The sequence below is a fragment of the Streptomyces sp. NPDC037100 genome, from assembly GCF_055606225.1.
In genome coordinates, this window is record NZ_JBVJSX010000002.1 from 1 (window position 1) to 56,537 (window position 56,537).

General features: G+C 71.2%; 49 protein-coding genes and 2 pseudogenes (1 of these 51 running past the window's edge). 25 read left to right on the forward strand and 26 right to left on the reverse strand.

Going from position 1 to position 56,537, the window contains the following annotated elements; all coding sequences use genetic code 11:
- The 4 genes and pseudogenes from ACZ7EG_RS05075 to glgB all read left to right on the forward strand — a co-directional run.
- Positions 1-428: pseudogene (locus tag ACZ7EG_RS05075) on the forward strand (alpha-1,4-glucan--maltose-1-phosphate maltosyltransferase); the annotation flags it as partial.
- Positions 425-2,125 (forward strand): maltose alpha-D-glucosyltransferase, encoded by a 1,701-nt coding sequence (gene treS / locus ACZ7EG_RS05080; protein WP_471072527.1) that lies wholly within the window; start codon positions 425-427, stop codon positions 2,123-2,125. The pseudogene ACZ7EG_RS05075 and the gene treS, both read left to right, overlap by 4 nt.
- 201 nt (positions 2,126-2,326) lie before the next feature.
- Entirely contained in the window at positions 2,327-3,769 is a 1,443-nt protein-coding gene (locus ACZ7EG_RS05085) for a maltokinase N-terminal cap-like domain-containing protein (protein ID WP_471072530.1), read from the forward strand.
- 28 nt (positions 3,770-3,797) lie between these two features.
- A complete protein-coding gene (gene glgB / locus ACZ7EG_RS05090; RefSeq protein ID WP_471072533.1) occupies positions 3,798-6,728 on the forward strand; it encodes a 1,4-alpha-glucan branching enzyme in 2,931 nt (976 codons plus the stop codon).
- Positions 6,729-6,765: 37 nt separating this feature from the next.
- Here glgB and ACZ7EG_RS05095 read toward each other — a convergent pair whose 3' ends face one another.
- Both ACZ7EG_RS05095 and ACZ7EG_RS05100 read right to left on the reverse strand, forming a co-directional pair.
- Positions 6,766-7,785, reverse strand: a complete 1,020-nt coding sequence (locus tag ACZ7EG_RS05095; RefSeq protein ID WP_471072536.1) for an alpha/beta hydrolase family protein — start codon at positions 7,783-7,785, stop codon at positions 6,766-6,768.
- Positions 7,782-8,702, reverse strand: coding sequence for a zinc-binding dehydrogenase (locus ACZ7EG_RS05100; protein WP_471072539.1), 921 nt, complete (start codon positions 8,700-8,702; stop codon positions 7,782-7,784). The genes ACZ7EG_RS05095 and ACZ7EG_RS05100 overlap by 4 nt, the downstream gene beginning before the upstream one ends.
- A gap of 97 nt (positions 8,703-8,799) precedes the next feature.
- On the opposite strand from ACZ7EG_RS05100, the gene ACZ7EG_RS05105 reads away from it, so the two are divergent.
- The 3 genes from ACZ7EG_RS05105 to ACZ7EG_RS05115 all read left to right on the forward strand — a co-directional run bounded on the left by ACZ7EG_RS05105 (position 8,800) and on the right by ACZ7EG_RS05115 (position 10,740).
- Entirely contained in the window at positions 8,800-9,771 is a 972-nt protein-coding gene (locus tag ACZ7EG_RS05105) for a LysR family transcriptional regulator (RefSeq protein WP_471072542.1), read from the forward strand.
- Between the two features lie 97 nt (positions 9,772-9,868).
- Positions 9,869-10,333: a hypothetical protein gene (locus tag ACZ7EG_RS05110; RefSeq protein ID WP_471074811.1), complete on the forward strand. Its 465-nt coding sequence runs from the start codon at positions 9,869-9,871 to the stop codon at positions 10,331-10,333.
- Positions 10,330-10,740: a hypothetical protein gene (locus tag ACZ7EG_RS05115; RefSeq protein WP_471072545.1), complete on the forward strand. Its 411-nt coding sequence runs from the start codon at positions 10,330-10,332 to the stop codon at positions 10,738-10,740. Before ACZ7EG_RS05110 ends, ACZ7EG_RS05115 begins: the two co-directional genes overlap by 4 nt.
- A 36-nt stretch (positions 10,741-10,776) precedes the next feature.
- On the opposite strand, the gene ACZ7EG_RS05120 is transcribed toward ACZ7EG_RS05115, so the two are convergent.
- The 4 genes and pseudogenes from ACZ7EG_RS05120 to ACZ7EG_RS05135 all read right to left on the reverse strand — a co-directional run bounded on the left by ACZ7EG_RS05120 (position 10,777) and on the right by ACZ7EG_RS05135 (position 14,021).
- The gene (locus ACZ7EG_RS05120) at positions 10,777-13,008 is read right to left on the reverse strand and encodes a HelD family protein (protein ID WP_471072548.1); all 2,232 of its coding nucleotides are present in this window, start codon (positions 13,006-13,008) and stop codon (positions 10,777-10,779) included.
- A 67-nt stretch (positions 13,009-13,075) separates the two neighbouring features.
- Entirely contained in the window at positions 13,076-13,288 is a 213-nt protein-coding gene (locus tag ACZ7EG_RS05125) for a hypothetical protein (protein ID WP_471072551.1), read from the reverse strand.
- Positions 13,282-13,501 (reverse strand): annotated as a pseudogene (locus tag ACZ7EG_RS05130) (MerR family transcriptional regulator); the annotation flags it as partial. The gene ACZ7EG_RS05125 and the pseudogene ACZ7EG_RS05130, both read right to left, overlap by 7 nt.
- Positions 13,502-13,577: 76 nt before the next feature.
- On the reverse strand, positions 13,578-14,021 hold the full coding sequence (locus ACZ7EG_RS05135) for an Lrp/AsnC family transcriptional regulator (RefSeq protein WP_471072554.1): 444 nt from the start codon (positions 14,019-14,021) through the stop codon (positions 13,578-13,580).
- A 111-nt stretch (positions 14,022-14,132) separates the two neighbouring features.
- Between ACZ7EG_RS05135 and ACZ7EG_RS05140 the strand changes: the two genes are divergently transcribed.
- Positions 14,133-15,044, forward strand: coding sequence for an NAD-dependent epimerase/dehydratase family protein (locus ACZ7EG_RS05140; protein ID WP_471072557.1), 912 nt, complete (start codon positions 14,133-14,135; stop codon positions 15,042-15,044).
- 1 nt (position 15,045) lies between these two features.
- On the forward strand, positions 15,046-15,939 hold the full coding sequence (locus tag ACZ7EG_RS05145; protein WP_471072560.1) for an aldo/keto reductase: 894 nt from the start codon (positions 15,046-15,048) through the stop codon (positions 15,937-15,939).
- Between the two features lie 61 nt (positions 15,940-16,000).
- Here ACZ7EG_RS05145 and ACZ7EG_RS05150 read toward each other — a convergent pair whose 3' ends face one another.
- Positions 16,001-17,683 carry a DHA2 family efflux MFS transporter permease subunit gene (locus ACZ7EG_RS05150; RefSeq protein WP_471072563.1) on the reverse strand — a complete coding sequence of 561 codons (1,683 nt, stop codon included), beginning with the start codon at positions 17,681-17,683 and terminating at the stop codon, positions 16,001-16,003.
- 110 nt (positions 17,684-17,793) lie between these two features.
- On the opposite strand from ACZ7EG_RS05150, the gene ACZ7EG_RS05155 reads away from it, so the two are divergent.
- A complete protein-coding gene (locus ACZ7EG_RS05155) occupies positions 17,794-18,408 on the forward strand; it encodes a TetR/AcrR family transcriptional regulator (protein WP_471072567.1) in 615 nt (204 codons plus the stop codon).
- 79 nt (positions 18,409-18,487) lie between these two features.
- Here the strand turns inward: ACZ7EG_RS05155 and ACZ7EG_RS05160 are convergent, their stop codons facing one another.
- Positions 18,488-19,879, reverse strand: coding sequence for a cation:dicarboxylate symporter family transporter (locus ACZ7EG_RS05160; protein ID WP_471072570.1), 1,392 nt, complete (start codon positions 19,877-19,879; stop codon positions 18,488-18,490).
- A 178-nt stretch (positions 19,880-20,057) separates the two neighbouring features.
- On the opposite strand from ACZ7EG_RS05160, the gene ACZ7EG_RS05165 reads away from it, so the two are divergent.
- Positions 20,058-21,722 (forward strand): ATP-binding protein, encoded by a 1,665-nt coding sequence (locus ACZ7EG_RS05165; protein ID WP_471072572.1) that lies wholly within the window; start codon positions 20,058-20,060, stop codon positions 21,720-21,722.
- Positions 21,719-22,408, forward strand: a complete 690-nt coding sequence (locus ACZ7EG_RS05170) for a response regulator (RefSeq protein ID WP_471072575.1) — start codon at positions 21,719-21,721, stop codon at positions 22,406-22,408. The genes ACZ7EG_RS05165 and ACZ7EG_RS05170 overlap by 4 nt, the downstream gene beginning before the upstream one ends.
- Before the next feature lie 160 nt (positions 22,409-22,568).
- Here ACZ7EG_RS05170 and ACZ7EG_RS05175 read toward each other — a convergent pair whose 3' ends face one another.
- The 3 genes from ACZ7EG_RS05175 to ACZ7EG_RS05185 form a co-directional block, all read right to left on the reverse strand.
- A complete protein-coding gene (locus tag ACZ7EG_RS05175; RefSeq protein WP_471072578.1) occupies positions 22,569-23,915 on the reverse strand; it encodes an enolase C-terminal domain-like protein in 1,347 nt (448 codons plus the stop codon).
- A 25-nt stretch (positions 23,916-23,940) separates the two neighbouring features.
- A complete protein-coding gene (locus ACZ7EG_RS05180) occupies positions 23,941-25,278 on the reverse strand; it encodes a gluconate:H+ symporter (protein ID WP_471072581.1) in 1,338 nt (445 codons plus the stop codon).
- A 224-nt stretch (positions 25,279-25,502) separates the two neighbouring features.
- The gene (locus tag ACZ7EG_RS05185) at positions 25,503-25,961 is read right to left on the reverse strand and encodes a PPOX class F420-dependent oxidoreductase (RefSeq protein ID WP_471072584.1); all 459 of its coding nucleotides are present in this window, start codon (positions 25,959-25,961) and stop codon (positions 25,503-25,505) included.
- 169 nt (positions 25,962-26,130) lie between these two features.
- On the opposite strand from ACZ7EG_RS05185, the gene ACZ7EG_RS05190 reads away from it, so the two are divergent.
- Positions 26,131-26,892 (forward strand): helix-turn-helix domain-containing protein, encoded by a 762-nt coding sequence (locus tag ACZ7EG_RS05190; protein ID WP_471072587.1) that lies wholly within the window; start codon positions 26,131-26,133, stop codon positions 26,890-26,892.
- Positions 26,893-26,932: 40 nt separating this feature from the next.
- On the opposite strand, the gene ACZ7EG_RS05195 is transcribed toward ACZ7EG_RS05190, so the two are convergent.
- Positions 26,933-27,958 (reverse strand): ATP-dependent 6-phosphofructokinase, encoded by a 1,026-nt coding sequence (locus ACZ7EG_RS05195; RefSeq protein ID WP_053670536.1) that lies wholly within the window; start codon positions 27,956-27,958, stop codon positions 26,933-26,935.
- A 219-nt stretch (positions 27,959-28,177) separates the two neighbouring features.
- On the opposite strand from ACZ7EG_RS05195, the gene pta reads away from it, so the two are divergent.
- The 3 genes from pta to pyk all read left to right on the forward strand — a co-directional run bounded on the left by pta (position 28,178) and on the right by pyk (position 32,992).
- The gene (gene pta, locus ACZ7EG_RS05200; protein WP_471072590.1) at positions 28,178-30,280 is read left to right on the forward strand and encodes a phosphate acetyltransferase; all 2,103 of its coding nucleotides are present in this window, start codon (positions 28,178-28,180) and stop codon (positions 30,278-30,280) included.
- Positions 30,277-31,491, forward strand: coding sequence for an acetate kinase (locus ACZ7EG_RS05205; protein WP_471072593.1), 1,215 nt, complete (start codon positions 30,277-30,279; stop codon positions 31,489-31,491). The genes pta and ACZ7EG_RS05205 overlap by 4 nt, the downstream gene beginning before the upstream one ends.
- A 73-nt stretch (positions 31,492-31,564) precedes the next feature.
- A complete protein-coding gene (gene pyk, locus ACZ7EG_RS05210; RefSeq protein WP_471072596.1) occupies positions 31,565-32,992 on the forward strand; it encodes a pyruvate kinase in 1,428 nt (475 codons plus the stop codon).
- Positions 32,993-33,092: 100 nt separating this feature from the next.
- On the opposite strand, the gene ACZ7EG_RS05215 is transcribed toward pyk, so the two are convergent.
- From ACZ7EG_RS05215 to ACZ7EG_RS05235, 5 genes are all read right to left on the reverse strand, one after another.
- Positions 33,093-33,482, reverse strand: coding sequence for a hypothetical protein (locus ACZ7EG_RS05215; protein ID WP_471072599.1), 390 nt, complete (start codon positions 33,480-33,482; stop codon positions 33,093-33,095).
- Between the two features lie 124 nt (positions 33,483-33,606).
- Entirely contained in the window at positions 33,607-35,019 is a 1,413-nt protein-coding gene (locus ACZ7EG_RS05220) for a hypothetical protein (RefSeq protein ID WP_471072602.1), read from the reverse strand.
- A complete protein-coding gene (locus ACZ7EG_RS05225; protein ID WP_471072605.1) occupies positions 35,009-35,572 on the reverse strand; it encodes a DUF6114 domain-containing protein in 564 nt (187 codons plus the stop codon). Before ACZ7EG_RS05225 ends, ACZ7EG_RS05220 begins: the two co-directional genes overlap by 11 nt.
- Before the next feature lie 118 nt (positions 35,573-35,690).
- Positions 35,691-36,323 carry a DUF6230 family protein gene (locus ACZ7EG_RS05230; RefSeq protein WP_107455404.1) on the reverse strand — a complete coding sequence of 211 codons (633 nt, stop codon included), beginning with the start codon at positions 36,321-36,323 and terminating at the stop codon, positions 35,691-35,693.
- Positions 36,324-36,944: 621 nt separating this feature from the next.
- The gene (locus ACZ7EG_RS05235; RefSeq protein ID WP_471072608.1) at positions 36,945-37,919 is read right to left on the reverse strand and encodes a tetratricopeptide repeat protein; all 975 of its coding nucleotides are present in this window, start codon (positions 37,917-37,919) and stop codon (positions 36,945-36,947) included.
- Positions 37,920-38,155: 236 nt separating this feature from the next.
- Between ACZ7EG_RS05235 and ACZ7EG_RS05240 the strand changes: the two genes are divergently transcribed.
- Entirely contained in the window at positions 38,156-38,767 is a 612-nt protein-coding gene (locus ACZ7EG_RS05240; protein WP_471072611.1) for a TetR/AcrR family transcriptional regulator, read from the forward strand.
- 28 nt (positions 38,768-38,795) lie between these two features.
- Here the strand turns inward: ACZ7EG_RS05240 and ACZ7EG_RS05245 are convergent, their stop codons facing one another.
- From ACZ7EG_RS05245 to ACZ7EG_RS05265, 5 genes are all read right to left on the reverse strand, one after another.
- Positions 38,796-40,496: an acyl-CoA mutase large subunit family protein gene (locus ACZ7EG_RS05245; RefSeq protein WP_471072614.1), complete on the reverse strand. Its 1,701-nt coding sequence runs from the start codon at positions 40,494-40,496 to the stop codon at positions 38,796-38,798.
- Between the two features lie 111 nt (positions 40,497-40,607).
- Positions 40,608-40,946, reverse strand: a complete 339-nt coding sequence (locus ACZ7EG_RS05250; RefSeq protein WP_298555363.1) for a DUF3817 domain-containing protein — start codon at positions 40,944-40,946, stop codon at positions 40,608-40,610.
- Between the two features lie 43 nt (positions 40,947-40,989).
- Positions 40,990-41,499: a MarR family winged helix-turn-helix transcriptional regulator gene (locus tag ACZ7EG_RS05255; protein ID WP_351636730.1), complete on the reverse strand. Its 510-nt coding sequence runs from the start codon at positions 41,497-41,499 to the stop codon at positions 40,990-40,992.
- A gap of 97 nt (positions 41,500-41,596) precedes the next feature.
- Entirely contained in the window at positions 41,597-41,890 is a 294-nt protein-coding gene (locus ACZ7EG_RS05260) for an MTH1187 family thiamine-binding protein (protein ID WP_030854324.1), read from the reverse strand.
- Positions 41,887-42,231, reverse strand: a complete 345-nt coding sequence (locus ACZ7EG_RS05265; protein ID WP_471072618.1) for a DUF3817 domain-containing protein — start codon at positions 42,229-42,231, stop codon at positions 41,887-41,889. The genes ACZ7EG_RS05260 and ACZ7EG_RS05265 overlap by 4 nt, the downstream gene beginning before the upstream one ends.
- Before the next feature lie 238 nt (positions 42,232-42,469).
- Here ACZ7EG_RS05265 and ACZ7EG_RS05270 point away from each other — a divergent pair, with 238 nt between their 5' ends.
- The 4 genes from ACZ7EG_RS05270 (at position 42,470) to ACZ7EG_RS05285 (ending at position 45,144) form a co-directional block, all read left to right on the forward strand.
- Positions 42,470-43,102 (forward strand): AIM24 family protein, encoded by a 633-nt coding sequence (locus ACZ7EG_RS05270; RefSeq protein ID WP_471074814.1) that lies wholly within the window; start codon positions 42,470-42,472, stop codon positions 43,100-43,102.
- Between the two features lies 1 nt (position 43,103).
- Positions 43,104-43,754 (forward strand): AIM24 family protein, encoded by a 651-nt coding sequence (locus ACZ7EG_RS05275; protein WP_471072621.1) that lies wholly within the window; start codon positions 43,104-43,106, stop codon positions 43,752-43,754.
- Positions 43,751-44,551, forward strand: a complete 801-nt coding sequence (locus ACZ7EG_RS05280) for an AIM24 family protein (RefSeq protein ID WP_471072624.1) — start codon at positions 43,751-43,753, stop codon at positions 44,549-44,551. Before ACZ7EG_RS05275 ends, ACZ7EG_RS05280 begins: the two co-directional genes overlap by 4 nt.
- 116 nt (positions 44,552-44,667) lie before the next feature.
- Complete coding sequence (locus tag ACZ7EG_RS05285) at positions 44,668-45,144, forward strand: MarR family winged helix-turn-helix transcriptional regulator (RefSeq protein ID WP_351636723.1); 477 nt, start codon at positions 44,668-44,670, stop codon at positions 45,142-45,144.
- A gap of 14 nt (positions 45,145-45,158) precedes the next feature.
- Here ACZ7EG_RS05285 and ACZ7EG_RS05290 read toward each other — a convergent pair whose 3' ends face one another.
- Complete coding sequence (locus tag ACZ7EG_RS05290; RefSeq protein WP_471072626.1) at positions 45,159-46,568, reverse strand: sensor histidine kinase; 1,410 nt, start codon at positions 46,566-46,568, stop codon at positions 45,159-45,161.
- Positions 46,565-47,233 carry a response regulator transcription factor gene (locus ACZ7EG_RS05295; protein WP_471072628.1) on the reverse strand — a complete coding sequence of 223 codons (669 nt, stop codon included), beginning with the start codon at positions 47,231-47,233 and terminating at the stop codon, positions 46,565-46,567. Before ACZ7EG_RS05295 ends, ACZ7EG_RS05290 begins: the two co-directional genes overlap by 4 nt.
- Positions 47,234-47,349: 116 nt before the next feature.
- On the opposite strand from ACZ7EG_RS05295, the gene ACZ7EG_RS05300 reads away from it, so the two are divergent.
- The gene (locus tag ACZ7EG_RS05300) at positions 47,350-48,015 is read left to right on the forward strand and encodes a PepSY domain-containing protein (RefSeq protein WP_471072631.1); all 666 of its coding nucleotides are present in this window, start codon (positions 47,350-47,352) and stop codon (positions 48,013-48,015) included.
- A 595-nt stretch (positions 48,016-48,610) separates the two neighbouring features.
- Here the strand turns inward: ACZ7EG_RS05300 and meaB are convergent.
- Positions 48,611-49,567, reverse strand: a complete 957-nt coding sequence (gene meaB, locus ACZ7EG_RS05305) for a methylmalonyl Co-A mutase-associated GTPase MeaB (protein WP_471072635.1) — start codon at positions 49,565-49,567, stop codon at positions 48,611-48,613.
- Positions 49,568-49,616: 49 nt separating this feature from the next.
- Positions 49,617-50,825, reverse strand: a complete 1,209-nt coding sequence (locus ACZ7EG_RS05310; RefSeq protein ID WP_471072638.1) for an acetyl-CoA C-acetyltransferase — start codon at positions 50,823-50,825, stop codon at positions 49,617-49,619.
- Between the two features lie 148 nt (positions 50,826-50,973).
- On the opposite strand from ACZ7EG_RS05310, the gene mce reads away from it, so the two are divergent.
- The 3 genes from mce to ACZ7EG_RS05325 form a co-directional block, all read left to right on the forward strand.
- A complete protein-coding gene (gene mce / locus ACZ7EG_RS05315) occupies positions 50,974-51,414 on the forward strand; it encodes a methylmalonyl-CoA epimerase (RefSeq protein ID WP_471072641.1) in 441 nt (146 codons plus the stop codon).
- Between the two features lie 233 nt (positions 51,415-51,647).
- Positions 51,648-55,595 carry a polarized growth protein Scy gene (gene scy, locus ACZ7EG_RS05320; protein ID WP_471072644.1) on the forward strand — a complete coding sequence of 1,316 codons (3,948 nt, stop codon included), beginning with the start codon at positions 51,648-51,650 and terminating at the stop codon, positions 55,593-55,595.
- Between the two features lie 195 nt (positions 55,596-55,790).
- Positions 55,791-56,537 carry the 5' portion of a coiled-coil domain-containing protein gene (locus tag ACZ7EG_RS05325; RefSeq protein ID WP_184850054.1) on the forward strand. The gene runs 189 nt beyond the window's last position, so 747 of the gene's 936 nt are visible here — the first part of the coding sequence; its start codon is at positions 55,791-55,793; its stop codon lies off the right edge, out of view.

Sequence of the window (56,537 nt, forward strand, 5' to 3'; positions counted from 1 at the left end):
AGTACCAGATCAGGCACCGCGACTGGGAGGCCGCCGAACGCGAGGGCCGCACCATCGTCCCGCTGCTGACCCGGCTCAACACCCTCCGGCGGGAGAACCCGGCCCTCCAGCAGCTGCGCGACCTCCACTTCCACCATGCCGACCAGGAGGCGGTGATCGCCTACTCGAAGCGGAAGGGTTCGAACACGGTTCTGGTGGTCGCCAACCTCGACCCCCACCACACCCAGGAGGCCACGGTCTCGTTGGACATGCCGCAACTCGGCCTGGACTGGCACGAGCCGGTGCCGGTGCGCGACGAGCTCACCGGCGAGATCTACCACTGGGGCAGGACCAACTATGTGCGCCTCGAACCGGGCCGCCGGCCCGCGCACGTCTTCACGGTCCTGCGACCGTCCACCCCGGAGATCGGAGGGTCACCCACAACATGATCGTCAACGAACCCGTTCCGGACACCTTCGAGGACACTCCGGCCAGGGACCGTGACCCCGAGTGGTTCAAGCGCGCCGTCTTCTACGAGGTGCTCGTCCGCTCGTTCCAGGACAGCAACGGCGACGGCGTCGGAGACCTCAAGGGCCTGACCGCGAAGCTCGACTACCTCCAGTGGCTGGGCGTCGACTGCCTGTGGCTGCCGCCCTTCTTCAAGTCACCGCTGCGCGACGGCGGCTACGACGTCTCCGACTACACGGCCGTCCTGCCCGAGTTCGGCGACCTCGCGGACTTCGTGGAGTTCGTCGACGCCGCCCACCAGCGCGGCATGCGCGTGATCATCGACTTCGTCATGAACCACACCAGCGACCAGCACCCGTGGTTCCAGGAGTCGCGCAAGGACCCCGACGGGCCCTACGGCGACTACTACGTGTGGGCGGACGACGACAAGCAGTTCCAGGACGCGCGGATCATCTTCGTCGACACCGAGGCCTCCAACTGGACCTACGACCCGGTCCGCAAGCAGTACTACTGGCATCGTTTCTTCTCCCACCAGCCGGACCTCAACTACGAGAACCCGGCCGTGCAGGAGGAGATGATCTCCGCGCTCAAGTTCTGGCTGGACCTGGGCATCGACGGGTTCCGGCTGGACGCGGTGCCGTACCTGTACCAGCAGGAGGGCACGAACTGCGAGAACCTCCCGGAGACGCACGACTTCCTGAAGCGGGTGCGCAAGGAGATCGACGCGCAGTACCCGGACACGGTGCTGCTGGCGGAGGCCAACCAGTGGCCCGAGGACGTCGTCGACTACTTCGGCGACTACCCGAGCGGCGGCGACGAGTGCCACATGGCGTTCCACTTCCCCGTCATGCCGCGCATCTTCATGGCCGTGCGCCGCGAATCCCGCTACCCGGTCTCCGAGATCCTGGCCAAGACCCCGGCGATCCCGTCGAACTGCCAGTGGGGCATCTTCCTGCGCAACCATGACGAGCTGACGCTCGAGATGGTCACCGACGAAGAGCGCGACTACATGTGGGCCGAGTACGCCAAGGACCCCCGCATGCGCGCCAACATCGGCATCCGCCGCAGGCTGGCTCCCCTGCTGGACAACGACCGCAACCAGATCGAGCTGTTCACGGCCCTGCTGCTGTCGCTGCCGGGCTCGCCGATCCTGTACTACGGCGACGAGATCGGCATGGGCGACAACATCTGGCTCGGCGACCGGGACGCGGTGCGCACGCCGATGCAGTGGACGCCCGACCGCAACGCGGGGTTCTCCTCGTGCGATCCGGGGCGGCTGTTCCTGCCCGCGATCATGGACCCGGTCTACGGCTATCAGGTCACGAGCGTCGAGGCGTCCATGGCCTCGCCGTCGTCGCTGCTGCACTGGACCCGCCGCATGATCGAGATCCGCAAGCAGAACCCGGCCTTCGGACTCGGCTCCTACACCGAGCTGCCCTCGACGAACCCGGCCGTGCTGGCGTTCCTGCGGGAGTACGAGGACGACCTGGTGCTGTGCGTGAACAACTTCTCCCGTTTCGCACAGCCCACCGAGCTGGACCTGAGCGCCTTCGAGGGGCGGCACCCCGTGGAACTGTTCGGCGGGGTCCGCTTCCCGGCCATCGGCGAGCTGCCGTACCTGCTGACCCTCGGGGGCCACGGGTTCTACTGGTTCAGGCTCCGCAAGGAGACCATGTGAGGCCTGAAAAGGCCTGTTGAGGCCTGACCCGCGGGGCGGGCCGCAAACCCCGGCGGCGGGGCGTTTCCTCCGCCCCGCCCGGGGCACGCATCAGTAACACCCCGCCCACCCGCGTGAGCCGGAGGGGCGCCGTCCGAGGCCGTCCGAGGCCGGTCGAAGGCGCCGGAGGCGCACCACAAATGGGTGAAAGGACGCGACGCCATGTCGGAAGCCGTCACACGCACCGTCACCACCCCGCCCGGCCTCCTTGCCGCCCTCGACCCGTTGCTGCGGGAGTGGCTGCCGCGGCAGCGGTGGTTCGCGGGCAAGGGGCGGCCGGTCACCGGGTTCACGCTGGTCGAGGCCACCGAGCTGCTCCCGGCCACGTCCAAGCTGGGCCTGTACCACCTGCTCGTCCGCGCCCATCAGCCCGCCGTGCCGTCCCACGGGGCGCCCGGCCACCCCGGTGACTGCTACCAGCTGCTGATAGGCGTGCGCGAGGCGCTGCCGCCTCGGCTGGCGCCCGCGCTCATCGGACACGTGCCGACGGGGCCGCTGGCCGGCCGGACCGTCTACGACGCCCTGCACGACACCCGGCCCGCCGAGCTGCTCCTGGAGGCGCTGCGCGCGCAGGCCCGGGTCGGACGGCTCCGCTTCGAACGGGACCCCGGCCAGGACATCCGCTCCGGGCTGGTGCCGCGCGTGGTGACCGCCGAGCAGTCCAACTCGTCTATCGTCTACGGAGATACGTTCATCCTCAAGCTGCTCCGCCGGATCGTGCCCGGGGTCAACCCCGATCTGGAGCTGCCGCTCGCGCTGGCCCGGGAGAACTGCCCCCGGGTTCCCGCGCCGACGGCCTGGATGGTCGCGGACATCTCCTCGACGGCGGACCCGGTCGTCCCGTCGGGTTCGGCGGACCCGGCGGGCCAGCCGTACGTCCTGGGGGTGCTGCAGCCGTTCCTGCAGGGCGCTTCCGACGGCTGGGAGCTGGCGCTGCGCGAGCTGGCCAAGGGCGAGGACTTCGGCGCCGCGGCGCGGGCACTGGGGCGGGCCACCGCCGAGGTGCACACCGCGCTGGCCCGGGCGTTGCCGACCGTCACGCTCGGTCACATGCAGCTCCAGCTCATGGTCGACGGCATGATCGAGCGGCTGGACGCGGCCGTCCAGGCGGTGGCCGCGCTGCGGCCGTATGCCGACGGGCTGCGCTCCGCGTTCACGGCGCTGGGCGATCTGGCCGCCGAGGGCCGCACGTGGACCGCGCAGCGGGTGCACGGCGATCTGCATCTCGGGCAGTGCCTGCGCTCGCCGTCCGGCGAGTGGCGGCTGATCGACTTCGAGGGTGAGCCGGCCCGGCCGCTGGCCGAGCGCCGCATGCCGCAGCCGACGGTGCGTGACGTCGCGGGCATGCTGCGGTCCTTCGACTACGCGGCACGCTCGGCCGACCCGCCCCAGCCGGACTGGGCGGACACCTGCCGCTCCGCGTACTGCTCCGGCTACGCGGAGGCCTCTGGCCGCGATCCGCGCACCGACCCGGTGCTGCTGCGTGCCTACGAGACGGACAAGGCGATCTACGAGGTGGTGTACGAGGCCCGGCACCGCCCCGACTGGCTGCCGGTGCCCCTGGCCGCCATAGACCGGCTCGCCTCGACCGGCCACCTGACCTGACCGACCCCTCGCCCTGGAGGCTCCGCCCGTGACCCCCCGCCCTGAGTCCAGCGGTTCGCGTCCCAAGGGGACCGCCGGGGAGAAGATCCCCGAGCAGCCCACGGCCGCCCAGCAGAAGAGCGCCGCGAAGAAGACGGCGGTGCCCAAACAGGCAGCGGCGAAGAAGGCGGCCCCCGCCAAGGCGACCGCCAAGAAGGCCGCCGCCGGCAAGACCACCGTCGGCAGGACGGCGGCCAAGAAGGCGGCGACGAAGAAGGCCGCCGCCGAGAAGACGTCGGACGCACAGCCCACGGCGGAGACAGCGGCCGTCGCGAAGAAGGCCGCCGCGAAGAAGACGGCGGCCAGGAAGGCCGTGAAGAAGACCGCTGCCGAGAAGACCGCGGCCAAGACGGCCGTGAGGAAGAAGACCGCCGCCGAAAAGGCCACGACGGTCAAGGCGACGGCGGCCGGGACCACCGCGACCGCGGCCGCCGAGTCTCCGGCGGCCGCGTCCCCCGCGAAGAAGGCCGCGGCGAAGAAGGCCACCGCCACCAAGGCCCCCGCCAAGAAGGCCGCCGCGAAGAAGGCCACCGCCACCAAGGCCCCCGCCAAGAAGGCCGCCGCGAAGAAGGCCACCACCGCCAAGGCCCTTGCGAAGAAGACCACCGCGTCCAAGGCGCCCGCGGAGAAGACCCTCCCGAAGAAGAGCGCGGTGAAGAAGGCCCCGGCCCGGAAGGCCCCGGCCGAGAAGGCCGCTGCCGCCCAGGTCGTTCCGCCGGACATGGAGGTCGCCGTCTCGCCCGCCGTCGCCGCGGCGGACCGGGGGCGGCTGCTCGGCGGCACGCACCACGACCCGCACTCCGTGCTCGGCGCGCACCCCGTGCCCGGCGGCGTCGCCTTCCGGGCGTTCCGGCCGTACGCCATGGCGGTGACCGTCGTCGCCGGGGAGCTGCGAGCCGAGCTGCACGACGACGGGGAGGGGTTCTTCTCGGGGCTGCTGCCGCTGCGGGAGGTCCCGGCGTACCGGCTGATCGTGGAGTACGAGGGCACGGTCCTGGAGACCGAGGACGCCTACCGCTTCCTGCCCACTCTGGGCGACCTCGACCTGCACCTGATCGGCGAGGGCCGGCACGAGGAGCTGTGGACGGCGCTGGGTGCGCATCCGATGACCCATGAGGGCGTGACCGGCACCCGGTTCGCGGTCTGGGCGCCGAACGCGCTCGGGGTGCGCGTGGCCGGCACCTTCAACTTCTGGGACGGCACCGGTCACGTCATGCGGTCGCTGGGCTCGTCCGGGGTGTGGGAGCTGTTCCTGCCGGACATCGGCGAGGGCGAGCTGTACAAGTTCGAGATCACCCGGCCCGACGGTTCGAGGACGATGCGTGCCGACCCGATGGCCCGCCGCACGGAGGTGCCGCCCGCGACCTCGTCGGTGATCACGTCCTCGGAGTACGAGTGGGGCGATGCCGACTGGGTGGCCCGGCGCGCCGAGGTCCCCGCGCACGAGGCGCCGTTCTCGGTGTACGAGATCCATCTGCCGTCCTGGCGACCGGGTCTGACGTATCGGCAGCTGGCCGAGCAGCTCCCCGGGTACGTGAAGAACCTGGGCTTCACGCACGTCGAGCTGATGCCGGTCGCGGAGCATCCGTTCGGCGGCTCCTGGGGCTACCAGGTGACGGGCTTCTACGCGCCGACGGCGCGGCTGGGCACGCCGGACGACTTCCGGTACCTGGTCGACAAGCTGCACCAGGCCGGCATCGGCGTCCTCATGGACTGGGTGCCGGCGCACTTCCCGCGGGACGCCTGGGCGCTGGCCGAGTTCGACGGCCGGCCGCTGTACGAGCACGCGGATCCGCTGCGGGCGGCGCACCCCGACTGGGGCACGCTGGAGTTCGACTTCGGGCGCAACGAGGTGCGCAACTTCCTCGTCGCGAACGCCGTGTACTGGTGCGAGGAGTTCCACATCGACGGGCTGCGCGTGGACGCCGTCGCCTCGATGCTCTACCTCGACTACTCGCGCGAGCCGGGTCAGTGGACGCCCAACGAGCACGGCGGCCGGGAGAACCTCGACGCGGTGGCGTTCCTGCAGGAGATGAACGCGACCGTGTACCGCAGGGTGCCCGGCGTGGTCACCATCGCCGAGGAGTCCACCGCCTGGGACGGTGTCACGCGGGCCACCCACCACAAGGGGCCGAGCGGCTTCGGCGGCCTCGGGTTCGGGCTGAAGTGGAACATGGGCTGGATGCACGACTCGCTCCAGTACATGAGCCACGAGCCGGTGCACCGCAAGTACCACCACGGTGAGATGACGTTCTCGATGGTGTACGCGTACAGCGAGAACTACGTGCTGCCGATCTCGCACGACGAGGTCGTGCACGGCAAGCGTTCCCTGGTGTCGAAGATGCCCGGCGACTGGTGGCAGCAGCGCGCCGGGGTCCGGTCCTACCTCGGCTTCATGTGGGCCCATCCCGGCAAGCAGCTGCTGTTCATGGGACAGGAGTTCGCCCAGGGCGCCGAGTGGTCCGAGGCGCACGGCCCCGACTGGTGGCTGCTGGATCCGGGTTACGGGGCCGAGCCCGACCACCGCGGCGTACGCGACCTGGTCCGCGACCTGAACACCGTGTACCGGGCCACCCCGGCGCTGTGGCGCCTGGACACCGACCCGGCCGGTTTTGAATGGATCGTCGGGGACGCCGCCGACGACAACGTCTTCGCCTTCCTGCGGCTGGACCCGGAGGGCGTCCCGGTGCTGGCGGTGTCCAACTTCGCGCCGGTCACCCGCCAGGACTACCGCCTGGGCGTCCCCGACGACGTCCCCGCCTGGCACGAGGCCGTGAACACCGACGCGGCCCGCTACGGCGGCAGCGACGTCACCAACCCCGACCCGGTCAAACCCGAACCCCTGGCCTGGCACGGCCGCCCGGCCAGCATCCGGCTGACGCTGCCGCCGCTGGCGACGGTGTGGCTGCGGCCGGCGTAAGGGGTCCGGAAAGGGACAGGGCGCGGACGGGAGCGGCTCATGCAGCCGCTCCCGTCAGCGTGTGCGCGAGGTGGTCGGCGAGGGGGAACAGCCAGTCGCCGCGTGCGTTGCCGAGCAGGTGGTCGCCGTGCGGGACCGGCAGGTAGGTGCCGTGCGGTGCCAGGCGGGCCAGCTGCTCGCCGTTCGTCACCCCGGGGATGACGTCCTGGCCGCCGTCCACGACCAGCAGGGGAGCCGTGATCCGCGGTGCCAGGCCGGTGAGATCCACCTGGCGGACGAAAGCGCGGGCGGCTTCGGTCCCTCCGGCCCGCCGGGCCATGATGTCCCGCACGGTCGGGGGGAGTTCGGCCCAGTCGAGGCGGAAGGGGCCGCTGACGGTGGCGACGGCCGCCACGCGCGGCTCCAGTGCCGCGGTCCGCGCCGCGTGGTAGCCGCCCAGGCTGAGGCCGACGAGCCCGACGCGCGGGACGCCGAGGGCGTCGACGACCCGGGTGACGACCTGCTCGTAGTGCCGGGTGAGGGTGGTCGTGGCCGCGAGGGCGCCCTGCCCGGGCCCGTCCATCGCGAACACCGCGAGCCCCCTGGCGAGCAGCGCCGCTGTCAGATCGAGGAACTCCTCCTTGGCCGAGTCCAGGCCGGGGATCACGATCACGATGCCGGGGGCGTCGGAGGGGCCGCGCAGCCAGCCGGTGAAGCCTGTACCGCTGACGCGCCGCGCCCCGGGTTCCAGCACGGTCAGCGCCCGGCCCAGGGCCTGGTCCGCGGCTGCGGCTGCGGCTGCGGCTGCGGCTGCGGCTGCGGCATGGTCGGCCTCCGCGTGGGGGGCGAGCGTGGCGAGGTGGAACCACCGGGCCGCCATCAGCAGGTGTTCGCCGGCGGAGACGGACGATCCGGCCCGTTCCGCGCGCTCGACGCAGGCGTGTCCGGTGCGGGAGAAGGACGGCCCCCAGTCGGCGACGGAGGCGAGGGCGGCGGTGACGCGCCGGTACTCGTGGGGGTCGACGCCCGCGCCGGTGGCGCGTGTCCACTGGGCGGCGGCGAACTCGGGGGCGTTCATCGGGTTCCTCCCGTCAGCAGGACGGCCTTGCCGCGTATCCGGCGCTCGCGCAGGTCGATCAGCGTGCCGGCGGTGTCCGTCCAGTCGGCGGTCCGGCCGATCTCCGGGTGCAGCCGGTCCTGCTCCACCAGGCGCACCAGCGTCGTGAGGTCGGGGCCGTAGGGGGCGCCCGCGTAGTGGAAGTGCCGGAGGGTCACGCGCTCGGGACCGCCGAGGAGTGCGAAGAAGTCGAGGGTCGCCGGGGTGCGGCTCGCCTGGCCGAACCAGACGACCAGGCCGCCCGGGCGCGTCCTGGCGAGGGCCGCCGGCAGGTCCGGTCCACCCGTGGACTCCAGCACGACGTCGAACGGCCCGTGGGCCGCCGCCACCTCGTGCACCACATCCGCGCCCAGTTCCCGGAGGCGCTCGCCGCGCTCCGGTGTGGCCGTCACCGCGGTCAGCTCGGCTCCGGCCCCGACGGCCAGTTCGGTGACGTAGTGGCCGACCCCGCCCGAGGCGCCGGTGAGCAGCACCCGCGTGCCGGCCAGGGATCCGGCGGTGCGCAGCAGGCGCAGGGCCGTGATGCCGGCGAGGGGCAGGGCCGCCGCCCGGACGCTGTCGACACCGTCCGGGAGAACGGCCAGGGAGTGCGTGGGCACCGCCGCGTACTCGGCCCAGCCGCCGTGCGGCGGATGCCCGGCCACGCGGGTGCCGATGGCGGGACCCGAGCCGTCGGCAGCGGCCTGCACGACCAGTCCCGCGATGTCCTTGCCGGGCAGCAGTCCCGGGCGGGGGTGTTCGAGGAGGAACGTCTCGCCCCGGTTCGGCGCGAACGCCTCGACCTTGACGAGCGCCTCGTCGGGCTCCGGGATGGGCGGGGGGACCTCGGCGAAGGCGACCGGACGGGCGGCCTCCCCCGTGGGAATCAGTCTTCGCATGCCGGACATGCAACCTCCGCGGCCGCCCCGTGATCCAACAACGAACAGGCGGTACCGACAACGTTCGGTTGTCACCCGAGGCCTAGGGTGGGGAGCCATGGATCTCGACATGGCGCAGGTACGGGCCTTCGTACGCGCCGCCGAGGAATTGCACTTCGCGCGGGCGGCCGGCACGCTCGGCCTCACCCAGCAGGCGCTGTCCAAGCGGATCGCGCGGCTCGAGTCGCTGCTCGGCACCACGCTGTTCCAGCGCGGCGGCCGGGCGGTGGGTCTCACGGAGGCGGGACGGCGTTTCCTCGCGCCGGCCCGGCAGGCCCTGGCTGCGGCCGAGTCGGCCGTCGCGGCGGCCGTGGGGACGGACCGGCCCCTGCGGGTCGACGTCTGGGGCCACCTCTACGCCCCGATGCGGACCCTGGCCGCGGTCGCCGCCCGCGCCGGTGACCTGGTGCTGGGGCACGGGCGTGATCTGCCGTCGGTGACGGCGGCCCTGCTGCGTGGCGACATCGACGCGGCCTTCGGCCGGGTGCACCCTCCGCTGCCCCCCGGGCTGGCGCACCGTCTGGTGCGGCTGGAGCCGGTGGACGCCGTGCTGGGCGCGGCCCACCCGCTCGCGGCGGAAACGGCCCTGCGGCCGGAGCAGTTGAGCGGCGGCGTGCTGTGGGCACCCGGGACGCTGGACCGGCTCGACTTCCTCCACCGGTTCGCCCGGCGCTTCGGCATCCCCACCACGGCCGGCACCCTCAACCTGGGCCTCTCCCACTTCCTCGCCGAGGTGGCGGCGGAATCGCGGCGCTTCTCGCTGCTGCCCGCCGACGTGCCCCTGCCGGACGTACCGGGGTTGCGCTCCGTTCCGCTGGTCGACCCCACGCCGCTGTACGCCTGGTCGCTGGTGTGGCGCGCCGACGGCGGGCACCCCGGACTGGACGTCCTCACCACCGCCCTCGCCGCCGAGGCGGGGCGGAGCCGGTGGCTGGAGTACGATCCGGCGCGCGACTGGCTGCCCGAGCCGCCCGGGAACGCGGCCGCGCAGCGGGGCGGGTCGAGCCCGTCCCCTGTGACAGGGATGTGACCGGAGGAGTGGCTTCCACCACAGCCCGACGAGTTCGGTCCTGGTGGGGTGGCCACATGGACACCACCGTCTCCACCTCGCAGGTCCCGCCGTGGTGATGGGCCTCGGTCTGTCCGCGGTCTGTGCCGTCTCCGCGCTCGTCGCCGCGGCGGGTGCCGTCTCGATGGCGCTTCCCGGGCGGCCCGAGCCGTGGCCGGTGCATCTGATGCGCCGTGCGGCGGCGACGGCCGCGTGGGCGGCGGCCTCCGTGTACTCGCTGGGGTTCTTCACCGTGCTGGCGTCGGAGCAGGCCTTCGGTGAGGGCGCGGCCTCGGTCCCGGCCCCGGCCTGCCTCGACGGCTTCGCCACGGCCACGGTCGAGGGCCTGAGCCACCACCGGTCCTCGTACCTGCCGCTGCGCTTCGACTGCGTCCGTGAGGACGGCTCCGCCTACTCCAGCGATCCGGACTACGCGTGGATGAACGGTGCGAGCGCGTCCCTCGCCCTGACCGCCGCCCTGCTGGTCATCGCCGCGGGCTACGCGAGCGAACTGCGCGCCCGGAAAGCGGCCGTGGGGCCATGACGCTCCTTCCCGTCTTCGCCGTCCTGGTGGTCGGCCGGGTCGCGCTGCAGGGTCTGCTGGTGCATCCGCTGCTGCCGCCGTGGGTGAAGACCTCGGTCTTCTGGTCGGCGCCGCTCGGCGCTCTCACCTGGGCGTCCATCATGGTGGCGGACGATCCCGTCCTGTTCCCGGAGACCGCTCCCTGCCCCCGGGAGCCGTACCGGGAGGGTGTCATCGGGAGCGGACAGGTGTCCGGGGTCTCCACCCCGTTTCCGCCGAGGGCCTACTGCCTGTGGGAGGACGGCACCGTCTACGACCTGGCGCCCGGGGCCGAGTTCCTGTTCTGGGTCTTCTTCGCCCTGACGGTCGTCCCGCTCGCGGCCGGACTGTGGCACGCCCTGCGGGATCCGGTGTCGCTCCTGCGGTAGGCGGCCCCGTGCCCGGCCGGGCACGGGGCCGGTCGGCTACGCGAACGCCTCCGCCAGGGGCTTCGGCAGTTCCCCGGTGTGCAGCACGCCCAGCCGCTGGGTGGCCCGGGTCAGGGCCACGTACAGGTCGCTCGTGCCGTACCGGCCGGGCTCGACCACGAGGACGGAGTCGAACTCCAGGCCCTTGGCCTGACGCGGGTCGAGCAGGACCACCGTACGGGTCAGGTCGGGTTCGGTGCCCGCCGTGACGCCGTCCAGCCGGGCCGCGAGGGAGCGGTGGAGGTCGCGCGGCGCGATCACCGCGAGCCTGCCTTCGGCCGGAGTGAGCTCCTCGACCGCCTTGGCGACGGCGCCCGGGAGGTCGTCGGTGGCGCGCGCCCAGGGGCGTACGCCGGTCGAGCGGACCGAGCTGGGCGGCTCGAAGTCCGGGTGCTCGGCGCGCACCACGGCCGCCGCGACGTCCATGACCTCGGCCGGGGTGCGGTAGTTGACGCCCAGGCGGGTGTGTTCCCAGCGGTCCTCGACGTACGGCGAGAGGATGCCCGACCAGGACCCGACCCCGGCCGCCTCCGCCGTCTGGGCCGGGTCGCCGACCAGCGTCATCGAGCGGGTCGGGCTGCGCCGCATCAGCAGCCGCCACGCCATCGGCGACAGCTCCTGCGCCTCGTCGACGATGATGTGCCCGAACGCCCAGGTACGGTCGGCGGCGGCACGCTCGGCGGCACTGCGGTGGTCGTCCTCCTCGTGCCGCTCGGCGAACCGCTCGGCGTCGATGATGTCGTGCGCGGACAGCACCTCGGAGCTTTCGGGGTCGTCCTCCTCCTTGTCCTCGAACTCGTAGGTCCGGGACGCGTAGGACACGTCGAGCACGCCCTGGGCGTAGGCGATCTGCCGCTGCCGCTCGCGCTCGGCGCGGTCGCGGGCGAGCCGATCGTCGTCGCCGAGGAGTTCGGCGGCCTCGTCGAGCAGCGGCACGTCGGCGACCGTCCAGTGCCGGGTCACCGGACGGCGTACGGCGTCGGCGTCCTCGGCGGGGAGGAACTCCTCGGGCGCGGCGAGGAAGTCGGCGACGAGCCGCTGCGGCGTCAGCAGCGGCCACAACTGGTCGATCGCCGACCACACCTCGGGGTTCTCGGCGAGGTCGTCGCGGATCTGCGTGATGTCGCTGGGGTCGAGCAGGCTGGACCCGTCGAAGGGGTCGGTGCCGATCCGCTCGGCGTACAGGTCGGTGAGGGCGTTGAGGATGTGGCCCTCGAAGTACTCGCGGGCGGCGTTGTGCGGCAGCTTGGCGGCGCGGGTGCGTTCGCGGGCCATGTTGACCAGGCCGTCGTCGAGCATGAGGACCTCGCGGTCGTGCTCGATGGCGATCACGGGGTCGGGCAGTGCCTGCCGGCTGCGCACGGCCTCGGCGAGGACGTCGGCCATGCCGGCGCGGCCCTTCACGGCGGCGGCCTCGGGCGTGTCGGTCGCGGTCGCCTTCACCCCGGGGAACAGCTCGCCCACGGTCGCGAGGAGCACCCCGGTCTCGCCGAGGGAGGGCAGCACCTCGCCGATGTAGCCGAGGAACGCCGGGTTGGGCCCGACGATCAGCACGGCCCGCTTGGCGAGCAGCTCCCGGTGCTCGTACAGCAGGTAGGCGGCGCGGTGCAGGGCGACGGCCGTCTTGCCGGTGCCCGGGCCGCCCTCCACCACCATGACGCCGCGGTGCGGAGCGCGGATGATGCGGTCCTGGTCGGCCTGGATGGTCTGCACGATGTCGCCCATGCGGCCGGTGCGCGCCGAGTTGAGGGCGGCGAGCAGCACGGCGTCGCCCGTCGGGTCCTCGTGGCCGGTGCGGGTCTCGTCGCCGAGGTCGAGGATCTCGTCGTGCAGCTGGGTGACCCGGCGGCCGTCGGTGGCGATGTGCCGGCGGCGCCTGAGGCCCATCGGGGTGTGACCGGTGGCCAGGTAGAAGGGGCGGGCGACATCGGCACGCCAGTCGATCAGGACGGGGGTGCGCTCGGCGTCGTCGGTGCGCAGGCCGATGCGGCCGATGCGGTGGGTGACGCCCGAGGTGAGGTCGATCCGCCCGAAGCACAGGGAGCCGTCCACCGCGTTCAGCGCGGCGAGCAGCCCGGAGCGCTCGGCGACGAGGATGTCCCGCTCGAGTCTGGCCTGCTGGGGCGTGTTGCCCTGCGCGAGCGCGTCCGCGACGGAGGTCTCGGCGTCGCCGCGCAGCGCGTCCACGCGCGCGTACAACCCGTCGATGAATTCCTGTTCCTGTCGCAATTCATCGTCCGGAAATTCGGTGTTTGACAATTCCGCTCCCGCCCGGATATACTGTGCTCACTGAACTTCACTGTGACTTCAATCGACTTGAAGTCACGAACAGACAAATATACGCAAGGAAATCCCCCGAGCGCAATTGCTCGGGGGATTTCCTGTTCACCGGGCGGGTCGCCTGGACCACCTCGGCCGGCTCCTCCAGCAGCCGCCGCTTGGCTCGTGCCCCCACGATCACCTCCGCCTCGAAGTCCGCGTCCGTCACATCGATCACGCCGGTCACCATGGGTCCACTCCCAGCTCGCAAGCGGGCTCCGGACCCCGGAACCTCCGCCTCGGCGGCCAGCTCGGCCCGCTCCAGCTGCCGCGCGACGGTGTCCCGCACGCCGGTCGGCCGGCCGATCAGCGCGTCGAGTTCGTCCAGCTCGCGCCGGTAGACCGCGAGCGACGCCGGGCACGAGTCGCCCTCGGGATGCCCGGCGCGCAGGCACTCCACGAACTCCGCGTCGTGGTCCCGGCCCGTGCGGCCGGCTCGCCGATTCGCATGCGGTCGAACGTAATCCTTGACCCCGGCGTCAAGGCAACAGCGGTTTCCGCTCCACCGGGGAGGTCAGCACGATCGACGTCGTGGTGCGGCCCAGCGCCGAGACGGCCTCCAGGACCTCCTCCAGGTGGACGGTGTCCCGCACCGCGGCCTTGAGGATCCAGCAGTCCTCCCCGACCGCGTGATGCACCTCGGTGATCTCGGGACGCTCGATCAGTTCCAGGGTCCTGGGGTGCTTCAGGTTGTAGCCGCCGTGCGGGTTGACGCGGATGAACGCCTGGATGCCGTAGCCGAGCCGGGACGGCACGACATGGGCGCCGTAACCGCTGATCACGCCCGCGGCCTCCAGTCGCCGCACCCGCTCGGTGACGGCCGCGGGGCTCAGCCTGACCCGGCGGCCCAGCTCGCTGAGCTTGATCCGGCCGTCGGTCTGGAGCAGCTGCAGGATCTGCCGGTCCAGCGCATCGAAGGCCACCGATGTTTCGTCGGCGGCGGTCCGAAACTGCCGTGGTTCTTTCGGCGCGGCGGCCTGAACTCCCATGGTTCCCCCTTCAGAGCGTGGATGTACGCCAGGAGAATTATGGCCATGAAAAAGGTTCTGAACGTCCTGGTCATCGGCGGCAACCGGTACGTCGGAAAGCGTCTGATCGCACGGCTGCTCGCAGAAGGCCACCGCGTCACCGTGCTCAACCGCGGCTCCTCCCCACCGCCCGCCGGGGTGGAGCACCTGCGCGCCGACCGGGACGACGAACGGTCGCTGAACGGCGCGCTCGGCTCCCGCGTCTTCGACGTCGTCGTCGACCAGGTCTGCTACACCCCGCGCCAGGCGGCGATCGCCCGCCGCGTCTTCACCGGACGCACCCGCCGCTACGTGATGACGTCGACGGTCGAGGTGTACGAGTACGAGGACTCCCCCGCCCTTGTGCGGGAGGAGGCCGTCGATCCGTCCACCGTCACCGTCGACCTCGATCTGCCCTGGGACGACCCCGCGTTCCTCGAGACCCACTACGGGGAGGGCAAGCGGCAGGCCGAGGCGGTCCTGGCGGCCGGAACGGAGTTCGAGTCCACGGTGGTGCGGGTCGCCCATGTGCTGGGCGGGGACGACGACTTCACGGGCAGGCTGGCCCACTACGCCGAGCGGATACGCACCGGCGAGCCGATCGCCGTGCCGGCGGTGAACCGGCCCGCCACCTATGTGTACGTCGAGGAGATCGCCCGGTTCCTGGCGTGGGCGGCGGGCGAGGACTTCACCGGGCCGGTGAACGCGGCCTCCTCCGGGACGCTGAGCACCGGGGAACTGTGCGTGGCGGTGACCGCTCATGTCCCCGGGGGCCGCGCCGAGTTCCGGCCCGTGGAGGTCGGGGAGGTCTCGCCGTTCTCCTTCCGGCGCTCCTACGGCATGGACAACGGCCGTGCCGCCCGGCTCGGTTTCACCTTCGGCGAGGCCCGGCAGTGGCTGCCGCGTGCCGTCGCGGAGACGCTCGGGAAGGGCGGCTGACGTGCGGTACAGAACACTTGGCGGACTGCGGGTGAGCGCGGTCGGGCTCGGCGCGATGCCGTTGTCCATCGAGGGCCGGCCGGACGAGGAGCGCGCCCTGGCCACCGTGCACGCCGCGCTCGACGCGGGCGTGACCCTCCTGGACACGGCCGACTCCTACCATCTGCCGGGCGCGGAGCCCGGGCACAACGAACGTCTGGTGGCCCGGGCGTTGGCCTCGTACGGCGCTGACACCTCCGGCGTCCTGGTGGCGACGAAGGGCGGACGCGGCCGGCCGGCCGGCGGTGACTGGACGGTGAACGGCTCGCCCCGCCACATCGAGGCTGCCGCCGAGGCGTCGCGCAAGCGGCTCGGGGTGGAGGCGATCGGCCTCTACCAGCTACACAAGCCGGACCCCGCGGTACCTTTCGAGGACTCGGTCGGCGCGCTGCGCGAGCTGCTCGACGCGGGCACGATCCGGCTGGCCGGTGTGTCCAACGCGGACGCGGGCCAGATCCGCAAGGCCCGCGAGATCCTCGGCGACCGGCTGGTGTCGGTGCAGAACCGGTACTCCCCCGCCGTTCGGGACAGCGAGCCGGTCTTGCGGCTGTGTGCGGAACTGGGGCTGGCGTTCCTGCCGTGGAGCCCGCTGGGCGGGCTGGCCCGCAGCTCCCTGGACGGGCCGTCGCGCACGGAGGGAAAGCAGCGCTTCGCGGCGTTCCACGCGGTGGCGGCGGAGCGCGGTGTCAGTCCCCAGCAGGTCGCCCTGGCCTGGCTGCTGGCCCGGTCCCCGGTGGTCGTCCCGATCCCGGGGGCCAGCCGGCCGCGGACGATCAGGGACTCGGCGGCCGCGGCGGACCTGCTGCTGACGCCGGAGGAACGGGCCCGGCTGGACGAGGCGGCCGGGCCGGCGTAGTGCCGGTCGCGAAGGCGTCGCCGCCCGCATGCGGGCGGCGACGCCACGTTCGCAGCGGATGCTAGCGGGCCCCCGCGGACACCGGTTCCCTGTTCTCCTCGGCGGACTCGGCGGACTCGGCCGCCGTCTTCTCCTTGCCGGGCAGCAGCAGCGCCACCACCACCGTGCCGACCCCAAGGATCACGGCCCCGATCAGGCTGGTGTGGGCGACCGCGTCGGAGAACGCGGACCCCACGGCGTCGGCCATCTGCTTGGCGCCGCCGCCGAGTTGCTCGGCCTGCGCCCGGAGCCGCTCGGCCTGCCGGGGGTCGCTCGTGTGCGCGGCCTGCTCGGCGAGCTGCCGGGCCTTGTCGCCGATGCCCCGGGCGACGGCGTACCCGGCCCCGACGGAGTCCTGGGCCGTGGCGAGGGAGGACGCGGGGAGCTTGCCGCCGGCCGTCGCGTCCGAGAGGTGGCCGGAGTACGAGGTCGCCAGCAGCGAGCCGAGGATGGCGATGCCCAGCGAACCGCCGAGCTCCAGCGACGTGTCGTTCACTGCACCGCCGACGCCCAGCTTCGACTCCGGGAAGGCTCCCATGATCGCGTCCGTGCAGGGCGAGAGCGCGAGCCCGATCGACAGACCGAGGACGATCAGCGGCGCGACGAAGTCGCCGTACGACGCAGCGGAGTCGACCTGGGTGAGCAGTGCCAGGGCCGCCGTGCCGCCGACCATGCCGGCCGTGACGGTCCACTTCATGCCGACCCGGGGGGTGAGGAGGCCGGTGAGGGCCGCCCCCGCGAACACGGCGCCCGCCAGCGGCAGCATGCGCAGGCCCGTGTCCAGGGCGTCGTAGCCGAGGACGAACTGGAGGTGCTGGGTCAGGTAGTAGAAGGCGCCGAAGACCGCGAGGAAGAACAGGGCTACGGCGAGGTTGGAGCCGGCGAAGCCGCGGTTCGTGAAGCGGCGGACGTCGAGCAGCGGGCGCGGGTGGCGCAGCTCCCACAGGACGAACGCGACGAGCCCGGCTCCGGCGACGACCGCCGCGGTGACGGCCTTGACGCCCCAGCCGAAGTGCGGCCCCTCGATGATCATGTAGACCAGCGCGGCGATCCACACCACCGACAGCAGCCCGCCGCCGTAGTCGATGCGACCGCGGTCCGCGGCCTTGGACGGCGGTACGAGGACGAAGGCGCCGACGAGGGCCAGGACGGCGACGGGGACGTTGATGAGGAACGTCGACGACCAGCCGTGGTCCTCCAGCAGCGCCCCGGCGACCAGCGGTCCGGCCGCGATGGCGAGTCCGGCCGTGGCGGTCCACAGGGTGATGGCCTTGGCGCGTTCGGCCCTGGGGAAGGTCGCGGCGAGCAGGGACAGTGTGGCGGGCATGATCATGGCCGCGCCCGCGCCCATCACGGCCCGGGCGGCGATGACCGTCGTGGAGCTGTCGGCGAGGTAGCCGAAGACGGAGCCGCCCGCGAACACGACCAGGCCGAGGACGAGCGCGCCCCGGCGGCTGTACTTGTCGCCGATCGCGCCGAGCAGCAGCATCAGCGCGGCGTACGGGACGGTGTAGCCGTCGATCACCCACTGCAGGTCGGCGCTGGACAGGCCGAGGTCCTCGGTCATGGCGGGCGCGGCGACGGTGAGGGCGGTGTTGGCCATCACGATGATCAGCAGGCTGAGGCAGAGCACCAGCAGCGCCCACCAGCGGCGTGCGTAGGGGCGGTCCGTCCTCTCGGCCGGTTGGTTCATGAGGAGTCGCATGGCAGGGGTCGCCTTCCCGACTGGGTTTGCACATGGGTGTGCATTTACACAACGCTGTGCAATCTATGTCGTTGCACAGCGCTGTGCAACTCGATGAGGGAAGGGGCACAATGACGTCCATGACCACGGGAACCAGCCGCGCCGACGCCAACCGCCGACGCATCCTCGACGTCGCCCTCGCCGAGCTGCTGCGCGACCCCGACGCGTCGATGGACCAGATCGCACGCGCCGCGGGCGTCGTACGGCGGACGGTGTACGGGCACTTCCCGAGCCGCGAGGCGCTGATCAGCACACTCGTCGACGAGGCCGTGGAGGCGCTGTCGGCCGCGCACGCGGCGGGCCGCGAGGACGTGCGGGAACCGGCGGAGGCGGTGGCACGCTCGGTGCTGGCGGTGTGGGAGATCGCCGACCGCTACCGGCTGCTGGTCGCCCTCGCCCAGCGCACGGTCACCATGCAGGGCATCCGGGAGCGGCTCGCCCCGGTCCGGCACGCGAGCATCGGGCTGCTGCAGCAAGGGCTGGACGAGAACGTCTTCAGCTCACCACTGCCGGCTCCGGCCCTGGCGTATGTGCACGAGCAGATGCTGTTCGCCGTGATGGAGGCCGTGAACGACGGACTGCTGGCAGCGCAAGAGGCGGGCCGCTGCGCCGCGGTCACCGTACTGACCGCGGCGGGCGTGCCCGCCTCGAAGGCCACCGAGCTGGTGGCGAAGCTGAACGCGTGAACTTCTCGATGTGTGGACCGGGCGGCTGAGTGACGGGGGAACACCCAGCCGCCCGGATTCTGCGGGGGCGGCGCGGCCGTCAGGCCTTCGCCAGCTCCTTCTCGCCGCCCTGCTCGGGCACCTCGGCGTGGTCGTCGGCCGGGCCGTCGTGACCGTCGTCGAGCAGCGTCTTCTCGTCGAAGGGCAGCCGGCCGGCGAGGACCTGGCCCACCCGCTCCTTGTCGATCTCCTTCGTCCAGGTGCCGATCAGCACGGTGGCCACGGCGTTGCCGGCGAAGTTGGTCAGGGCGCGGGCCTCGCTCATGAAGCGGTCGATGCCGACGATGAGGCCGATGCCGTCCACCAGGGCCGGCTTGTGCGACTGCAGACCGCCGGCCAGGGTCGCGAGACCGGCGCCGGTGACACCGGCGGCGCCCTTGGAGGCGACCAGCAGGAAGAGCAGCAGCGGGATCTGCTCGCCGATGGACATCGGGGTGCCCAGGGCGTCGGCGATGAACAGCGAGGCCATGGTCATGTAGATCATGGTGCCGTCGAGGTTGAAGGAGTAGCCGGTCGGGACGGTGATGCCGACCACCGGCTTGCTGACGCCCAGGTGCTCCATCTTCGCGATGAGCCGCGGCAGCGCGGACTCGGAGGAGGAGGTGGACAGGATCAGCAGGAACTCACGGCCCAGGTACTTGAACAGCGTGAGGATGTTCAGGCCGGAGACGACGCGCAGCAGGATGCCGAGCACGATGAAGACGAAGAGGAAGCAGGTGACGTAGAAGCCGAGCATCAGCACGGCGAGGCTCTTGAGCGCGTCCAGGCCGGCGGAGCCGGTGACGGCGGCGATGGCGCCGAAGGCACCGATCGGGGCGGCCCACATCACCATGGCGAGGATGCGGAAGACGAGCCGCTGGATGTGCTCGATGCCGCGCAGGATGGGCTGGCCGGCCGAGCCCATGCCCTGCAGCGCGAAGCCGGCGAGCAGGGCGATCAGCAGGGTCTGGAGGACCGACTCGTTGGTGAAGGCCGAGACGATCGTGGTCGGGATGATCCCGAGCAGGAACTCCGTGGTGTCCTTGGCCTCGGCGTCGACCTGCGCGTGACCGGCGTCCTTGACCGCGTCGGTCACCGCGAGGCCGGTGCCCGGCTCCAGGATGTTGCCGACGACCAGGCCGATGCCCAGCGCGACCAGCGACATCACCATGAAGTAGCTCAGTGCGATACCGCCGACGGCACCGACCTTGGCGGCCTTCCGTACCGAGCCGATGCCCAGCACGATCGTGCAGAAGATGATCGGCGAGATCATCATCTTGATCAGGGCGACGAAGCCCGTGCCGATGGGCTTCAGCCCGACAGCGAAGTCGGGTGCGGCCAGGCCCACCGCGATACCGGCGGCGACCGCGATGATCACCGCGATGTAGAGATAGTGCGTGCGGTCCCGCTTGGCCTTGGGTGCGGCAGGTGCCGTATCGGCTGCGCTGGTCACGGCGGCCCTCCTTGACGACGTCGTCGGCATCACCGGCGTGCGGCTCACGTCCGGGGGAAAGGGAGCGGGGAACTCCCGAGATGCGTTATGGGGAATGCCGTGACTATGTCCTGCTGTGTGAGCGCGGTCACCCTTCCGTTCATATAGTTCACAATCAGCCACGAGGCAGACTGACGGCATGCGTCTCTCCGTCCCCGGCCCCCGCAGTCTGGCGGGCCAGCTCTTCGCCATGCAGGCCGTCCTGATAGCGGTCGTCGTGGCCGGATACGCGCTGTTCTCCTACGTCAGCGACCGCAGCCAGGCCGAGGAGGCCGCGACGCGCCAGGCCAGGGCGGTGGCGCGGTCCGTCGCGGACTCCCCGTCCGTGCTGGCGGCGACCCGCACGGCCGACCCGTCGGCCGAGCTCCAGCCGTACGCGCTGAAGGTGATGCGGGACACCGAGGTCGACTTCATCACGATCATGGATCCGCGGGGCATCCGCTGGACGCACCCCGACCCCCGGCAGATCGGCCAGACCTTCCGGGGGCACACCGAGCGGGCCCTGAAGGGCGAGACCTTCACCGAGACCTACACCGGCACGCTCGGCCCGTCGGTCCGCGCGGTCACCCCGATCCGGGACGGCCGGGAGGTCGTGGGCCTGGTCAGCGCGGGGATCCGGGTCGAGCAGATCACCCAGCGGGTCCAGGACCAGCTGACGGCCCTGCTCGGCGTCGCGGCCGGCGCGCTGGTGCTGGGCGCGGTCGGCACGTACGTCATCAACGCCCGGCTGCGCCGCCACACCCACGGCATGAACGCGACCGAGCTGAGCCGGATGCACGACTACCATCAGGCCGCCCTGCACGCGGTGCGCGAGGGGCTGCTGATGCTGGACGGCCAGTACCGTGTGGCGCTGATCAACGACGGAGGTCGGGAGTTGCTCGGCGTGGCCGGGGACGTGGTGGGCAGGTCGGTGGCGGAGCTGGGGCTGCCGGCCCCGCTGACGGGCGCCCTGCTGGCGTCGGAGCCGCGGGTGGACGAGGTGCATCTCACGGCGTCCCGGGTCCTGGTGATCAACACCTCGCCGGTGTCGGGCGGCGAGCGGCGGGGTACCGTCGTCACCCTGCGCGATGTCACCGAACTCCAGTCCCTGATGGGCGAGTTGGACTCCGAGCGGGGCTTCACTCAGGCGCTGCGCTCGCAGGCGCACGAGGCGGCGAACCGGCTGCACACGGTGGTCTCGCTGATCGAGCTGGGCCGGGCGGAGGAAGCGGTGGAGTTCGCGACCGCCGAGCTGGAGCTGGCACAGGCACTGACCGACCAGGTCGTGGCGGCGGTGAGCGAGCCGGTGCTGGCGGCGCTGCTGCTGGGCAAGACGGCCCAGGCGAACGAGCGGGGCGTGGAGCTGATGGTGTCGCAGGACAGCAGCCTGGACGACGGTCTGCTGCCCGAGTCCCTGCCGGCGCGGGATCTGGTGACCATCCTCGGCAACCTGATCGACAACGCGGTGGACGCGGCGCAGGGCAGTGCGCGGGCCCGGGTGACGGTGGCGGCGTACACGCGGAACGCCGGTGACACCCCGGAGCTGGTGCTGCGGGTCTCCGACACGGGCCCCGGCGTGAATCCCGAGCACGCCGAGGCGGTCTTCCAGCGCGGCTTCTCGACGAAACCGGCGGGTCCCGGCGGGCGGGGCCTCGGGCTGGCGCTCGTCCGTCAGGCGACCCAGCGGCACGAGGGCTCCCTGACGGTCGCCGAGGCCGACGGGGGCGGTGCGGAGTTCGAGGTACGGCTGCCGCTGCGGGAGCCTGGGACGTCGGCGGACGCCGTGGCCGGCGGGGTGGCCAGAGGCGCTGGAGGCGACGCATGACGAGCAGCGAGAAGGCCATCCGCGTCCTGGTGGTGGAGGACGACCCGGTCGCCGCCGACGCGCACGTTCTGTACGTCGGGCGGGTGCCCGGGTTCGTGGCCGTGGGCAAGGCGCACACGGGCGCGGAGGCACGCCGGGTCCTGGAGCGCACCCCGGTGGACCTCCTCCTGCTCGACCTGCACCTGCCGGACGTGCACGGACTGCACCTGGCCCGGTCCCTCAGGGCGGCCGGCCATCACGCGGACGTGATAGCGGTGACGTCGGCCCGTGACCTGGCCGTCGTACGCGAGGGCGTCTCACTCGGGGTCGTGCAGTACGTCCTGAAGCCGTTCACCTTCGCGACCCTGCGTGACCGCCTCGTGCGCTACGCCGAGTTCCACGCGGCGGTCGGCGAGGCGAGCGGCCAGGACGAGGTGGACCGGGCGCTCGCGGCCCTGCGCGCGCCGGGCCCGGCCGCGCTGCCCAAGGGGTTGAGCGCGCCGACGCTGGAGCGGGTGACGGTGGCCCTGCGCGACAGCGCGGAGGGCCTGACGGCCGCCGGAGTCGCGGAGACGGTGGGCATCTCCCGCATCACGGCCCGCCGTTACCTGGAGCATCTGGTCGACGCGGGCCGCGCGGCCCGCCGCCCGCAGTACGGCACGGTGGGGCGCCCGGAGCTTCAGTACCGCTGGATCACGGGCCAGTGACGGCTCGTCGGTCACGGATCCGGGGCGATCAAGGGCTGAACGGGGTCGGGGAGTCGTGACCATGACCGCTGTTGCCCCTCGAGAGCCGGGGGGGGACGCCATGTCTGCTCGCGCCCTTCCGCCTCGGGAGCCGCCCGCTCGGCGCCGCCGTCCGGGGCGACTACCGCACCAGACACGGCCGCTTCGGGTCGAACCGCCAGCCCGGGACCAGGTACTGCATGCCCGCCGCATCGTCCCGCGCACCCAGTGCCTTCTCCCGGTACAGCTCGTGCGCCGCCAGCAGCCGGTCCATGTCCAGCTCCACGCCGAGCCCCGGACCGGCAGGCACGGCGATCTCCCCGCCCACGATCCGCGGCGGCCGGACGGTCAGCCGCTCCAGCCCCTCCTGCCAGATCCAGTGCGTGTCGAGCGCGTTGTACTCCCCCGGCGCCGCCGCCCCGCAGTGGGTCACCATCGCCAGCGAGATGTCGAAGTGGTTGTTGGAGTGGCACCCCCACGTCAGCCCCATCGCCTGGCACAACTGCGCCACCCGCACCGATCCCTGCATCGTCCAGAAGTGCGGATCGGCCAGCGGGATGGACACCGACTGAAGAGCCAGGGCGTGGGCCAGCTGTCGCCAGTCCGTGGCGATCATGTTCGTCGCGGTGGGCAGCCCCGTGGCCCGCCGGAACTCCGCGAGCACCTCCCGCCCCGAGTAACCGCCCTCCGCCCCGCACGGATCCTCGGCGTAGGCGAGCGTCCCCACCAGCGGCCGGCACAACTCGACGGCCTCCCGCAGCGACCACGCCCCGTTCGGGTCGAGAGTGACCCGGGCCTCGGGAAAGCGCCGCTTCAGCGCCTGCATCGCCGCGACCTCCTCGCTCCCCTCGCGTACACCCCCCTTGAGCTTGAAGTCCCGGAACCCGTACAGGTCGTACGCCGCCTCGGCCTGCCGCACGATCGCCTCCGCCGACAGCGCCTCCTCGTGCCGCACCCGGTACCACTCCACCGGGGAGCCGGGCTCGCGCACGTACTCCAGATCGGTCCGGTCCGGGTCGCCCACGTAGAACAGATAGCCCAGCACCCGCACCGCGTCCCGCTGCTGCCCGTCCCCCAGCAGCGCCGCCACCGGCACGTCGAGGTGCTGCCCCAGCAGGTCGAGCAGCGCCGACTCGACGGCGGTGACCGTGTGCACCGTGGTCCGCAGGTCGAACGTCTGCGCACCCCGACCGCCCGCGTCCCGGTCGGCGAACCGCTCACCGATCTCGCGCAGCACCCGCTTGTAGTCGCCCACCTTCGCCCCGACGACGAGGGACTCAGCGTCCCGCAGCGTCCGCGTGATCTTCTCGCCGCCGGGCACCTCCCCCAGCCCGGTCCGCCCCTCGGAGTCGGTGAGCACGACGACGTTGCGGGTGAAGTACGGCCCGTGCGCGCCGGAGAGGTTCAGCTCCATGCTGTCCCGGCCGGCGACGGGGTGGACGGCGAACGACCTGACGACCGGCTGCCGGCCGGTGCTCCCTGTGCTCATGGATTGCCTTTCACGAAAAGCCGGTTCACGGACTCAGAACGTCGAGCACCCACTCGACCACGAGCACCCCGCCCAGCCCGAGCACGGCGAGCACCGTCGTGTAGGACGTGCGGACCTTGATCGCCTCGACGACCGACAGGTTGAAGTACTCCTTGAACAGCCAGAACCCCGGGTCGTTCACATGCGAGAACGCGACGGAGCCGCAGGCGACGGCCAGCACCATCACCTCCGGGTGGATGCCGCTGCCCGCGAGCAGCGGCAGGGCCACCCCGGCGGCCGTGACGACGGCGACCGTGGCCGAGCCGAGCGCGATGCGCAGGATGACGGCGACGAGCCAGGCGAGGACGATCGGGGAGACGGACCAGCCGTTTGTGGTGTCCTTGATGTAGTCGGAGATCCCGCCCTCGACGAGGACGTTCTTGAACGCACCGCCCGCGCCGATCACCAGCAGGATCATCGCCATCGCCTGGGCCGCCGACGCACAGGACGCCCCGACGTCGCTCAGGGTGCGCCCGATGCGCGGCCCGAACGCCCACACGGCCAGGCACAGCGTCAGCAGCAGCGCGATCGGCGCCGACCCGATGAACGCGACGACGTGCAGCAGGGGGCTCTCCCCCGACGCGGCCATCTCGGTCACCGCGGCGGCCACGATCAGCACCACGGGGAACAGCGCCACGCACAACGACCAGGCGAGCCCGGGCATCTCCTCGTCGCTGAACTCCCGGTCGCTGACCAGGCCCTCGGGGATGGACGGCGTCAGCCGCGCGACGAACGGAAGCCGGGGCCAGGTGAGGGCGACGAGCACGCCGACGGGGACGGCGATGAACAGACCGTAGAACAGGGTCAGTCCGGCGGAGGCGTGGAAGGCCGCGGCGACGGCGGTGGGCCCGGGGTGCGGCGGCAGGAAACTGTGCATGGTGGACAGGGCGATGGACATCGGCAGGCCGACCCACAGCAGCTTCGCCCCGGTGACCCTGACCAGGGTGAACGCGATGGGCACGATGATGATGAACGCGACCTCGTAGAACATGGTCACGCCGATCAGCATGGCCGTGACCACCATGGCCACCTGGACCCAGCGCGGACCGAAGGCGTCGAGGAGACGGCCGGCGATGCGCTGGGCGGCGCCCGAGTCCCCCATCACGCGGCCGACCATGGCGCCGAGCCCGATGGTCAGCATGGTGTCGCCGATCTGGTCCCCGATGCCCTCGGAGAGGACGTCCGGGATGGTCGCCACCGGGATGCCCTGCACCAGCGCCACTCCCACCGCCACGAGCAGCAGGGCCGCGAAGCCGTTCAGTCTCAGCCTGGTCATGAGCAGGAGCAGGATCACGACGCTGAGCCCGACGACGAGCAGAGGCAAGGCAGTTCCCCTTTGAACCGGTGTCCCATCCCTGGTGAGGCATCCCTACGCGGTCCATCTCTGTATGCAGATGGTGTCCACGTATGAAGATGGAGGCTAAGTGGGTGAACGGGCGGGGTCAATGGGTCGGACGATCACGACTCGACGGATCCACCGCACACCGGAGCGCCCGGCGATACCTGCTCGCCGGGCGCTCCGGTCACCCACTGCCCTCGAGGGGTGATTCAGCCCGCCGTCCCCTCCGGCAGCACGCCCGCCCGGAACGGCTCGACACCGTCCAGCCTCCGCACCCGCGTCGGCTCGATCAGCAGCATCACCCGGCGCTCACCCGGCAGCAGCCACGGATACCGGTCCTCACCGAGGTACTTCCGCGCCAGCCGGTCCATCGCCCGCTCCGCCTCCTCACCCTCCACGAACCGGACGACCCTGCCCCGGATCTCCGCCCGGTCGTAAGGGTTCTCGGGGTCGTGGTGCGACAGCGAAACGTACGGATTGCGCCGCAGGTTCTCCTCCTTCACCCGCCCCACCGAGGTGTTGACCATGACGTACTCCCCTTCGATGTCCGCCCACATGGGCGACACCTGGGGCGCGCCGTCCGCCCCCACCGTCGCGAGATGCCAGAAGTTCGGCGCGAGAAGACGCTCGCGAATATGCCCGTTGAGCTTGCCGTTCACGTGAGTCACTGCCTTTCCGGACCCGTGATCGTCGGGTCCGGCGACATCCTCGCCGCGCCCGCGCCCTCGCCGACAGGCGATCTTCAGCCCCCGGTCGAACCCGCCGGTAGCCGTAGCTTCCTACAATCCGTGATCCTGGCCGAACCCACCGTAGTCAGCCTCTGCCGGCCGCCCTAGCTTGTGGGCCGTGCGCCGACCTTCAGCCCGACCGAACCGCCCGTCTCCCTCTCCGCCGACGCAGACCACCCCCACCACCCGGCCGTTCAACGCCCCCGCAGCCCGCCGGCTGCGCGCGGCCCTCGGCATGGCACCCGAACACGTCGCCCACGGCATGCGTGTCTCGTACGGACATCCCCACATCACCCCGGACCACGTGATGGCCTGGGAACGCGGGGCCGCCGCCCCGACCGACTCCGAACTCACCGCGCTCGCGGGCGTGCTGTGGTGCTCGCCCGCCGAACTGATCGGCAGACCGCGCACCTTGCGCGAACACCGCATCGCCCGCTGCCTCGCCCCGGAGGACGTGGCCCGGGCCGTGGGGCACGACGTACACGCGTATCTGCGCATGGAGGAGACCGACGGCTGGCGCGGCACGGAACGCCAGGCCGCCGCCCTCTCCGATCTGCTCGGACTCGGGCTGCCCGACTTCGTGACCGTCACGGGCCGCGACGCCAGACTGGGCGACCTGCTGCGCAGCGCCGCGACCACCCGCTGGCAGGCCTACGTCCGCCCGGTGGCCAAACTCGTGCCCCTGGACCGGCGGTTCCTGGAGCGCGCCCTCCAGGGCCTGCACGAGGACTACCAGAGCCACATGGCCACCACCCTGAGCTGGGGCGGCGGCAGCGGTGACGCGGGCGACGCCGGCCGATACTTCCTCGACCGGATCGTGGAGCACTTCTGGACGAAGTTCCAGGAACACACCGGCCCGGAGGCCGGCTAGGGGAACGACCGCCGGAGGACCTGCGCCCCGGAACCGGCTGCTAGAAGACCGACTCGGCCTCGTCCATCCGGTCCTTCGGCACCGTCTTCAGCTCCGTCACGGCCTCGGCGAGCGGGACCATCACGATGTCCGTCCCGCGCAGGGCGGTCATCCGGCCGAACCGGCCCTGGTGCGCCGCCTCCACCGCGTGCCAGCCGAACCGCGTGGCGAGCACCCGGTCGTAGGCGGTCGGCACACCACCGCGCTGGACGTGGCCGAGGATGACCGGCTTGGCCTCCTTGCCGAGCCGCCGCTCCAGCTCGTGCGCGAGGGCGGTGCCGATGCCCTGGAAACGCTCGTGGCCGAACTTGTCTATGGCGCCCTTGTTGTAGTCCATGGAGCCCTCGGCGGGGTGGGCGCCCTCGGCGACGCAGACCACCGCGAACTTCTTGCCCCGGGAGAAGCGCTCCTCGACCATCTTCACGAGGTCGGCCGGGTCGAACGGCCGCTCCGGAAGGCAGATCCCGTGCGCACCGGCCGCCATGCCGGACTCCAGGGCGATCCAGCCGGCGTGCCGGCCCATGACCTCCACCACCATCACCCGCTGGTGGGACTCGGCGGTGGTCTTCAGCCGGTCCATCGCCTCGGTCGCGACGCCCACCGCGGTGTCGAAGCCGAAGGTGCGGTCCGTGGAGGAGATGTCGTTGTCGATCGTCTTCGGGACGCCCACGACAGGCAGGCCGGCGTCGCTGAGCATGCGCGCGGCCGTCAGCGTGCCCTCACCGCCGATCGGGATCAGCGCGTCGATGCCGAACTGGTGGATCATGTCGGAGGCGTTCTCACAGGCCTCCCGGAGCCGGTCGCGCTCCAGGCGCGACGAGCCGAGGATGGTGCCGCCGCGGGCGAGGATGCCGCTGACGGACTCCAGGTCGAGGGAGCGGTAGCGGCCGTCGAGCAGGCCCGCGTACCCGTCCTCGAAGCCGATGACCTCGTCGCCGTAGTTGTCGACCGCCCGGTGCACGACCGACCGGATCACGGCGTTCAGGCCGGGGCAGTCGCCGCCTGCGGTGAGAACTCCGATACGCATCGTGCTGTGTCTCCTGCTCGCTGTTGACACCGGTGAGCCACTCCCGATTGTTTCACGCTCCACGACCACTGCGGCACCCCGGCCTGACGGGCGCCTTATCCAGCGGCGGAGGTATTGTCAAGATGGTTCTGCTCACCTCGGTGGGCGATTTTTGTGCCCGTGGCTGGAAAGCCGTGGGTGTGAGGCCTCCCCCCACTCGAGACGAAACGGAGAGCGCGCGTGACCCGCAGCGTGTACGTGACCGGCATCGACCGCGGCGACGGACGCCAGGTCGTCGAACTGGGGGTCATGGAGCTCCTCACCCGGCAGATCGACCGGGTGGGCGTCTTCCGTCCCCTGGTCCACGACGGGCCCGACCGCCTCTTCGAGCTGCTGCGCGCCCGCTACCGGCTCACGCAGGACCCGGCGACCGTCTACGGCATGGACTACCACGAGGCGTCCGCCCTCCAGGCCGAGGCCGGCACGGACGAGCTGGTGTCCACCCTCGTCGACCGCTTCCACCTGGTCGCCCGCGACTACGACGTCGTCCTGGTCCTCGGCACCGACTACGCCGGCACCCAGCTCCCCGACGAGCTGTCGCTCAACGCCCGGCTGGCGAACGAGTTCGGCGCGTCCGTGATCCCGGTCGTCGGCGGCCGTAAGCAGACCCTGGAGTCCGTGCTCGCCGAGACCCGCAACGCCTACCGCGCCTACGACACCCTGGGCTGCGACGTGCTGGCCATGGTCACCAACCGGGTGGCCCGCGAGGACCGTGACGAGATCGCCGGCCGGCTCGACTCCCGGCTGCCCGTGCCCTGTTACGTGCTGCCCGACGAGCCCGCGCTGTCCGCACCGACCGTCTCGCAGATCGGCCACGCCCTGGGCGCCAAGGTGGTGCTCGGCGACGACTCCGGGCTCGCGCGGGACGTGCTCGGCTTCGTCTTCGGCGGTGCGATGCTGCCGAACTTCCTGGGCGCCCTGACCCCGGGCTGCCTGGTCGTCACCCCGGGCGACCGCGCCGACCTGGTCGTCGGCGCGCTCGCCGCGCACAGCGCCGGCACCCCGCCGATAGCGGGCGTGCTGCTCACCCTGGACGAGGTCCCCGGCGACGACATCCTCACCCTCGCCGACCGCCTCGCGCCCGGCACCCCGGTGCTGTCGGTGGCCGGCACCAGCTTCCCCACCGCCGAGCAGCTGTTCGCCCTGGAGGGCAAGCTCAACGCGGCCACCCCGCGCAAGGCGGAGCGGGCGCTCGGCCTGTTCGAGCGGTACGCCGACACCGCCGACCTCGCCCACCGGGTCTCCGCGCCGAGCAGCGACCGCGTGACGCCGATGATGTTCGAGCACAAGCTGCTGGAGCAGGCCCGCTCCGACCTGCGCCGGGTCGTGATGCCCGAGGGCACCGAGGAGCGGGTGCTGCACGCCGCCGAGGTGCTGCTGCGCCGTGGCGTGTGCGAGCTGACCCTGCTCGGCCCGGTCGACCAGATCCGCAAGAAGGCCGCCGACCTCGGCATCGACCTCGGCGAGTCCCGGCTGATCGACCCGGCGACCTCCGAGCTGCGGGACACCTTCGCCGAGCAGTACGCGGCCCTGCGCGCCCATCGGGGCGTCACCGTGGAGCTGGCCTACGACGTCGTCTCCGACGTGAACTACTTCGGCACGCTGATGGTCCAGGAGGGCCTCGCCGACGGCATGGTGTCGGGCTCGGTGCACTCCACCGCCGCGACCATCCGCCCGGCCTTCGAGATCATCAAGACCAAGCCGGACGCGGACATCGTCTCGTCGGTGTTCTTCATGTGCCTGGCCGACAAGGTCCTCGTCTACGGCGACTGCGCGGTCAACCCGGACCCGAACGCCGAGCAGCTCGCCGACATCGCCATCCAGTCGGCGACCACGGCCGAGCAGTTCGGCGTGGAGCCGCGGATCGCGATGCTGTCGTACTCCACCGGCACCTCCGGCTCGGGCGCCGACGTCGACAAGGTGCGCGAGGCCACCGAGCTGGTCCGCTCGCGCCGCCCCGACCTGAAGATCGAGGGCCCGATCCAGTACGACGCCGCCGTGGAGCCGACGGTCGCGGCGACCAAGCTGCCCGGCTCCGAGGTCGCCGGGCAGGCGAGCGTGCTGATCTTCCCCGACCTGAACACCGGCAACAACACCTACAAGGCCGTACAGCGCTCGGCCGGCGCGATCGCCGTCGGCCCGGTGCTCCAGGGTCTGCGCAAGCCGGTCAACGACCTGTCCCGGGGCGCCCTCGTCCAGGACATCGTCAACACGGTCGCCATCACGGCGATCCAGGCCCAGTCCCCCGCCCCGTCCCCGAGCGAGAAGGCGACCGCCCAGTGAGCCCCACCCGTGTCCTCGTCCTCAACTCCGGCTCCTCGTCGGTGAAGTACCAGCTGCTCGACATGCGCGACAGCAGCCGGCTGGCGGTGGGCCTGGTCGAGCGCATCGGCGAGCAGACGTCCCGGCTGAAGCACACTCCGGCCGGCGGGGAGAGCCGGGAGCACGGCGGGGCGATCGCCGACCACGACGCCGCCCTGAAGGCCGTGGCCGAGGAGCTCGGGAAGGACGGTCTGGGCCTGGACTCGCCCGAACTGGCCGCGATCGGCCACCGGGTGGTGCACGGCGGGAAGTCCTTCACCGAACCGACCGTCGTCGACGACGCCGTGCTCGCCGAGATCGAACGGCTCATCCCGGTGGCGCCGCTGCACAACCCGGCCAACCTCACCGGGATCCGCACGGCACAGGCGCTGCGGCCCGACCTGCCGCAGGTCGCGGTCTTCGACACCGCGTTCCACACGACGATGCCGGAGTCGGCGGCCCGCTACGCGATCGACGTGAAGACGGCCGACGAGCACCGCATCCGCCGTTACGGCTTCCACGGCACCTCGCACGCCTACGTCTCCCGGGCCACCGCCGAGCTGCTGGGCAAGGACCCCGCACAGACGAACGTGATCGTGCTGCACCTGGGCAACGGGGCGTCCGCCTCGGCCGTGCGGGGCGGACGCTGCGTGGACACCTCCATGGGTCTGACGCCTTTGGAGGGGCTCGTGATGGGTACGCGCTCCGGAGACATGGACCCGGCCGTCATCTTCCATTTGATGCGTGTTGGTGGAATGTCCGCCGACGAGATCGACACTCTTCTCAACAAGAAGAGCGGTCTGATCGGCCTGTGCGGCGACAACGACATGCGGGAGATCCGCCGTCGCGTCGACGAGGGCGACGAGCAGGCGGCGCTGGCGTTCGACATCTACATTCACCGCCTGAAGAAGTACATCGGCGCCTATTACGCCGTACTCGGGCGGGTGGACGCGGTCGCCTTCACCGCCGGCGTCGGCGAGAACGCGGCGCCCGTACGGGAGGCCGCCCTGGCGGGCCTGGAGGAACTGGGCCTGGCGGTGGACGGCGAGCGGAACGCGGTGCGCGGCGACGAGGCGCGGCTGATCTCGCCGGACGGCGCCCGGGTCGCGGTGGCGGTGGTACCTACTGACGAGGAATTGGAGATCGCGACGCAGACCTACGCGCTGGTAAACGATTCGGGGAATCACACCTGAGCGGCATCCCGCCCTTTTGTATTTTCCGCCAGACGGAATATTCCGTTGCGAAACAAACCGTTAGGATCGCCCCATGCGCCGTTCGAAAATCGTCTGTACTCTCGGCCCCGCGGTCGACTCCCACGATCAGCTTGTCGCGCTGATCGAAGCCGGCATGAACGTGGCCCGCTTCAACTTCAGCCACGGCTCGCACGCCGAGCACCAGGGCCGGTACGACCGGGTCCGGGCCGCCGCCAAGGAGACCGGCCGGGCCGTCGGTGTCCTCGCCGACCTCCAGGGCCCGAAGATCCGTCTGGAGACCTTCGCCGAGGGTCCCGTCGAGCTGGTGCGCGGTGACGAGTTCACCATCACCACCGAGGACGTCCCGGGCGACAAGACGATCTGCGGAACGACCTACAAGGGCCTGCCGGGCGACGTCTCCCACGGCGACCAGATCCTCATCAACGACGGCAACGTCGAACTGAAGGTCACCGAGGTCCACGGGCACCGGGTGAAGACGATCGTCATCGAGGGCGGCGTCATCTCCGACCACAAGGGCATCAACCTGCCCGGCGCGGCCGTCAACGTGCCGGCCCTGTCCGAGAAGGACATCGAGGACCTCCGGTTCGCCCTCCGCATGGGCTGCGACCTGGTCGCGCTGTCCTTCGTCCGCGACGCCAAGGACGTCCACGACGTGCACCGCGTGATGGACGAGGAGGGCCGCCGCGTCCCCGTCATCGCCAAGGTGGAGAAGCCGCAGGCGGTGCAGAACATGGAGGACGTCGTGATGGCGTTCGACGGCGTGATGGTCGCCCGCGGTGACCTCGCCGTCGAGTACCCCCTCGAGAAGGTTCCGATGGTGCAGAAGCGGCTCATCGAGCTGTGCCGCCGCAACGCCAAGCCGGTGATCGTGGCGACCCAGATGATGGAGTCGATGATCACCAACTCCCGTCCGACCCGCGCCGAGGCCTCCGACGTGGCCAACGCGATCCTGGACGGCGCCGACGCGGTCATGCTGTCCGCCGAGTCGAGCGTGGGCGCGTACCCGATCGAGACGGTCAAGACGATGTCGAAGATCGTCGCCGCGGCAGAGCAGGAGCTGCTCTCCAAGGGCCTGCAGCCGCTCGTCCCGGGCAAGAAGCCGCGCACGCAGGGCGGTTCGGTGGCCCGTGCCGCCTGCGAGATCGCCGACTTCCTCGGCGGCCGGGGCCTGGTGGCCTTCACCCAGTCCGGCGACACCGCCCGCCGTCTGTCCCGCTACCGCGCGCAGCAGCCGATCATCGCCTTCACCACCGACGAGGGCACCCGCAACCAGATGGCGCTGAGCTGGGGCGTGGAGCCGTACGTGGTGCCGTTCGTGAACAGCACCGACGAGATGGTCGACCTGGTGGAGCAGGAGCTGGTCAAGCTCAACCGCTTCAACGACGGCGACATCGTGGTCATCACCGCCGGTTCGCCCCCCGGCGTGCCCGGCACCACCAACATGGTGCGGGTCCACCACCTGGGCGAGGCCAAGGGCTGATCCGCGAAGGGCCGCCAAGGCCCGTACACGCCACCGAGGGCGCCCCCTGGGATCCAGGGGGCGCCCTCGTCCTGATGCGCTCAGTGGCTCCCGTCGGGTGTCACGCCTCGGCAACCGCCTGAAGGAGGGCATGGGCCAGGGCGTAGAAGTTCTCCCGGTAGAAGCCCAGGCGGATGTTGAACGGCTCCTCCGCGAAGAGGCCGCTGCGCTCGAGGAACAGGGTGGGCGTGGCGGTCAGCGCGCTGTGCACCATGTGGAGTTCCTCGATGGTGAGGCGGAAGTCGCGTGACTCCGTGTGCCGTCCGGCCAGGCGTTCCACCAGTGCGTCGACGGCCTCCCGACCCGAGCCGACCAACAGGGTCAGCTCCGTGTCACCACGGTCCTGCTCGCTCAGATAGCTCAGCGCCTCGTACATCGCCGCCACCTGACGGGGTGTGAGCCGGGCAATGAACACGTCGCCGTCGCGGGTCAGTTTCAGCTGGGTTCTCAAGTGTCTCTCCTTCCCAGGCAGCACAAGAGAGCCGTCAAGGCCCGTACACGCCGCCGAGGGCGCCCCCTGGATCCCAGGGGGCGCCCTCGGTGTGTGCGGCTCCCGGAAGGGCTCTGAGGGGCGCTCAGTCGGTGACGAAGTTGTGCAGCCCCGGCACGTGCAGGGTCCCGCCGAACTGGCCGGCCTGCTGCACCTTCACGTTGGTGAAGTAGATCAGCGGGATGTTCAGCGGCGGCGGGTGCTCCGGGTCGAACGTGATCGGTATCAGCCCGAGCAGGTTGCCCGAGATGCTCTCGGTGTACATCACGGTGTCGCCGTCGCGGATCGTGGACGTCGAGCCCTTGGCCGCCTGCACGTGGTAGGTCTTGCCGGACTGCTTGTCCTTGACGGTCTGGTGCAGGTCGCCGATGTCGGTGCCGCCGGAGATGACGTACTTCAGCACCTTCTTGACGGTGCCGTTGGCGGTCCGCACCTCGACGACGCCCTTGTAGTCGGCGCCCTTCAGCGTCAGCGAACTGGCGTTGAGGAACCACGGGTCGTCGGGCAGCGGCACCTTGTTGTCGACGCCGCCCTCGGCGTCGGTGGCGGCCGGGCAGTCGTCGGCGTCCGTGGTGGCGCTCGGGGAGGGGCTGGGCGAGGCGGTGGCCTCCTTCGCCTTCTCCGCGGCTTCCTCGGCCGCCTCCTCGACGGCCTTGGTGGTGTCCTCCACCGTCCTGCCGGTGTCCTTCACCGTGTCGGACGCCTTGCCGGTGGTGTCGTTGACGGTGTCCTCGACCGTACCGGCGGCCTTGTCGGTCGCGTCCTGCTCGGCACCGGAGGTGTCCTCGGCGGGCTTCTCGGTGCTCTGGGACGCCGAGGCGGACGGGGTGGGGCTGGGGCTCTCCTCGTCCTTGTTCTCGCCGTTCCCGCCGTCTTCGCCGTCTTCGCCGCTTCCGCCGTTGAAGATGCCGCCGATCGCGTCGCCGATGTCCTCCAGCACGTTGCCGCCGCTCTCGGAAGGCGAGGGGGACGGCGTGGCCGCCGCGTCGTCACCGCCCGTGGCGGGCGCGCTCGTGGACGGGCTCGGCTTCGGCTCGGCCTCGTCGTCGGAACCTGAATCCGACGAAGAGGAACCGCCGTTGTTCGCCTCCGTACCACCCGAGGGGGACGGCTTCGGGGCGGTGTCGCCCTGGTCGTCCTTCTCGTCCGTCGCACCGTCGCTCGCCGAGGGGGACGGCGTGGGCGAGGCGGAGTCGTCGCCCTTGGAGTCCTCGGCCTTGTCGGCGTCCTCGAGGGCCGCCACACAGTCCTTGTACTCGTCGGCCGTCAGGCTCTTGGAGGTCGGCGCCGCCGGAGTGTCGCTGTCGGCTATGGCGAGCGTCGACGTGAAGCCCATGCCCATGAGCACCGCCGTCGGCATCGCCGCCATGGCTATCGCCTTGCCGGCCGGCCTGTTGAACCTGGTGAACAGCGGCTTCTTGGGTGCCGCGTGGCGCGGCCCGGTTCTCACACGGGACGCCTCCACATCAGCCCCGTGGGTCACCTCGTCAGCCGGCACTGTGCCTCCCGTTCGCCCCGTTGGCCGGGTTCGTTCCTGAAAGATCGTTCGGCTCGTCCCCACCGTCCACGGGCCGCAGCACCGTGGTGTCGTGGGCCTTGGCCTCGGGAGCCCCGCCCATGCCCGTGCTGGCCATGGCGGCGGGCTGTCCCGCGGGGGGTGCGCCCGGCGCCCAGGCCACGGCCATCGCCCCGCCCACGAGGGCGAGGAGGAAGCCGATGAGGAAGCCGCCGAGATTGGACACGGGGATGGACACCAGCGCCAGCAGAATCGCGGCGACTCCCGCGAAGACACGGACGTGCTTCTGGAACCAGAGGCTGACGCCCAGTACGACGAGCAGCACGCCGATGATCAGGGACCCGGCACCCGCGGTGGTCGCCATCGCCAGCGTCAGGTGACCGATCTGGAGGTTCGCGTACGGGAAGTAGGCGATGGGCAGTCCACTGAGGAGGACGAACAGCCCGGCCCAGAACGGCCGCTCACCCCGCCAGGCGCGGAACTGCTGCCTCCGGACGGTGAACTGGCCGGTGGCGGCAGGAGTCTCGGCGCTCATGGAAAAACAGCTCCCTGGTACAGCGTTGCTGTGGTGGTGATGTGGGCCCCGCGTGAAGGCGCGGCCGGAAGGTGGACGGGCGGGGGCGCCACCGGCTCCCCCGCCCGTCAGCGAGTGCTTAGTAGCACTCCTTGACACCCGTCGACAGCGACATCTTCAGGCCGCTGAGCTTGAAGGTTCCGGCAGTGGTCGCCCACGCCGTCTGCTTCACGTCGGTCAGGGTCGCCTTGTCCGCCTGCTGGGCGAAGCCGTACGGATTGGCGGTTTCGCCCTTCCGCATGGCCGGACCCTTGTTGGCGTCCTTGGCGGCAACACCGATGTCGATGTTCTCGAACGTCGCGTCGGCGCTCAGGTCGGCGACGTCGATGTAGAGGTTCTGGGCCTCGACCGGCTTCGCCCCCTGTCCCGCACGCAGGATCAGGCTGACGTTCCCGAGCACCGGAATGTTCGGGGTGACGACCGACTGGCACAGGTTCTTGATCGTCGCCTGCTTGAACGACGAGACGGCGACCGGGTGGACGGCCTTCTTGCCGTCCATCGTGTATCCCTCATCGAGGGCGCCGTACTGCGAGAAGCCCGTGCCGACGAGCTGGTCGGTCGTAACCTTGAACGACTGCCCGGAGACACTGAACGACGCGGCGAGAGCGCCCTGCGCGAGGGCGACACCTATCGCAGCCGTGGCGGCGACGCTGGGCACCATGACCACAGCGAACCGCTTCCATCTGGTCCCGCCACGCACCTGGGACTCCATATTTCCTCCTTCTCGGACGTACATCTCCTGTCCTGGCTCGCCCCGATTGGCGGCTCAGCCGGGCAGGGATGGGAGAAGTGCTACGTCCTCGGGAAGGAGAGCGCCTGCACTCGGCGGCGCAACTGCGCCCGAATCACCGGCGATCACCCCCGAGCGACAACCACTGGTCGCGCCTGACACGCATCACGCACAACCCTGCTGGACAGGCTTCGCCGGAAGGGCGAAGACCCCCCTGTCCAAGAGCCGGCGCCACTGCCGCCGGCTCTGCTCGGTGGGGACCCAGGTTGTCCCGCGACCCAACCGGCTGCCGGGGTACGGGAATGGACCGAGCGTGGCCGATCGTGGTGCATTCTCGCCGCCCGCACAAGGGGGATCGTTACTCGCTAGTAACGGCCGGATAACCGAACAACGACCCATCGGTCTCGGACGACGACTGAGGGTGGTGCCGGGCGGCGGCACAAAGCTGTTGATCGATGGACAGAATCCGACAGATCAACGCCCGTGACTTACTCCTAGTAACAGCGGCCGCGATTACCAAGTTTTGGTAAAGCGCGGCCGCAGTGACCTGCTGTCGGCAAACTTTTCACGCGGGCACCACATGCCCGCATGTTTAACGACTGGTCAGAACAGGGCGCGCGCCAGGGCCCTGCGCGCCGCGATCACGCGGGGATCGTCGGGCCCGACGACCTCGAACAGCTCCAGCAGTCGCATCCGCACGGTGTCCCGGTCGTCACCCACCGTGCGCTGCACGGTCTCGATGAGCCGGCCGAACGCGTCCTCGACATGGCCGCCCACCAGATCCAGATCGGCGGCGGCGATCTGCGCCTGCACATCGGCCGGCTTGTCGGCCGCGTCCCGGCGCACCTGCTGCGGGTCGACGCCCTGCACCCGCTGGAGCAACTCGGCCTGCGCGAGACCCAGTTTGGCCTCCTCGTTGCCCGGGTCCTCGTTCAGCACGTTCTTGTACGCCTGGACGGCACCGGACAGATCGCCCGAGTCCAGCGCCTGCACCGCTGCTTCGAGGAGCCCGTCGTGCGGGCCGGCCGGCCGCTCGGGAGCCGCCGGGGCACCGCCCGGCACGGCCTCGGGGTCGACGGTGAGACCGGTCAGGCCGAAGCGCTGCTCGCCGACCTGCACCAGCTGGTCGAGGGTCTGGCGGATCTGCGCCTCGCCCGCCGCTCCCTGGAAGAGCGGCAGCGCCTGCCCCGCGACGACCGCGAACACCGCGGGGATTCCCTGGATGCCGAACTGCTGCATCAGCATCTGGTTGGCGTCGACGTCGACCTTGGCGAGCAGGAAGCGGCCGTTGTACTCGACGGCCAGCCGCTCCAGGACCGGGCTGAGCTGCTTGCAGGGCTCGCACCACTCGGCCCAGAAGTCGATGACGACGGGGACCTCGGCGGAACGCTGCAGGACGTCCCTCTCGAACCCTGCCTCATCGACGTCGATGACGAGATCGGCCGGGGAGATCGCCCCCGCCCCGCCCTCCCGGGCTGCTTGCGCGCGCGCCTGCTCCGCCTTCGCCTTGGCCTCCTGGGCCGCCTTCACCGCGGCGAGGTCGACGACTCCGCTCATGGACATGTTCCGTGGCTGCATGCGTCTATCCTCCCCCGTACTGCGCGCGCGTGTGAAAAACGGTGTGAAAGCAAGGCCGGTCCGTGCCTTTCGGCGCCGGGTCCCCACCCCACGCCGGGTGTACCGAGGCCCGTGTACGTCCCTCACGGGCTTTCGCTACGAGTCGTAGCGTAATGCCACACCGCCCCGCCGGGACACCACCCCCCGGTGATCTCCCTCACGGCGACCCACGGGAACCGCCGGTTTATGGTCGGGAGATGCAGAGCCGCAGCCCAGCCAGCCGCACCGGGCGTCCGCGCAGCGCCACGGCGGACGCCGCGATCCTGGCCGCGACGCGCGAGGCGCTCGTGGAACTCGGCTGGTCCAAGCTCACCCTCGGAGACGTCGCGACGCGCGCCGGGGTTGCGAAAACCACGCTCTACCGCCGCTGGGCGGGCAAGAACGAACTGGTCGTCGACGCGGTCGCGGAACTCTTCGACGAGCTGGAACTCCCCGACCGCGGCTCCCTGGCCGCCGACATCGAGGGTGTGGTCCTGCAGTTCGCCACGATCCTGGCTCTTCCGGAGGCGAAGAGCGGCCTGATGGCGGTGGTGGCGGAAGCCACCCGCGACGAGGCGCTGCGCGAACGCATCCGGGCCTCGGTCGTCGACCGCCAGAAGCGCCTGGTCCTGGAGGGCCGCGCCCGGGCCCAGGCCCGCGGCGAACTCCCCCCGGAACCGGACCCCGCCTCGGCCGACCGCACGGTCGACCTGATCTTCGACATGGTGGCGGGTGCGGTGGTCCACCGCACCCTGGTGAGCGCGGAACCGGCGGACGGGGAATGGGTCCGCGGCTTCACCAGGGTGTTGCTCCACGGGCTGGGCGGCTAGGACGCGTCCTTGGACGGCGGACCCCGGGTCAGAACCCGGCCGGCTCGGTGTACACCCCCCACTCGTCCCGCAGCACGCCGCAGATCTCACCGAGCGTGGCCTCCGCCCGTACCGCGTCCAGCATCGGCTCGATCATGTTGGCGCCGCCGCGGGCGGCGGCCAGCATGGCGTCGAGCGCGCTGCGCACCGCGGCGTCGTCACGGGCCGTCCTGCGCCCGCCGAGCGCGCGGACCTGCTCGCGCTCCACCTCGTGGCTGACCCGCAGGATCTCCAGGTCCCCGGTCACCGACCCGTCGTGACAGTTCACGCCGACGACCCTCTTGTCGCCCTTCTCCAGCGCCTGCTGGTACCGGAACGCCGACTCGGCGATCTCCCCGGTGAACCAGCCGTCCTCGATCCCGCGCAGGATCCCGGAGGTGATCGGGCCGATCGGGTGCTGCCCGTCGGGGTGCGCCCGCAGGCCGCGCTCCTTGATCTGGTCGAAGATCTTCTCCGCGTCCGCCTCGATGCGGTCGGTCAGCTGCTCGACGTACCAGGAACCGCCCAGCGGGTCGGCCACGTTGGCGACCCCGGTCTCCTCCATCAGCACCTGCTGCGTGCGCAGCGCGATCTCCGCGGCCTGCTCGCTCGGCAGGGCGAGGGTCTCGTCGAGCGCGTTGGTGTGCAGCGAGTTCGTCCCGCCGAGCACGGCCGCCAGCGCCTCCACGGCCGTCCGCACGACGTTGTTGTACGGCTGCTGCGCGGTGAGGGAGACGCCCGCGGTCTGTGTGTGGAACCGCAGCCACTGCGCCTTCTCGGACTTCGCGCCGTAGACGTCGCGCATCCAGCGGGCCCAGATGCGGCGCGCCGCGCGGAACTTGGCGATCTCCTCGAAGAAGTCGACGTGCGCGTCGAAGAAGAAGGACAGGCCGGGGGCGAAGACGTCCACGTCCAGCCCGCGCGACAGGCCCAGCTCGACGTACCCGAACCCGTCCGCCAAGGTGTACGCCAGCTCCTGCGCGGCCGTCGAGCCGGCCTCGCGGATGTGGTAGCCGGAGACGGACAGCGGCTTGTAGGCGGGGATACCGGCCGCGCAGTACTCCATGAGGTCGCCGATGAGCCGCAGATGCGGCTCGGGCTGGAAGAGCCACTCCTTCTGGGCGATGTACTCCTTGAAGATGTCCGTCTGGAGCGTGCCGTTGAGGACGGACGGGTCGACGCCCTGCCGTTCGGCGGCGACCAGGTACATGCAGAAGACGGGGACGGCCGGACCGCTGATGGTCATCGACGTCGTGACGTCACCGAGCGGGATGTCCTTGAACAGGACCTCCATGTCGGCCGCCGAGTCGATGGCGACCCCGCAGTGCCCGACCTCTCCCAGCGAGCGCGGGTCGTCGGAGTCGCGGCCCATGAGCGTCGGCATGTCGAAGGCGACCGAGAGCCCGCCTCCGCCGTTGCGGAGGATCATCTTGTAGCGCTCGTTGGTCTGCTCGGCGTTGCCGAACCCGGCGAACTGCCGGATGGTCCACGTCCGCCCCCGGTAGCCCGTCGCGTACAGGCCACGGGTGAAGGGGTACTCCCCCGGCCAGCCGATCCGGTCGAACCCCTCGTACGTGTCACCCGGCCGGGGCCCGTACACCGGCTCCACGGGGTCGCCGGAGAGCGTGGTGAAGTCGGCCTCGCGCTTGCGTGCGGCGTCGTACCGGGCCTGCCAGCGGCGGCGGCCCTCGTCGATGGCGTCAGCGTCCATACCCTCGAATTTACTTGGACGTCCTAGTAAATGTCGATGGCTGACGGGAATGACCTGGCGAACGGGTGAGAGCGACCGCCGCACGCGTGCGTGCGGCGGCCCCGAGGGCGCCTAGGCCTTGACCGGCGCGGGCGCGTCCTCGGCGAGCTTCCCCTCCAGCTCGTGGCTGATCCTGCGCTCGACGAAGAACGCGGCCGTGGGGATCGTGCCGGCCAGCAGCACCCACAGCTGCTTCTTGACCGGCCACTTCGCCTTGGAACCGAGGTCGAAGGCGAAGATCAGGTACACGACGTACAGCCAGCCGTGCGCGATGCTGACCACCTGGGTGAAATCAGCCGCGCCGCCCAGGTCCAGGACGTACTTGCCGACCATGCCGAGGGTCAGCGCGACGAGCAGCACACCGGTGACGTAGGCCATGACCCGATAGCGGGTCAGCACGCTCTTCTTCATGCCGTCGAGCGTAACGACCCGTTCCGGGAGATCTTGCCCCGGGTCACTCCTCCTCGAAGTCGCCCGCCGCGACGCGCAGCGGCCGCAGCATCGCGAAGATCTCCGCGCACTCCTCGGCGTCGTAGACACCGAGTCCGAAGTCCATCGCCATCAGGTCGCGGGTGGCCGACTCGACGACCTCGCGGCCCTTGCCGGTGATGCTGGCGAGGGTGCCGCGGCCGTCGTTCGGGTTGGGCCGTTTGGCGACCAGACCCGACTTCACCAGCCGGTCCACGGTGTTCGTCACGGAGGTGGGGTGCACCATGAGCCGTTCACCGATCTTGGACATCGGCAGCTCGCCGGACTTGGAGAAGGTGAGCAGCACCAGCGCCTCGTAGCGCGCGAACGTCAGCCCGTACGGCCTGACCACCGCGTCGACCTCGGCGAGGAGGATCTGCTGGGCGCGCATGATCGAGGTGATCGCGGCCATGGACGGCACGTTCCCCCAGCGCTGCTTCCAGCGTTCGTCGGCACGCGCGATCGGATCGAAGGAGAGACTGAGCGGCTTCGGCACGAACCCGACCTTACCGGCCGGTCACATGGTGGTCAGCCCCGTCTCGTCCTTCGGGCGCGGGTATCGGTGCGGGTACGCGGGCCGCTGCTTCCGGCTGCTACTCGGCGAGATGCCGCTCCACGGTCTCCACCTTGGACGTGAGGCCGTCCGTCACGCCGGGGCGGATGTCCGCCTTGAGGACGAGGGAGACACGGGGCGCACGTCGCTCGACCGCGGCGACCGCGCGCCGGACGACGTCCATCACTTCGTCCCACTCCCCTTCGACGGAGGTGAACATCGCGTCGGTGCGGTTCGGCAGCCCGGACTCGCGCACCACCCGCACGGCGTCGGCGACGTACTCCCCCACGTCCTCGCCCACCCCGAGCGGCGTCACGGAGAAGGCGACGATCATGCGCCCACCACTCCCTCCTGGCGCGCGCGGGAGGCAATGACCGCGTCCTCGGCCTCACGCCGGAGCCTGCGCTCGGCGAAGAACCCGCCGGCGGGCAGCACCGAGAGGACGAAGTACAGCGCGGCGGTCTTCAGCGACCACTTCGCACGGTTCCACGCGTCCGCCCAGAAGATGACGTAGAGGACGAACAGCGCTCCGTGCACCGCCCCCATCACCGGCACGGCGTTGAACTCCGTGGTCCGCTTCAGCACCGAGCAGACCAGCAGGAGCAGGAAGGAGATGGCCTCGGGGGCCGATACCAGGCGGAGGCGGCGGATGGCGGTGGCGGTCTTGAGGTCCACGGGTCACCTTCGGTGGGAGTAACACGGCGGTAGGTCGATCAGGACGGCTCGTGCGGGTCCGACGGTTTGTGAACGCGCGCACAAGCGTCCCGCCCATTGTGGCAAACCGCCGCGGGTCCTCCGGCCGGGGGTCCGGCTCCTGTCATCGACGGCCCCTCGGGGTGCGGTCAGGGTCGATCTCCGCCCACGGGCCCTGTCCGCGGGGCCCGGCCTGCGGCTACCTTTCCCTTTCGTGGCGATGTTCCGACTTCAGACCAGCAAGGTGCTCGCCGTCGACATGACCGGAGACGCCGTCAAGGCGAAGAACGGCTCGATGGTCGCGTACGACGGGGAGATGGCCTTCAAGAAGCTCAGCGGCGGCGGCGAGGGGATCCGGGGAATGGTGACCCGGCGGCTGACCGGTGAGCAGATGACGTTGATGGAGGTGAAGGGGCACGGGACCTGCTGGTTCGCGGACCGCGCCTCCGAGATAAACCTGGTCGGCGTCCAGGGCGACAAGCTCTACGTCGAGTCGAGCAATCTGCTCGCGACCGACGGCGGGCTGCGCACGGGCACGGAGTTCACCGGCCTGCGCGGCGCCTCGCAGGGCAACGGGCTGTTCACGACGACCGTCGAGGGCCACGGCCAGGCGGCGATCATGTCGGACGGCCCGGCGGTGGTGCTGAGGGTGAGCGCGCAGTATCCGCTGACCGTCGACCCGGGGGCGTACGTGGCGCACCAGGGGAATCTGCGGCAGTCCTTCCAGTCCGGTGTGACGTTCCGCACGCTGCTCGGGGAGGGCGGCGGCGAGGCGTTCCAGATGCGCTTCGAGGGGGACGGGCTGGTGTACGTGCAGCCGAGCGAGCGGAACACGATCGCGGGGGACGTGTGACATGGCCTTCCGGGAGATCAACGCGAAGATGGTCGAGGCGACGGTCGTGCCGGGGCAGCGGCTGTTCAGTCAGCGCGGGGCGATGCTCGCGTACAAGGGCGAGGTGTCGTTCACGCCCAACATGGCGGGCGGCCAGGGCGGGATCATGTCGATGATCGGCCGCCGGGTCGCCGACGAGGACACGCCCCTGATGACCGTCGAGGGCAGCGGCACGGTCCTCTTCGGGCACGGCGGGCACCACATCCAGGTGATCCGGCTGACCGGCGACACGCTGTACGTGGAGGCGGACCGTCTCCTGGCCTTCGAGGGCTCGCTCCAGCAGGGCACGATGTTCCTGGGCTCGCAGGGCGGCGTCATGGGCATGGTGCGGGGCCAGGTCAGCGGCCAGGGGCTGTTCACGACGACGCTGAAGGGGCACGGGGCCGTCGCGGTCATGGCGCACGGCGGCGTCATCGAGATCCCGATCAGCCCGCAGCGGCCGGTCCATGTGGACCCGCAGGCCTACGTCGCCCACCACGGTGACGTCCGCAACAAGCTGTCCACGGCGCTGGGCTGGCGGGACATGGTGGGCCGCGGCTCGGGCGAGGCCTTCCAGCTGGAGCTCAGCGGCAGCGGTGCGGTGTACGTCCAGGCGTCGGAGGAGAAGCTGTGAGCACCTACGGAACCCCGGGCGCCGGCCCCGCGGTCTTCGACCCGTCGACGCTGCCTCCGGACGACAACGTCAATCCCTACACCTTCTGCGTGGAGCTCAAGGGGAGCCAGTGGTTCCTGCAGAAGGGGAAGATGATCGCCTACTACGGCTCGATCGACTTCAACGGCGTCGGACACGGCCGGCTGGACCGTCTCGTGCGCACTTCGTTCCATTCGCCACTGCACGCGAGCGACTGGGTCGTGGCGGAGGGCTCGGGCAAGATGCTCCTCGCCGACCGGGCCTTCGACGTCAATTCGTACGACCTCGAGGACGGCAATCTGACCATTCGCTCGGGCAACCTGCTCGCTTTTCAGCCAACTCTGGCACTGAAGCAATCAATCGTGCCGGGTTTTCTGACCCTCATCGGAACCGGAAAGTTCGTGGCCGCGTCGAACGGACCGGTGGTGTTCATGGAACCCCCGATCCGGGTCGACCCCCAGGCCCTGGTCGGCTGGGCAGACTGCCCCTCCCCGTGCCACCACTACGACCACGGGTACATGACCGGTGTCATGGGCGGTCTACGTGCGCTGACGGGCCTCGGAGGCGCCTCCGGCGAGGAGCACCAGTTCGAGTTCGTGGGCGCCGGGACGGTGCTGCTCCAGTCGTCCGAGACCCTGATGGCCGAGCAGGTCACGGGGACCGTTCCGCACCAGGCCGGCGTGCCCGGCGGCGGGGCGCACAGCCCCCAGGCGGGGCAGTCGGGCGTACCGCGTCTTCCCGGACAGCTGGGCGACCTCCAGCGTCGCTTCGGGCTGTGAGCGGTAGTCTGCGGAGTGTGACATCGAACGCCTACGCACCCATGTTCGGCAGGTGTGCGCTGTCACACGAAAACCCTCACTAGTTCGCCTTTCAACTTTTTAGGTAGACTTCATTCATGGAGACCGAGACGGCCACCCGCTGGCTGACCGATGCGGAGCAGTGCGCCTGGCGCACCCACCTGGAGGTCAACAGGCTGTTGACGTACCAGCTCGAGAAGGACCTGCAGCCGTTCGGCCTGACAATGAACGACTACGAGATCCTGGTGAATCTCTCCGAGTCCCCCGACCAGAGGATGCGGATGAGCGATCTCGCCTCCGCCACCCTCCAGTCCAAGAGCCGCCTCTCGCACCAGATCACGCGCATGGAGAACGCGAACCTGGTCCGGCGGGAGAACTGCGAGTCGGACCGCCGGGGCCTCTACGCGGTCCTCACCGACCACGGCATGGCGACGATGCAGAAGGTCGCGCCCCACCACGTGGCGTCCGTGCGCAGGCACTTCATCGACCTGCTGTCCCCCGAGGCCCTGACCGAGCTCGACAAGGGCCTCAAGCCCATCGCGGAGCACCTGCGCGGCCAGCGCGGGCGCCCGTAACCGCCGAAGGCCGGCTAGACGAGCGGCAGGCGGAGTTCGAACAGGGCTCCGCCTGCGGGCCCCCGCCCGGCCGTGAGGGTGCCGCGGTGCCGGACGGCGACGTCCCGGGCGATGGCGAGCCCCAGCCCGGCTCCGCCGTCGTCGCGGCTGCGGGCGGCGTCCAGCCGGACGAATCGTTCGAAGATCCGCTCCCGGTCGTCCTCGGGCACCCCGTCACCGTCGTCCGCCACCCCGACCACGGCCCGGTCACCCTCACGCCGCACGGTCACGGTGACGGCCGACCGGGCGTGCCGCTGGGCGTTGTCGAGCAGATTGGCGAGCACCCGCCCGAGCTGCCCCCGTGATCCGGCCACCTCCACCGGCTCCGCGTCCACGGTGACACCCGTCCGCCCCTCGGCATGCTCCCGGGCCAGTGCGGCGAGGTCGACCTTCGCGTCGCTGGGCCGCTCCCCCGCGTCGAGCCGGGCGAGCAGCAGCAGATCGGCCGCCAGCCGCTGCAACCGGACGGTGTCCTCCACGGCCCCGTCGAGGTCCAGCAGCTCGGGGTGCGCGGCGGCCACCTCCAGCTGCGTGCGCAGCGAGGCGATCGGACTGCGCAGTTCGTGGGAGGCGTCGGCGACGAACCTCCGCTGCCGCTCCACGGACGTCTCCAGCGCCGCGAGCGTCTCGTTGGTGGTGCTGGCGAGCCGCGCGACCTCGTCGTGCGTGTCCGGCTCCGGAACGCGCCGTGCGAGGTCCTCGGAGTGGGTGATCGCGGCCATCTCGCGCCGGATCCCCTCCACGGGCCGCAGGGCCCGCCGGGTGACCAGCCAGGTCACGGCCGCGACGACGCCGAGCAGCAGGGGGAAACCGATCAGCATCACCGTCAGCGCGCTCCGCACGGCCCCGTGCTCGGCGGCCAGCGGGGAACCGGCGTAGACCTTGAGGTGCCCGCGGTCGTGGGTCTCCACCTCGACGGCGGCGAAGCGATAGTCCTCCGCGTCGCCGTCGATCGTCGCGGACCCGTTGCTGAAGACGCTCTCCCCGGAGATCTCACCGGGTTCGAGGGCCTCGCCCGCGTCCTCGGAGTCGTCATCACCATCAGCCGTGGGACTCGCCGCCGCCCGCGGCTTCACCTGCGCGGTGTCGGTCCCGCTGATCTTCTCCAGATCCTCACTGGCCGCGACGAGCCGCCTGTGCTCGTCCAGGACCTGCACCGGCCCGTCGTCGCCGTCGAGCCCGGAGAGCTTGTCGTACGGCGTTCCGGCGGCGAGCTCGGAGGCGACCGCCCGCGCGGAGCGCTCCGCCTGCGTACCGGCCTCCCCGATCAGGTTGGACCGCAGGGACAGCAGCACCGCGGCCCCGGCGGCGACGAGCGCCACCGCGACCACGAGGGTCGCTCCCAGCGTGGCCCGCGCCCGGACGGACCCGAACAACCGCCTCACGGCGACGTCTCCAGCCGGTAGCCGGCCCCGCGCACGGTCCGGATCAGCCCCGCCCGCAGCTTCCGCCGCAGCGTGCTGACGTACACCTCGACGATGTTCGGATCGCCCTCGTACGCGAAGTCCCAGACGTGCTCCAGGATCTCGGACTTGGACACCACCTCGCCGGCCCGCAGCACGAGCTGCTCCAGCACGGAGAACTCCTTGGCGGTGAGGGTGACCTCGTCCTCACCGACGAACACCCGGCGCGCCGCGGTGTCCACCTTCAGATCGCCGTGCACATGCACGGGTGAAGCCCCGGCCCCCTGCCCTCGCCGCCGCAGCAGCGCCTTGACCCGGGCGACGAGCACGACGTACGAGAACGGCTTGGTCAGATAGTCGTCCGCTCCGGTGTCGAGCCCCTCGGCCTCGTCGTACTCGCCGTCCTTGGCGGTCAGCATCAGGATCGGCACGTCGTGCCCGGCGGCGCGCAGGGCGGCGCAGACCCGGTAGCCGTTGAGGCCGGGCAGCATGATGTCGAGGATGACCAGGTCGTATGTGCCCTCCGAGGCCTGGTACAGCCCCTCCCGTCCGTCGTGGACGACGTCCACGGCGTACCCCTCGGCCGTCAGGCCCCTGGCGAGCGACAGGGCCAGCCGCTTCTCGTCCTCCACGATCAACAGGCGCATGGGTAAAGAGTGGCAAAGGGAACCTGAAGATCCCTTCAGGGGGCTTCAGGTTCCTCTCAGCCTCCGTCAGCCAGAGTCGAAGACGTCGAAAACGAAACGACTCGGGAGGAATCCGCATGAAGCGCAACATCGTGATCGCCGCTGTGACCGCCGCCGCTCTGATCGGAGGCGGGACGGCCACGGCCCTCGCGACCACGGGAGGCGATCAGGGCTCGGCGCGGCAGGCGGCCACCACCCAGCTGTCGAAGAACGCGCAGGACGACCGCGACGACCGCGACGACCGCGACGACCGGGACGACGACGCGGCCCGGGCCGCCTCCGCGGACGTCACGGCGTCCGCGGCCATCGCCTCCGCGCTGAAGCACACCTCGGGCACGGTGGTCTCCGCCGAGCTGGACGACGAGGACGACAGCGGCAAGGTCGTCTGGACGGTCGACGTCCTGTCGGGCGACAACACCTGGCACAGCGTGAGCGTCGACCCGGCGAACGGCAAGGTCCTCGGCTCGCACACCGACGACGAGGACGACACGGCGCAGGTGCGGGCGGCTCTGAAGGGCTCGTCGGTGACCGCCGAGGAGGCCGCGAAGGCTGCCGCCGGCAAGGGTGTCGTGACGTCGGTCGACCTCGACGAGGACGGCAAGAACAAGGCCTGGGAGGCCGAGACCCGCAAGTCCGGCGGCGCCGAGCAGGACTGGAAGATCGACCTCGCCTCGGGCAAGGTCACGGCGGACCGCGCCGACGCGCAGGACGACGACGCGGACGACGCCGACGACCAGGACTGATCAGCAGCTGCCCCTCTTCACGGCCCCGGCGTCCACACGGACGCCGGGGCCGAGTGGGTCCGCAACCGTGCGCCGCGAGCCGCCGCTACGTCGGTGCCGGGGCCGAGTGGGTCCGCAACCGTGCGCCGCGAGCCGCCGCTACGTCGGTGCCGAGGCCGGGTGAGTCCGCAACCGTGCGCCGCGAGCTGCCGCTACGTCGGTGCCGAGGCCGGGGCCGGGTGGGTCCGCAACCGTGCGCCGCGAGCTGCCGCTGCGTCGGTGCCGGGGCCGGGTGGGTCCGCAGTCCGGCGGAACGGGGTGCCGCTGCGCCCACCCGTGCCGCCCCTGGCGGCACGCATGCCCGCAGCTGGGCGGCTGCGCCTACCCGCGGCTGGGCGGACCCGCACACGCGTACGGCGAGGAGGGGCCGTGTCGGGGGGGGCCGCCCGCAGCGGTTGGCGCGTCAAGGCGGTGGGCGCGTCAAGGGGGAGTCAGTCGGTGTGGCACCTCATCGCGCCGTTCCGAGGACGGACACCCCCCGGCGCGGCCCCGACCCACACCTCACGCGAAGGCGAAGCGAGCACGCACCCCCACCCGGCGAGAACCCGGAGCCGTCTCAGCCCTCCGTCAACCCGGCCACCAGCTCGTCAGCCGCCCGGTAGGGGTCCAGTTCGCCCGCGATGATCCGCTCCGCCAGCGCCCCGAGCCGTCGGTCTCCGTGCAGGTCCCCGATCCGCTCCCGCAGCGCCGTCACCGCGATCGTCTCGACCTCCCGCGACGCCCGGGCCAGACGCCGCTCCGCGAGAACGCCCCGCTCCTCCGTCCAGGCCCGGTGCTTCTCCAGCGCTTCGACGACCTCGTCGATGCCCTCGCCCCGCGCGGCGACCGTCTTCACGATCGGCGGCCGCCAGTCACCCGGCCCCCGGGACTCCCCCAGCCCCAGCATGTGGTTCAGCTCGCGGGCCGTCGCATCCGCCCCGTCCCGGTCCGCCTTGTTCACGACGTACACGTCGCCGATCTCCAGGATCCCGGCCTTGGCCGCCTGGATCCCGTCGCCCATCCCCGGCGCGAGCAGCACGACGGACGTGTCCGCCTGCGAGGCGATCTCCACCTCCGACTGCCCGACGCCCACCGTCTCGACCAGGATCACGTCACAGCCGGCGGCGTCCAGGACCCGGATCGCCTGCGGGGCAGCCCAGGCCAGCCCGCCCAGATGCCCGCGCGTCGCCATCGACCGGATGTACACGCCCGGGTCGGACGCGTGCTCCGACATCCGCACCCGGTCCCCGAGCAGCGCACCGCCCGAGAACGGGGACGACGGGTCGACGGCGAGCACGCCGACCCGCTTGCCCTGCTTGCGGTAGGCGCTGACCAGCGCCGAGGTCGACGTCGACTTGCCGACCCCGGGCGACCCGGTCAGCCCCACCACGTACGCCCCACCCGTCAGCGGCGCGAGCGCCGCCATGACCTCCCGCAGCTGCGGGGACGCCCCCTCCACCAGCGAGATCAGCCGGGCCACGGCCCGCGGCCGGCCTTCCCTGGCCTGGGCCACCAGGGTGGAGACGTCCTGCATCACAGCTCCGTTCAGACGAGGGACGTACCGATGGGGGACGTACCGAAACTCAGGCCTTGGGCACGCGCACGATCAGCGCGTCACCCTGACCGCCGCCACCGCACAGCGCGGCGGCACCCACGCCGCCCCCACGCCGCTTCAGCTCCAGCGCGAGATGCAGCACCAGACGCGCGCCGGACATCCCGATCGGGTGACCCAGGGCAATCGCGCCGCCGTTGACATTCACCTTTTCGGTGGACACTCCGAGGTCCTTCATGGACTGCACGGCCACGGCCGCGAAGGCCTCGTTGATCTCGATGAGGTCGAGGTCCGAGACCTCCAGGCCCTCCTTCTTCAGCGCGTGCAGGATCGCGTTGGACGGCTGCGACTGCAGCGAGTTGTCCGGCCCGGCCACGTTCCCGTGCGAGCCGATCTCGGCGATCCACTCCAGGCCGAGCTCCTGCGCCTTGGCCTTGCTCATCACGACGACGGCGGCGGCACCGTCGGAGATCTGCGAGGCGGAACCGGCCGTGATCGTGCCGTCCTTGGCGAACGCCGGACGCAGCTTCCCGAGCGACTCCGCGGTCGTGTCACCGCGGATGCCCTCGTCCTTGCTGAAGAGCACCGGGTCGCCCTTGCGCTGCGGGATCTCGACGGGCGTGATCTCGGCCTCGAACAGGCCGTTCTTCTGGGCGGCGGCGGCCCGCTGGTGCGACAGCGCGGCGATCTCGTCCTGCTCGGGCCGCGCGATGCCGAGGCGCGTGTTGTGCTTCTCCGTCGACTCGCCCATGGCGACACCGTCGAAGGAGTCGGTCAGACCGTCGTGGGCCATGGCGTCGAGCATCTCGACGGCGCCGTACTTGTAGCCCTCGCGGGACTTCGGCAGCAGGTGCGGGGCGTTGGTCATGGACTCCTGGCCACCGGCGACGACCACGTCGAACTCACCCGCACGGATGAGCTGGTCGGCGAGCGCGATGGCGTCGAGACCGGACAGACACACCTTGTTGATGGTCAGCGCGGGCACGTTCATCGGGATGCCGGCCTTGACCGCGGCCTGACGGGCCGGGATCTGCCCCGCACCGGCCTGGAGCACCTGCCCCATGATCACGTACTGCACCTGGTCGCCACCGATCCCCGCACGGTCGAGGGCGGCCTTGATCGCGAAGCCGCCGAGGTCGGCTCCGGAGAAGGACTTGAGCGAACCGAGCAACCGGCCCATGGGCGTACGCGCGCCCGCGACGATCACCGAGCTGTTCGCTTCGGAAGTTCCAGAAGACATGAGCTGCGATCCCCTTACCGACTGCACAGCCGAGGAGTGAACGAGGGTTTACTTCGAATGTACTGAGTGGCACTCCGTGCCGTCATCGGGCTGTCGGTGTGATCGCGCGCACGTTGCGTAACCACCTCGGGGGCGCTGCACTGAATCCATGCTGACGCGAATCGACCACATCGGAATCGCCTGTTTCGACCTCGACAAGACCGTCGAGTTCTACCGTGCCACCTACGGCTTCGAGGTGTTCCACTCCGAGGTCAACGAGGAGCAGGGCGTGCGCGAGGCCATGCTCAAGATCAACGATACGTCCGACGGCGGCGCCTCGTACCTGCAGCTCCTGGAGCCGACCCGCGAGGACTCCACCGTCGCGAAGTGGCTCGCCAAGAACGGGGAGGGCGTCCACCACATCGCTTTCGGTACGGCAGATGTCGACGGTGACGCCGAGGAGATCAAGGGCAAGGGCGTACGCGTGCTGTACGAAGAGCCGCGAATCGGTTCCATGGGGTCACGGATCACCTTCCTGCACCCCAAGGACTGTCATGGCGTACTGACAGAACTGGTCACTTCGGCGCCTGTTGAGTCACCTGAGCACTGACCCTCGTACATAGGGGCCGGTAGGGTTGGGGGCGGTCGCCGCTCAGTCCAGGGTGACCGCGGTCCCGCCGTGCGACGGCAGGACCACCGGGGTCCGGGTTTCGGGGGACGAGCGTCGGGGCAGCAGCCTCTGCTCCGCCGATGATCTGACACCATTCCCCGGGGGCCCCGTTCGGCGTATGGACGGAGCTCGTTCGGTAAGAGTTGCGACCAGGGGACGGATGGGACCGCGCAGTGCGGGGCTACGAGAGCCAGGAGCGAGAGCCGGCGGCTGACGTCGACCACCTCTCTCGGTTCGAAGCCGAGATGAAGCGGCTGAAGACCGAGCGGGAAAAGGCGATCCAGCACGCCGAGGACCTCGGCTACCAGGTCGAGGTGCTGCGCGCCAAGTTGCACGAGGCGCGGCGCACCATCATGTCCCGGCCCTCCTTCGAGGGGGGCGACATCGGCTGGCAGGCCGAGCAGTTGCTCCGCAACGCGCAGGTGCAGGCCGACCAGATCCGGGCGGACGCCGACCGGGAGCTGAGCGAGGCCCGGGCCCAGACCCAGCGGATCCTCCAGGAGCACGCCGAGCAGGCGGCCCGGCTCCAGGCGGAGCTGCACCAGGAGGCGGTGACCCGCCGCCAGCAGCTGGACCAGGAGCTGTCCGAGCGCCGCCAGACGGTCGAGTCGCACGTCAACGAGAACGTGGCGTGGGCCGAACAGCTGCGGGCCCGCACCGAGCAGCAGGCCCGCCGGCTGCTGGAGGAGTCCCGGGCCGAGGCCGAGCAGGCCCTGGCCACCGCCCGCGCGGAGGCCGAGCGGCTGGCGACCGAGGCGCGGCAGCGGCTGACGAGTGCGGCCGAGGAGGCCCGCGCCGAGGCCGAGCAGATCCTGCGCCGCGCCCGCACGGACGCCGAGCGCCTGCTCAACGCCGCCTCCACGCAGGCGCAGGAGGCCACCGACCACGCCGAGCAGCTGCGCACGTCGACCGTCACCGAGTCGGAGTCGGCGCGCCGCGAGGCCCAGGAGCTGAGCAAGGCCGCCGAGCAGCGGATGGCCGAGGCCGAGGAGGCGCTGCGCAAGGCGCAGACCGAGTCGGAGAAGCTGGTCACGGAGGCCAAGGAGGCCGCCGCCAAGGCCCTGGCGAGCGCCGAGTCGGCGAACGAGACGCGCACGCGCACCGCCAAGGAGCAGGTCGCCCGGCTGGTCGAGGAGGCCACGAAGGAGGCCGAGAACACCAGGTCCGAGGCCGAGCAGATCGTCGCCGACGCCAAGGCCGAGGCCGAGAAGATCGTCGCGGAGGCCTCCGAGAAGGCCCGCACACTCACCGCCGAGGAGACCGCGACCCAGCTGTCCAAGGCGGCCAGGACCGCCGAGGAGGTCCTCAACAAGGCGTCGGAGGACGCCAAGAAGACCACGAAGGCCGCCGCCGAGGAGGCCGAGCGGATCCGCTCCGAGGCCGAGGCCGAGGCGGACCGGCTGCGGGCCGAGGCGCACGACATCGCCGAGCAGCTCAAGGGCGCGGCGAAGGACGACACCAAGGAGTACCGCGCCAAGACGGTCGAGCTGCAGGAGGAGGCCCGCCGGCTGCGCGGCGAGGCCGAGCAGCTGCGGGCGGACGCGGTCGACGAGGGCGAGAAGATCCGCGCCGAGGCCCGCAAGGAGGCCGTGGCGCAGATCGAGGAGGCGGCGAAGTCCGCCGAGGAGCTGCTCGCCAAGGCCAAGGCGGACGCGGACGAGCTGCGTACGACGGCCCAGACGGACAGCGAGAAGGTCCGCACCGAGGCCATCGAGCGGGCGACGACCCTGCGCCGGCAGGCCGAGGAGACCCTCCAGCGCACCCGGCAGGAGGCCGAGCGGCACCGCGAGGAGGTCGTCGAGCAGGCCGAGGCGCTCAAGCAGGACGCCGAGCGCGCGGCGCGGGAGCTGCACGAGGAGACCGAGCGGGCCATAGAGGCCCGTCGTGCGGAGGCCGCCGAGGAGCTGACCCGGCTCCAGACGGAGGCGGAGGAGCGGCTGACGGCCGCCGAACGGGCTCTGTCGGACGCCCGTGAGGAGGCCGCGCGGATCCGCCGCGAGGCCGCCGAGGAGAACGAGCGGCTGCGTGCCGAGGCGGCCGAGCGGATCCGTACGCTCCAGCAGCAGGCCGAGGCGGAGGCCGAGCGGCTGCGCGACGAGGCCGTGTCGGACGCGTCCGCGGCGCGTGCCGAGGGCGAGGCCGTCGCCGTGCGGCTGCGCTCGGAGGCGGCGACCGAGGCCGAGCGGCTGAAGTCGGAGGCGCAGGAGAGCGCCGACCGGATGCGCGCGGAGGCGCAGTCCGCCGCCGAGCGGCTCGCCGCGGAGGCGTCGGAGACGCTGGCCGCCGCCCAGGAGGAGGCCAACCGCCGCCGCCGCGAGGCCGAGGAGCTTCTCGGCAGCGCCCGGCAGGAGGCCGACCAGGAGCGCGAGCGGGCCCGCGAGCAGAGCGAGGAACTGCTGGCCTCGGCGCGCAAGCGCGTGGAGGACGCCCAGACCGAGGCCGTACGGCTGGTCGAGGAGGCCGACCGCCGTGCCACGGAGATGGTGTCGGCGGCCGAGCAGCACGCCCAGCAGGTCCGGGATTCCGTCGCGGGGCTGCACGAGCAGGCCCAGGAGGAGATCACCGGCCTGCGCTCCGCCGCCGAGCACGCGGCGGACCGTACCCGCCGGGAGGCCCAGGAGGAGGCGGACCGGGTCCGTTCCGACGCCTACGCCGAGCGGGAGCGGGCGAGCGAGGACGCGAGCCGGCTGCGGCGCGAGGCACACGAGGAGTCCGAGGCCGCCAAGGCGCTCGCCGAGCGGACGATGTCCGAGGCGATCGCGGAGGCGGAGCGGATCCGCACGGACGTCGCCGAGCACGCCCAGCGGGTGCGCACGGAGGCGTCGGACGCGATCGCCGAGGCGGAGCAGAGCGCCTCGCGTACCCGGGCGGACGCCCGGGAGGACGCCAACCGCATCCGGTCGGACGCGGCGACGCAGGCGGACGCCCTCATCACCGAGGCGCGCAACGAGGCGGAGCGGCTCACCACCGAGACGGTCCAGGAGACCGACCGGCTGCGGATGGAGACGGTCAACGAGGCCGAGCGGGTCCGCACCCAGGCCCTGTCCGAGGCCGAGCGCGTCCGGTCCGAGGCGGCCACGGAGGCCGACCGAGTGCGGGCCGAGTCGGTCGCCAAGGCCGACCAGCTGGTCGCGGAGGCCACCGGCGAGGCGGAGCGGCTGCGGGCCGAGGCCGCCGAGACGGTCGGCTCGGCGCAGCAGCACGCCGAGCGGACCCGCCGTGAGGCCGAGCGTGTCAAGACCGACGCGGAGGCGGAGGCGGAGCGGCTCGTCGGCACCGCGCGCGAGGAGGCCGACCGCACGCTGGACGAGGCCCGCAAGGACGCCAACAAGCGGCGCTCCGAGGCGGCCGAGCAGGTCGACAAGCTCATCACGGAGACCACGGCCGAGGCGGACAAGCTGCTGACCGAGGCGCAGCAGCAGGCGCACAAGACCACCGCGGAGGCCGAGTCGCAGGCCGACACGATGGTGGGCGCGGCCCGCACCGAGGCCGACCGGCTGGTGTCCGAGGCGACGGTCGAGGGCAACTCCCTGGTGGAGAAGGCCCGTACGGACGCCGACGAGCTGCTGGTGGGCGCGCGCCGGGACGCCACGCAGATAAGGGAGCGTGCCGAGGAGCTGCGCGACCGCATCACCTCCGAGATCGAGGAGCTGCACGAGCGGGCCCGCCGCGAGTCGGCCGAGACGATGAAGTCGGCGGGCGACCGCTGCGACGCGCTCGTCAAGGCGGCCGAGGAGCAGCTGGCGAAGGCGCAGGCCAAGGCGAAGGAGATCGTCTCGGAGGCCAATTCCGAGGCGGGCAAGGTCCGTATCGCCGCGGTGAAGAAGGCGGAGGGGCTGCTCAAGGAGGCCGAGCAGAAGAAGACCACGCTGGTCCGGGAGGCCGAGGAGCTCAAGGCCGAGGCGATCCGCGAGGCCAAGCGCACGGTCGAGGAGGGCAAGCGCGAGCTGGAGGTCCTGGTCCGCCGCCGGGAGGACATCAACGCCGAGATCTCCCGTGTCCAGGACGTCCTGGAGGCGTTGGAATCCTTCGAGGCACCCGCCGGCTCCAAGGACGGCGGAGTCAAGGCGGGCGCGACGGTCGGCGCGCCCCGATCGGGTGGCAAGTCCTCGGACGGCTAGCGTCCGGCCAGGCCGAGGGAGCCCGATTCCGGGGCCATCCGGGGGCTTTGCCCAAGTTTTGGCAAGTGATCCGCCGCTTAGCCACTCAAAAGGGGTCTCATTTTCCAGATCAAACGCGCATCCGCTCGATGACACACCGTTTCGGCCCCTAGGATTCCACCTATCACCTCACCGGTCTCATTCGACAGGAACCCCATGAGCGACACTTCCCCCTACGGCTTCGAGCTTGTGCGGCGTGGGTACGACCGCGCTCAGGTGGACGAACGTATCTCCAAGCTCGTCTCCGACCGTGACAGCGCTCTCGCCCGCATCACCGCTCTGGAAAAGCGCATCGAAGAGCTCCACCTCGAGACGCAGAACGCCCAGGCCCAGATCACCGACGCCGAGCCGTCGTACGCGGGTCTCGGCGCACGCGTGGAGAAGATCCTCCGCCTCGCCGAGGAGGAGGCGAAGGACCTGCGCGAGGAGGCCCGGCGCGCCGCCGAGCAGCACCGCGAGCTCGCCGAGTCGGCGGCCCAGCAGGTGCGCAACGACGCCGAGTCGTACTCCGCGGAGCGCAAGGCGAAGGCCGAGGACGAGGGCCTGCGGATCGTCGAGAAGGCCAAGAGTGACGCCGCCCAGCTGCGTTCCGAGGCGCAGAAGGACGCGCAGTCCAAGCGTGAGGAGGCGGACGCCCTCTTCGAGGAGACCCGCGCCAAGGCCGCTCAGGCCGCCGCCGACTTCGAGACGAACCTCGCCAAGCGCCGCGAGCAGTCCGAGCGCGACCTGGCCTCCCGTCAGGCCAAGGCCGAGAAGCGCCTCGCCGAGATCGAGCACCGCGCCGAGCAGCTGCGCCTGGAGGCCGAGAAGCTGCGCACGGACGCCGAGCGCCGCGCCCGCCAGACGGTGGAGACGGCTCAGCGCCAGGCCGAGGACATCGTGGCCGACGCCAACGCCAAGGCC

What these genes read in the sequence shown, in the direction of transcription:
- ACZ7EG_RS05085 (WP_471072530.1), top strand. Translation starts at nt 2,327, where the DNA reads ATGTCGGAAGCCGTCACACGCACCGTCACCACCCCGCCCGGCCTCCTT.
- ACZ7EG_RS05285 (WP_351636723.1), top strand. Translation starts at nt 44,668, where the DNA reads ATGGAGACCGAGACGGCCACCCGCTGGCTGACCGATGCGGAGCAGTGC.
- ACZ7EG_RS05245 (WP_471072614.1), bottom strand. Translation starts at nt 40,496, where the DNA reads ATGGACGCTGACGCCATCGACGAGGGCCGCCGCCGCTGGCAGGCCCGG.
- ACZ7EG_RS05260 (WP_030854324.1), bottom strand. Translation starts at nt 41,890, where the DNA reads ATGATCGTCGCCTTCTCCGTGACGCCGCTCGGGGTGGGCGAGGACGTG.
- ACZ7EG_RS05295 (WP_471072628.1), bottom strand. Translation starts at nt 47,233, where the DNA reads ATGCGCCTGTTGATCGTGGAGGACGAGAAGCGGCTGGCCCTGTCGCTC.
- ACZ7EG_RS05250 (WP_298555363.1), bottom strand. Translation starts at nt 40,946, where the DNA reads ATGAAGAAGAGCGTGCTGACCCGCTATCGGGTCATGGCCTACGTCACC.
- ACZ7EG_RS05155 (WP_471072567.1), top strand. Translation starts at nt 17,794, where the DNA reads ATGACGTCCATGACCACGGGAACCAGCCGCGCCGACGCCAACCGCCGA.
- ACZ7EG_RS05230 (WP_107455404.1), bottom strand. Translation starts at nt 36,323, where the DNA reads ATGGAGTCCCAGGTGCGTGGCGGGACCAGATGGAAGCGGTTCGCTGTG.
- pyk (WP_471072596.1), top strand. Translation starts at nt 31,565, where the DNA reads ATGCGCCGTTCGAAAATCGTCTGTACTCTCGGCCCCGCGGTCGACTCC.
- ACZ7EG_RS05300 (WP_471072631.1), top strand. Translation starts at nt 47,350, where the DNA reads ATGAAGCGCAACATCGTGATCGCCGCTGTGACCGCCGCCGCTCTGATC.
- ACZ7EG_RS05275 (WP_471072621.1), top strand. Translation starts at nt 43,104, where the DNA reads ATGGCCTTCCGGGAGATCAACGCGAAGATGGTCGAGGCGACGGTCGTG.
- ACZ7EG_RS05095 (WP_471072536.1), bottom strand. Translation starts at nt 7,785, where the DNA reads ATGAACGCCCCCGAGTTCGCCGCCGCCCAGTGGACACGCGCCACCGGC.
- treS (WP_471072527.1), top strand. Translation starts at nt 425, where the DNA reads ATGATCGTCAACGAACCCGTTCCGGACACCTTCGAGGACACTCCGGCC.
- ACZ7EG_RS05310 (WP_471072638.1), bottom strand. Translation starts at nt 50,825, where the DNA reads ATGTCTTCTGGAACTTCCGAAGCGAACAGCTCGGTGATCGTCGCGGGC.
- ACZ7EG_RS05115 (WP_471072545.1), top strand. Translation starts at nt 10,330, where the DNA reads ATGACGCTCCTTCCCGTCTTCGCCGTCCTGGTGGTCGGCCGGGTCGCG.
- ACZ7EG_RS05240 (WP_471072611.1), top strand. Translation starts at nt 38,156, where the DNA reads ATGCAGAGCCGCAGCCCAGCCAGCCGCACCGGGCGTCCGCGCAGCGCC.
- ACZ7EG_RS05235 (WP_471072608.1), bottom strand. Translation starts at nt 37,919, where the DNA reads ATGCAGCCACGGAACATGTCCATGAGCGGAGTCGTCGACCTCGCCGCG.
- ACZ7EG_RS05175 (WP_471072578.1), bottom strand. Translation starts at nt 23,915, where the DNA reads ATGAGCACAGGGAGCACCGGCCGGCAGCCGGTCGTCAGGTCGTTCGCC.
- ACZ7EG_RS05170 (WP_471072575.1), top strand. Translation starts at nt 21,719, where the DNA reads ATGACGAGCAGCGAGAAGGCCATCCGCGTCCTGGTGGTGGAGGACGAC.
- meaB (WP_471072635.1), bottom strand. Translation starts at nt 49,567, where the DNA reads ATGCAGGACGTCTCCACCCTGGTGGCCCAGGCCAGGGAAGGCCGGCCG.
- mce (WP_471072641.1), top strand. Translation starts at nt 50,974, where the DNA reads ATGCTGACGCGAATCGACCACATCGGAATCGCCTGTTTCGACCTCGAC.
- ACZ7EG_RS05140 (WP_471072557.1), top strand. Translation starts at nt 14,133, where the DNA reads ATGAAAAAGGTTCTGAACGTCCTGGTCATCGGCGGCAACCGGTACGTC.
- ACZ7EG_RS05105 (WP_471072542.1), top strand. Translation starts at nt 8,800, where the DNA reads ATGGATCTCGACATGGCGCAGGTACGGGCCTTCGTACGCGCCGCCGAG.
- ACZ7EG_RS05195 (WP_053670536.1), bottom strand. Translation starts at nt 27,958, where the DNA reads ATGCGTATCGGAGTTCTCACCGCAGGCGGCGACTGCCCCGGCCTGAAC.
- ACZ7EG_RS05225 (WP_471072605.1), bottom strand. Translation starts at nt 35,572, where the DNA reads ATGAGCGCCGAGACTCCTGCCGCCACCGGCCAGTTCACCGTCCGGAGG.
- ACZ7EG_RS05125 (WP_471072551.1), bottom strand. Translation starts at nt 13,288, where the DNA reads ATGGTGACCGGCGTGATCGATGTGACGGACGCGGACTTCGAGGCGGAG.
- ACZ7EG_RS05150 (WP_471072563.1), bottom strand. Translation starts at nt 17,683, where the DNA reads ATGCGACTCCTCATGAACCAACCGGCCGAGAGGACGGACCGCCCCTAC.
- ACZ7EG_RS05100 (WP_471072539.1), bottom strand. Translation starts at nt 8,702, where the DNA reads ATGCGAAGACTGATTCCCACGGGGGAGGCCGCCCGTCCGGTCGCCTTC.
- ACZ7EG_RS05110 (WP_471074811.1), top strand. Translation starts at nt 9,869, where the DNA reads ATGGGCCTCGGTCTGTCCGCGGTCTGTGCCGTCTCCGCGCTCGTCGCC.
- ACZ7EG_RS05270 (WP_471074814.1), top strand. Translation starts at nt 42,470, where the DNA reads ATGTTCCGACTTCAGACCAGCAAGGTGCTCGCCGTCGACATGACCGGA.
- ACZ7EG_RS05165 (WP_471072572.1), top strand. Translation starts at nt 20,058, where the DNA reads ATGCGTCTCTCCGTCCCCGGCCCCCGCAGTCTGGCGGGCCAGCTCTTC.